Here is a 57,671-nt window from a genome sequence, read left to right as displayed (position 1 = left end):
ATATCTCCTTTTGTATTAGGCTTCTATACGTTATTGATTGCAGTTATATTTTCAGGTGGAGTTATGCTAGTAATCGAACCAGGGGTAGGAGTGAAGATCCTTTAGCCGTCTATTTTCATTCCAATGTTAATTTTAGGTGGTTTTAGTTCAGGACTCGGCTATGTGATTTTCTATAAGCTAATATCATCAGGTTGTTATAAATGGACGGAGATTGTTCATGAAAATGCCAAGTAATTCTAGGCGGTAATTCCTCAAAACATTTGGCACATTTTGGCTCCATTCGTAAAGTTTGTTACTTATTAAACTACTAAAATGCGACGTATTAATGAGCGCTAATCCGACGCTGTGGAAAGCTTTCTGATAGGGACGGAGTGGTGCACATGCAAAATCAGTGAACACCTATGTACTACGTCGGATACTAGCTATTTTCAGTAATAACAACAATCTTTAGAGGGCAGTAATTTTTTAATTTCTGTCCGTAGGTACTATTGTTCTATACTGACCAGTCTATGCTTTTTAGTTTATTGTCCTTTATTTTAAAGTTTGCCAATACATAAATACGAGACTACATATAATTAACAAAAATCCTATGATAAATGTAAGATTGAAAGGTTCTTTTAATACAATAACACCTAGTAGTACAGACATAAAAGGAATTAGGAATGTGACAAACGAGACAAACACAGAGTCAAAGTGCGACGAATTATCACAAAAGTAGCCATTTTCTGCCCGGTATGGTATATGATAAACTTATAGAATTTTTATGCATTTGATTGTGGGAGGAGTTTTAGGAGTGAGGAAAGAAAGGGTTTTTCAATTATTGGCTACTGAAGAAATCAAAGGATTGAAGCTTTTTTTATCAATATTTTATTTGTTTTTAATCGCTTTTGATGTGATTTACTATTACGTAGCACCGTTGGTTTATGGTGAACAGCAAGATTTAATTTTTAGAGGATTAGGATATTGGTATTATATACTTTTTCTATGCTTAGTACCTATTTCAATTGTTATTATAAAGAAGGGAAAGGTATTTGCAGTAAAATATATCTTTCTATTCGGTTATATTGCTATTGATTTGTTTAACAATTTTATTATTTATTCTGGTACACAGAATAGTTTTGCATCAGGAAATGGTGTTGAATTAGTTTTTATTTTATTTTCGATCCTGTTTATAAATAAAAGATTTTTCTTCTATACATTAATTGGGATCATAAGTAAGTATGTTGTTCTCGGATTAGTATTTCAATATATGGAAGTCTTGTTACCAATCGTTTTGTACAGCTTATTAGCTTTACTAGCATACATTTTATTGAATCGCTTTTATTCCAATTTACAGGCTCGGCTAAAATTAAGTGAGGAACTTCAAAAATCTGAACAACTTGCTATCGTTGGGCAGATTGCTACATCCATCACCCATGAGGTTAGAAATCCTCTTACATCTCTCAAAGGTTTCACACAACTTCAGAAGGACAAATACCCAGAAGAAACAACATATTTTAAAATTATGACAGAAGAAATAGACCGCATAAGTGCAATTCTAAATGACCTACTTGTTATCGGTAGACCAAAGGAAAAAGTGTTTGAGCGTAGTGATATAAAAGAACTAATAGATTATGTAGAATCGATCATGAAACATAATCATACAGAAAATAAAGTTGTCATTACCAAGGAAATAGACAATGACCTCCCAATGATCGAATGTAACGCACACCAAATCAAACAAGTATTCATTAATATTATAAAAAATGGCATTGAAGCGATGTCTCAAGGTGGTACTTTAGTCATTAAAGCTGAGCATCATATGGATAACCAGATTAAAATTACGGTGACTGATGAGGGAGAGGGTATATCGAAAGAGAACCTTAACCTATTAGGTAATGCCTTTCATACTACAAAGCAAGATGGAACTGGCTTAGGCTTAATGGCCAGCTTTAAAATTATGGAAGAGCATCAAGGGCATATGGAATTTACTAGTGAAGAAGGGATAGGGACGACCGTTACTATCTTGTTGCCTGTGGTTGAGGGAAATTATAGAAAGGTAAGGTAAAACTAATAGCTTACGTTTAATTGTAAAACTCTTTCCCGTTACGATATCGGTAACTTTAGCTGTTTTACCGATTATAAACACATATTGTGCTTCAGTCCACCAGTCGAGATATTTACCGTGGTTTTCACTTGTAACGGTATTGACTGCAATATTGTGAACAGGAATCTTTAATGTTTGACCAATCGACAAATTTGAATTTCTAGTCAAATTATTAGTACGGAATAATTCTTGCTGTGGAATACCATAGCGAATGCTCAAGTCCCATATATTATCGCCTGACTTAATTGTATGATTAGCAAAAGTAGTTGTATTTTTTTCTGTTTCAGTTGGTGTATTCTCTCCAAAGGGAATCGTCAATGCTTGTCCTACTTGTATAACGTCTGATTTTAACTGATTACCTGTACGTATTCTGTCAACAGTAACATCAAATCTTTTTGCAATCACAGATAAACTGTCACCTGAACGAGCAGAATAAACAAATGTCTTTTGCTCTTCCTCCACAGATTCGCGTGACAGCGCGGTCGGTATTGTTAAAACTTGTCCAATACTTAGAAAATCCGAGAATATGCCATTGGCTGATTGTATCGCTGCTACAGTTGTTTCGAATTGTTTGGCTATGGCAGATAAATTATCTCCAGGTAACCACGGTATAAGTATTAGAATTTGCGCTGGAAGTTGTCTTTTTGTCAATTGGAAGTGTTAAACTTTGACCTATGTATATGAAATCGGACGCTAAGTGATTTGTACGTTTTAATGCTTCTACAGTCGTATCATACGCTTGGCTATGACGGATAAACTATCTCCAGATGCAGCGATATAACTACTTGGTTGTGCTTCTGGCTTAGGAGCTGTTGGTAATGATTGATTAGATTGAATAAAAGCGGTAATAATCAACGTTTGCCCGAGTTTTGTTGAATCAGTTTTTAACCCATTTGCTTGTTTAATACCATCTACCGACACATTATAATCCCTTGCGAGTACGGTTAAATAATCACCGGTTTTTACTGTGTGTAAGGCTTGTGGAATAATCAATTGCTAGTTTAATTGTAAAGAATCTGTCATCAAATTATTAGCTCGTCTTATGAGATCGATCGAAGTAATAAATTTTTGCGAAATGGCCCAAAGCGAATCACCAGAAACTACATTATAATAAAAGGAATTCTCTGTAACTGGAGAAGTTGTGACGTTAGATTCAGCAGCGTGCGCGTTTGTCGTATTAGCCATTATAGGAATCGTCGTGATCGCGACGCCGCTAATCATAATTTTAATATTTGGATAACGCTCCTTCAAAATTTGTTTAACTGTTGTAGTCAGGTTATTTTTAGTTTTTGGGAGAGTGCCTAGTTCATCCGCAAATTCTGACGCATGATCAGCGAGATAAACGACCAACGTGTATTCTTCAGTATGTGAATTTAATTTTATAAGTTGATAATGTTTAACATATTCCATAGTAAAATCTCCCTGCTTTTTTAAAGTATATTGCATGTAATTTGCTTCCATATTTACAAATTAATTATCTCGTAATAAAAAAATGATACAATCTCTCCAGTTGATTGGTGATACTCTTCTTTAGGGCGTGTTGTTACACTTTTTATGTGAGAAATGTAACCTCATCAAACGTCCCATATTCAAATATTACCTCAACAAAGCATCCACATTTCTGCTCATTTATGGTAAATTTATAATAAACTAAGGCTCTTATCTATTTTTGTTATTTCATATTTGAAATATAATTCGACGTAGTTGGTGAGTGTTTAATCTGCTTCGGAGATACACTTCACTTTCCGCGGGGCTAGTGAGCCTCCTCGCGCTGCGGGTCTCACTTATGCCACTTCTTAAGGACCACAGGTTAAACGTCCTAGTCGGACAACGCCTGCATGACCCTTGCTGGGCATCAGGAGTCGAAGTGCATATCATATGCTAACGGGATTGCTCCTTACGTCGACTACCAGGAGGGGAAATCAAGAACACTACGTCGGATTCTAGTTATTTTGCTCAAAAACAACATTCTTTTAGAAAAAAAACTAAATTAAAAGTCAAAATGAGGTATGAGATGTGACTCCGCAATTGACTGCATATATAGCGCTTATCTGTACATCCGGTGTGTTAAATTTATTTTTATGCCTTTACGCAATTATAAAGCGACATAACTTTTCTAATATTGTTAAATTTTTCATTCTAAATACTACGGTTATTATGATTTACTGTTTTGCTTCTGCGTTTGGCATACTGTCTACGTCGATGGAGCAAATAAAGTTTTGGACGAACCTTCAATATGTTGGAATAGCGTTTTCGCCACCATTAGGTTTGTTATTTATTACAAAGTATTTGGGAATGAAAATAACGAAAAGGGGAATATTCGCACTTCTTACGGTTCCTTTCATTACGTTGGTTATGGTTGCTACGAATGATCTGCATCATTTGCATTATCGGGTGTATCAAGTTGATCCAATCTTGGGAGCGCCTTTTGTTCACCAGGAAATGGGCATATGGTATATTGTTCATGGCACTTATATATTTGCTTGCTTGTTCGCTTCCCAAATACTCGTGCTGTCTAGGTGGAAGGAAACCGCGAAAGTATATCGTCGACAATTAATTGCTTTAATGTGTAGTCAACTTGTCCCAATGTTAACGGCGTTTGTTTATTTGCTCGGAATTACACCACCAGGGATAGACCCAGTACCGATGATGTTATGGCTTTCTTCACTTTTATATTTGTGGTCTATTAGCTCTTCACGGATGTTTACCATTATGCCAATTGCTAAAAATGCGATATTTAATAGCATAAATGATGGTGTGATTGTGCTCAATGAATCTCACCAATTAATAGAGTTTAACCAAGCGTGTAAAAATATGTTTCCACAGTTACATAAATCGATGTTTGGGATGAATTTTGAACAGGCTTGGTCTAAGATATCGTGTGATGCAGGGAATGCTTTTTCGTTTCCATTAGAGACTACTGAGCACATTAAGGAATTGAGAATGACCAAAGATAATGTGGAATTAATCTATCAGGTGCGAATTTCGATGCTACAGCATGAAAATAATAATGGTTTTTTGCTGATTTTCACCGATATTACTGAACTAAAAAAGCTGCAAGCAAAATTAGAGAAACAAGCTTTTTATGATGATCTTACACAAGTTTATAATCGCCGTGCATTTTTTGAGGAAAGTGAACAAGATTTTGCAGTTGCTAAGAAAGTTTCCTCTGCGTACACCGTTATATTAATTGATATAGATTATTTTAAAAGTGTGAATGATGATTATGGTCATTATGTAGGTGATCAAATGCTCGTGCACGTAGTTAAGGTTTTTAAATCAGAGTTAACACAAGGATCACTATTTGCTCGCTACGGAGGAGAAGAATTTGTGGTCGCGCTTAAAGGACATACGTTAGCAGAAGGTGAAGCATTAGCAAATCAACTTCGCAAAAGCATTGAATCACAGCCCCTCATATCTACGGTGGGGGTTATCTCTGTTACAATGAGCTTTGGCGTGGCGGAAGCCAATAAAGAAACAGCGGAGACATTGCATCAGTTACTCAATAAAGCGGATACAGCTTTATATACTGCAAAACAGGCAGGACGTAATCAAGTGCATGTATATACTGGGGCATAGATACGAACCATACAGTAGATGTATGGTTCGGTTATGTTGGATTTATAGTTATCATCTGTAAACTCAATTACAATCCATTAAGTCCGTTATTCGTTAATTTGGTAGTGATTTCAGCCAATTCACCAGGAGATTTGTCCATGCCATTTTTTAACCAGTGTTCGATCACATGAATACTTCCATATATGGCAAATAAACTAGCATAACTGGATAAGTCTTCTTCCAAATTTTTGGAATCGATTAAACTTTTAACGGTGTAATCGTGTGCGACAGTAACGACACGCTTTAAAAATGCAGAATCTAAGTGTTCACTCAGTAATATTTGACAAACATCCTTATTCACTGCTACATATTCGATTATTTTTTCGGTGATTTGAAGTGCCTCTGTGTCGGCGTTCAAATTTATTTGGTTGAGATATTCATTCAAATCATAGATGAGTTCTTCTTCAATCTGTGCAAGCAGTGCATAATGATCAGCAAAATGCGAATAAAATGTGGAACGATTAATATCTGCAACCTCACAAATTTCCTTCACAGTGATTGCGGCAATTGGTTTTTCTTTTAATAACTCCATCAAGCTTTCTTTTAATACCATTCTTGTGTACTTTTTCCTTCGATCTAACTTCTCGTTTGACATAGTTTCACACCCTTTATCCAACAGTGAAAACGCTATCTGTTTTATACTGTACGTTTGCTAAAAAACTGTTTGTTGATAAAACAACACAGTGTCATTATAATTGTATGGAGATATTGATGCAAGAAGGAGTGGTTATGATAGATCTTACAGCACAGGTGATTAAACATAAAAAAAGTATTGTAGTCTTGTTTTTTATTGCAGCTGCAATTTCTGCTATCGTAATGAATCTTGTATCTGTGAATTACAATATGGTAGATTACTTGCCGGATGATGCACCTTCAACAGAAGCTATGGATATTATGGACGCAGAGTTCGATGGGTCCGTTCCCAATGCACGCGTAATGATTCATGATGTGACCGTCCAGGAGGCATTGGTGTATAAAGAAAGACTAGCAGCAATTGATGGTGTTTCTGGCGTAATGTGGTTGGATGATGCAATAGATTTAAAAACACCATTAGAATTAGCAGATCAGGATACAGTTGAGTCGTACTATAAGGATAATAAAGCACTTTTCTCTTTAAGTATTCGTGAAGGAGATGAAGTCTCGATTTCCGATGCGATTTATGAGTTAATTGGTGAGGAAAATGCAGTTTCCGGAGGTGCTATTGATACAGCTAGCTCTCAGAAAATGGCTGGATCGGAATCAATGTATGCAGCCGCATTGCTCGTGCCGATTATTATCTTGATTCTTGTTTTATCGACCAATTCTTGGATTGAGCCAGTGTTTTTCCTCACTGCAATCGGTGTTTCAGTTTTAATTAACTTAGGAACGAACATCTTTCTTGGAGAAGTATCGTTTGTTACACAATCGGTTAGTCCCATTCTGCAGTTAGCTGTATCTCTAGATTATGCTATATTTCTACTACATAGTTTTTCTCATTATAGAAGACAAACGAGTAATGTTGAAGAAGCTATGCAGTTGGCGATAAAACGATCATTTCCAGCGATCGCAGCGAGTGCTGCAACAACATTCTTTGGCTTTTTAGCACTTACACTGATGGATTTTGAAATCGGGTCCGATCTTGGTATAAACCTTGTAAAGGGGATCGTATTAAGTTTTATTAGTGTGATGGTCTTTTTGCCTGCGCTGACTTTATGGTTCTATAAATGGATGGATAAAACAGAGCATAAACCGCTAATTCCAAGTACGTGGAAGATTAGTGGATCCGTAATGAAAGTGAGATTTATTAGCTTAATCCTTGTATTCCTAGTCGTTGTACCTAGCTTTTTGGCACAAAGTAACACGAACTTTATTTATGGTACTGGAGAGCAACCGGAAACAACTCGGGTCGGTAGCGATATAATAGAAATTGACGAGGCATTTGGGCGTTCGACTCCAATGGTTGTCCTTGTTCCAAAAGGCAATATGGCTAAGGAAACGGAGTTAACGGATGCCCTTGGAAACGTGGAACATATCACAAGTGTTGTGTCTTACCCAAATATGGTTAGCTCAGTCATACCAACTGAATATATAGAGGAATCTGTAGTAGAGCAATTTTATTCTGACAACTATAGTCGAATCACCTTATACACGGATACCGATAAGGAAGGCGAAGTTGCTTTTTCTGTTATTGATGAGGTGAAGGAAATAACTTCAAGTTACTATGGTGACAAATCCTATACACTTGGAGAAAGTGTTACCTTGTATGATATGAGAAACATTGTCAGACAAGATAATACGGTTGTTAATCTAGTAACCGTTATTGCGATTGCTATTGTGTTACTGGTAACATTTAAATCGATTTCCATTCCAGTTGTACTATTATTGACTATTCAAACGGCTGTTTGGGTCAATTTATCTGTTCCGTACTTCACGGATACTTCACTTGTTTTTGTTGGTTACTTAATTATTAGTACTGTGCAGCTAGCCGCAACAGTTGATTATGCAATCTTACTGACTGAGGATTATAAGGAGAGAAGGAAAGAGTTACCTGCTCTAGCGGCGATAAAAGAGACGATTGATCAGAAAATTTTCTCCATTTCCATTTCTGCATCGATCTTATCGAGTGTCGGGTTTATTTTATGGATTACCTCGTCCAATCCGATAGTAGGCTCGATTGGGTTACTACTTGGTCGAGGAGCATTGCTTGCCTTTATCTTGGTTGTTTTCTTCCTGCCAGCCATGCTGTTGATTTTTGACAAAATTATTGACAAAACAACGTGGAAAGCAAATTTTTTCCGCGGTGAAAATCGCAACACAGAACAGACAAAATAGAGATGTTTAATTCAATTAGAAAGTATAATGAATGTAACAATCTAAGTACTTCAACTAACAAAAGGGGAATGAATAAAACCCCACTGATATAAGCTTCACTTTATAAGGAGAATGATGATGAGAAAAAAACTACTTGTTCTACTGGCGTTTATGCTTCTCTTGCCTTCATATCCGATACAGGCTGCGTCCGGTGGAAGCACCAGTGCTGACGATCCGGTACAAACAAGTGGCGAAGTTACTTCAAAGGATGAAGTGATTTATGCCACGTTAAGTGCTACTGGTGCAAAGAAAAATATTTATGTGGTCAACATATTTGACGTTACCAAAGCAGGAACAATCGTCGACTATGGTGCATATTCCGATGTTGAAAACTTGACTAATTTGACCGAAATTGAGCAAGAAGGTAACAAGGTGCAAATCGACGCACCAGAAGGCGATTTTTATTATCAAGGGAACATGCAAGACAAATCTATACCATGGGATATTTCTGTCGCTTATCAGTTAGATGGAAAAGCAGTGGCTCCAGAAGATCTGTTAGGTGAAGATGGACAATTTGAAATGAACATACACACTTCCGCAAACGGAAATGTAAATAATGCTTTTTATAACAACTATTTATTACAGATATCTTTAACGCTTGATGCAGATGTTTTCGAGAACGTCACTGCGGGTGATGCATCTATTGCAAATGCCGGAGCAAATAAACAAGTAACGTTTACGGTGATGCCAGAAAAAGAAGGTAATTTCACTTTAAACGCTAATGTTAAAGGTTTTGAAATGCAAGGAATGGAAATTTCAGGAGTTCCTTCTTCCATGGCGATCGATTCTCTAGACACGGAAGAAATGACAAATGAAATAGAAACATTGAGTGATGCTATTTCTAGTATTAATTCAGGTGTTTCTGATCTAAAGAATGGTGCATCACAATTAAATGATGGTGTTAATGAGCTACAAAATGGTTCGAAATCTTTTCAAAATGGAATTGCGGAGTTAGATTCTAATTCATCAAGTTTAATTGATGCGTCTACAACAATTGAGACCTCTCTTACTACGATTAGTAATTCTCTAAATGAGGGTGACATGGATGTTAATCTTGATGAGTTAAAGCAGATCACGGATGTCTTACCTGAAATTGCAGACGGACTTAACGAAACCGCAGATTGGTTATCAGAACTAGAAGAAAACTACGGTGATGCATTAAAAGAATTAGATGATACGATGGAGTCGATACCAGAAGCTGATATTTCTGAGGAAATAGATGAACTTTATAAAAGTATTGACGATGAAGAGAAGAGAAAAACAATTGATCAATTAGTAGAGTCATATAATCTAGCGATAATTGCAAAAGAAAATTATGCTAGAGTGATAGAAGCGTTCCATACACTGGAACAGCATTTAGACGATATGAATGGCTCAATTACTTCATTACAAGACACATTAACATCGATTTCCAGTAGTCTAAAAGCATTTGAGGATATGAATGTTGCAGGTCAAATAACACAGCTTCAAGAAGGTATGTCAACGTTAGCTTCTAATTACGGTGAGTTTCATAAAGGTTTAGAAGGTTATATGGGTGGAGTCTCCGAACTTTCAAGCAACTACGGTGAGCTTCACTCAGGATTAGTGCAGGTATCTGATGGCACAAGTGACCTTGAGTCAGGTGTTGGTGAACTTCATGAAGGAACAAATGAATTAAACGAGAACACCAAGAATATGCCAGAGGAAATTAAGCAGGAGATCGATACCATGATGGATGAGTATGATAAGTCTGATTTTGAACCTGTATCGTTTGTATCTGAGCAAAATAAGCAAGTGAACAACGTACAATTTGTCATCAAAACAGAAAGCATTACAAAAGATGAAGAAGATACTGCAACTGAAGAAAGTGGGGAGAAGAAAGGCTTCTGGGCACGGTTAATGGCTTTATTTAGTTGGCTATAGACAGAACAGATGGGGATACTAGTCAATCAAGAGCCACAAGGTGATTACTTTGGTGGTTAAGGTATTGGCAAATCTACATCACAAGATCAAGGTAAGACATGTCAATTTGCAACACTAGTCGATCCGGATTTTGTAATTCTAGGAAAGTAAGATGATAAGAATCTTGTGCTTGTTTTACGTATTCAAATAAATCCTATTCATGCAAAAAACAGAGACCACCTAGGTCTCTGTTTTCGTTCATCCTTGTGGATAATATGGAGACGGCGCTGGATATGGATAAGGGTATGGATACGGATAAGCAGGGTAGGCAGGCACTGGTACTGGGTATGGACCAGGGGATGCAGCAGCTCCGACTACTAATCCTGTTGCCGCACCAGCAGCAAATCCAGGGTGATAAGGGTGATAAGGGTGATAGGGATGATGCCCATGATAGCCACCGCCATGTCCCCATGTTGCATGCCCTGCTCCATGTCCCCAACTTGCATGTCCGCCACCACCGTGGACGGGTCTGTTGTTGCTATAATCATTATAAGTCATTAACCTCACCTTTCTTCTATGCGACGTTTCTTTAGCATATGATAAGGAAGGGGGATATGACTTCGATGGTGCAATATATTACAAATTAATCTGTATTTTCTTCCGCTTTATTTGCAAAAGCCTCCGGAATCATTCGAAACCCTTCAATCACAGTGTCCTCCTCGACTTCAATCATCAGGTAACGTTTCCCTGAAAGGTGAACCTGTCTTACAAATTTTAAATCTTGCGGGCTGATCGATATTTTGGCAAGCTTTGTGTCGATTTTGATAGATTTCGAGTTGTATTTCGGGATGATGCTACTTGCTTTCAGTTCATACTGTTCATCATCGACAACGCGTTGAAAGGAAGATTTGACTTTCTCTGTATCTATTTCTTCTATTCCGCTCATTTTTAATACTCGTTCTACGTCTTTGTAGTCTAATCTCGGTGTATCTTCTTCATCTGTATCTTCCATTACACGATGAATTTCTTCATACACACTGGCCAGTGTCGATGTGTTCAACTGATCTTTGGTGACATCTTTGACAATTTCCTCAAATACGGCCTTGTCGTCCTTTGCAGTCATTGTCTCCTCGGCATCTAAAACTTCTTCAATAAATTCGTGATCGGGTTCAAATGCTTTAGCTGTTGCGTATAAAACATGATTAACATCAGCAGCACTATTGGTGAAACAAGGAAATAAAAATCCACCAACTGGTTGATTTAAATTAATGATAGGATTTACGACGATATTATACTTGAACTCCTTCTCGACATAGTCAAAAAGCAACTCCTTTTTGGGGTCCTGTGTTTTATTAATGCTGCAAAGAATAAACGAGTGAGAATAAACTGTATCTCGTCCATTTTCCTCAGTTTCTTCATTCGTTCGCTTCATTGCCTTAAAATATTCACCACGGATGAATGTAACGACGAGATCCATCTCATATTGTTTGTCTTTTAGCATTTTTTCTACGATTAATAGCATTTTTTCACGCCAATCATCATCACTACCTAGTAAGCCTTGATGAAGAATGAGCTGACTGCTATTTTCTATATCCCGCTTAAATTTTAATTCAAATAACTTCTCATCGAGTTGACCGCTAAGTACTTTTTTGAAATTCCCCATGAATAACTCTTGCTGATCCTGATCTAGCATTTCAAAAGGCTGGCTTTCATAGTGATAAATCTCGCTTGATTCTTTCATAATATAAACATTAAATATCTCACGCATTTTCATAAATTCATTATCTACTTTAAATTGTTTGCGAATGTTTGCGATGTCTTTTTTATTCATAAAGGGTTACACTCCTAAGCTGATTTGTTTGGTAAATGGCTGATTAAGATAATTAGAATACAGTGCTTAGTAAATCATATCAGAAAGAGAGTATTAATACATGTAAAAGATTAGATGAGAGTCAATTTCATAATGATCTTATACAGCTATCTACATCCATAAGATTTCGGAAACGGTTTAATTACAATATATATAGATGAGGATAGCTGAAAACCAGTTTTATGACATTTGCTAAAAATGTAATTAAAAATTAAAAAGCGTGAGAAAATGAAACCTAGCTTTCGTTACTGGATGTTGAGTCAAAATAAGATAACAGACATGATCAATATTGTAGTCATCATTCGATGTGGACGCTCGTACACTTCTTATGAGGTGATAAATATGGACCAAGTGTTATCTTTTGCATCCGTTTTAGCTCCAATTGTTTCTGCACTTGTTCAACTTGTTAAAAAGACAGTAGATGTGGAAAAAAACTATATTCCACTAATCAGTTTGATGATTGGTATTTTGTTGGGATCTTTAGCATTTCCAATAACAAGTTTAGGATTAGGATCAAGGTTATGGGCGGGTGGTGTTGCAGGACTAGCTGCGACGGGATTATTCGAAATGGTGAAACGAAGAAATGGTACATCGAAAGGAACTGAACAACGCAAGTAGCTATACCATTTTACATGATAGTAGAGTCTACAAGCATGTGGGCTCTACTATTATGCATATTTCAATACATAAAGGTTACGATAATAACAATATAAGGATAGGGAGGGATTCACATGGCAGGTGAGAATAAGGGAAAACCAAATTATAAACCAACTAATCCAGATACGAAGAAACCAGATGAACAAAAAAGAAATAAAACTAAATCACCATCTAGAGGCAATCCACAGTAAGGCATAGTAACACCAGAGAAGATCGTCATAATTGGCGGTCTTGTTTTTGTTAGTGCAAGATTAAAGAAATAATTAGTATTTTACTTTAAAATAAATTAGGAGACGTTTACTGTAATTTTAAATAGGCAATATGGGAGAGATATACTTCTAATTAGGTTAGACAGGTTAACTGTTATTCTCATTCCAAACATACTCAATGGACAGGGGGCTGGAGAACAATGATACTACGATTCGGTTATGTCTCAACGGCACTTAATCTCTGGGAGGCCTCACCTTCCAAGACGTTAACATTTACGAACTGGAAGAAGCAAAGTTAAGAGGCTAGACAGGAAAAATTGAATTATGCAACAGAAAAAAATTTAAGAAATACAATTCGAATGCTTCATTATAATATTGCACATGGCATTGATGTTTACCGAATGTCATCTTCGCTTGTACCACTAGCCACACATCCGGAGGTGAAATGGGATTATCTAACACCATTTGGCGATCTATTCAAAGAAATTGGCACATTGGTAAAAGCGCATCATTTGCGAGTTAGTTTTCATCCAAATCAATTCACATTATTTACAAGTCCACAGGAACACGTTACAGACAATGCGATTATCGATATGGATTATCATTATACAATGCTCGAAGCAATGGGACTACATAAAAAAGCTACCATTAATATTCATGTTGGTGGTGCTTACGGTAATAAACCAGAGGGAATTGAAAGATTTAACAATAATTTTGTGAAGCTTGACGAGACGATACGAAAGCAAACAACGCTTGAGAATGATGACAAAACCTACACAGCAGAAGAAACGTTGCAAATTTGTGAGCAGCACGATGTACCATTTGTGTTTGATTTTCATCATCACTGGGCAAATCCAGGGGAAGGAGCATGGGAAGGATTGTTACCAAGGGTTTTTGCAACTTGGGAACGAACGGGAATACAGCCTAAATTCCATCTTTCCTCTCCTAAATCAGAGAAGTTGATAAGAGCCCATGCCGACTATGTTGATTTGAATTTTGCTATGGATTTTATAAAAGTATTAAAAGAATTTGGCAAATCAGCAGATATTATGATTGAAGCAAAAGCGAAAGATAGAGCAGCTTTAAAGATTGTTGAAGAATTAGCAAAAGTAAGGACGTATAAGCGAATTAACGGTGGTGCAATAGAAGTATAGAATTATGGACAACGCCCTGTCTTTGACAGAGGCGTTTGTTATCGGCTAAAAAAATCCCGTCATTTCTTTCCTGCCGGGCGTAATACCAGTAGCATGAAACTGACTGAATCTAATAAAAACAAAGGTATTGACAAAAATAGGTTACAGTCGTAAACTATAGCTATTGAGTTACACTTGTAACCTGTGAGGAGGTAACACGTTATGGGGAAACTAGTATCTAAAATAACTGATTCAGAAGTAGAAGTTATGCGGGTATTATGGAATGCTAATCGGGCACTGCCGATGGCTGATATAAGAAAGACGCTGGAAGGAACGAGTGAGTGGGAGACGTCTACAATCAAGACGTTACTTCGTAGACTTTGTACAAAAGGTGTTGTGGAAGCTAGAAAAAAAGAAGTCTATTATTATGTACCTATAGTCAGCGAAAAAGAATATAACGATTATTCTACACAAAGCCTAATTGATCGTGTCTACGCTGGCAGTGCGAAAAGTCTTGTCGCGTCGTTATTAGGTAGCAAGAAACTTGGAAACGAAGATATCGAAGAGCTGCGCGATATGTTTAAAGTAGGTGAAGATGACAATGAGTGATTTTTTTATCCTAGTTCTATCTCTTTCAATATCAGGAAGTATTCTTGCTTTGTTTCTTTTTCTAATTAAGCCACTAATCAAGCACAAGCTTTCAAAAACACTTCAATATTACATATGGCTGATTGTCTTATTTAGATTGTTATTTCCTTTTGCTTTTGAGAATAGTATGATGGATAACTTGTTTTCAGATGAAAATCCTAAAGACAACAATAATACAGTCGCTGTTCAGCCGATTACCGATGTCGAAACAACTAGTAATTCAGCTTTCGTTCCAACCGTTGAGCAAAATGTTGCCAATGGTATATATAATTTCGATACAGATCATGATCGCTATTTCCTTGATTTATTTAATCAGTATGCTGCATATGTCTGGATTATAGGTGTAATAATTGCGCTTTCTATTAATTTGATTGGTTATATAAGGTTTTTACGTTATTTAAAACCAGGTTATTTAGATGCAACAAAGCAGGAGCATTATATTTTAACTAGTTTAATTAAAAAAAGAAGGCGGGTACGTCTAGTGCGTAACCGGTATGTTAGCACACCGATGCTGATTGGAATAGTCTGGCCAACGATTATTATTCCAGATACAGATTTCACAGAGCAGCAAACTAAAAACATTTTACTACATGAGCTCTCTCATATGAAACGTTTAGATATTGGTGTGAAATGGCTAACGATGGTCGTAACATCACTTCACTGGTTTAATCCATTCATGTATTTCATCAAAAAAGAAATCAATCGTGCTTGTGAATTGGCATGTGATGAGGCGGTGATTAAACACTTAACTCCAGCTGAAAAGCAAGCATATGGAGACACATTGATTTCTGTTGTAGCCGAGCATAAATATCCAGTTGGCGTCTTACAAGCAACAATGTCAGAAGAGAAAAAAACCCTAAAAGAAAGATTACTTTCGATTATGAAACACAAGCAAAAATCGAAACTAATTTTCGGTGTATCAATAATTCTTGTTGGGATTTTTATAACGGGTGGATTGTTTGTCGGAGCAGGAAGTGGGTTGGGTGAAAATTCGATTCCCGATCTTCATATACTAACAGAAGAAGGCGACAATCAGATTGTTGAAAGTGGCACATGGAACGCTTCTTTAGCTAAAGGGGAGCTTCCAGTTATGTTAGATAGTGTTATCTCACAAAGGGCTGGTCAACAATTTATCCTAAGTACACAAAGACGCAAGCTCGAGAAACAATATGATCTTACAATAGAAGATATCCATGTGTATAAGACGAAAGATGACGCCCACCTTTCATCCATTAAAACTAATGACTTAGTTGAAGTTGCAGTGACGCAACCTTCTAAGATCAATGAAGATTTGTATATGCAGGCACCGACAGAGCCTGGTGAATATATATATGGTTTAACACTAGAGGTGGAGAATTTCGGTATCGTTACCTATGGGTTTATTGTAAGGGTAGATATGCTAACCTATGATTTAGACGAGATAGCCAAGCATCAAACACCGTATATAGGAAATGCGAGCAAGGTATCTGCTCTTGCTGGTGCAATTCCTGTTGCGGACAACAATTTTATGCAACATTTTATTTCAATGGATACAGATGCAAAGCCATACCGTCTAACTGTTTACTATGAACCAGTCTCAGATACAGGTTACAAAGGAGAATGGCCAATTGCTGAATTAGACTCTGAATTGGAAGCAAAATCATCAACGAACGCATTCGTGTTATTTACGATGATCGATAACCTTGATGAAGTGACCTTCGCATACCGAATCACCCCATCAAGTGGAGAGTTAGACAAGTCTGCTTATGACACGTTATTTACTTTTGCAAGGGTGGATATGGAGAAAACATACGGAAGCCTCGATATATTTCGGGATGATTTAGATGCATTACAGCAGTTTTTAACAGGAAATTAAATAGTATGAAAAAGCATCCCGCTTGGGATGCTTTTTCTATGAATGTGATTACTATAAGTGAACAACAAAGCGAGGTATGTTGCTAGCCATTCAAATGGCAATAACAAAAGTAACTCGCTAGGAAGAAATGATTACTCTAACAAATTTGATCTTAATAGATTAATAGCTTCATCGGATAGTCCTAGTACTTCTTTTGAATACATCTCAACACTACCATAATTGGCTTCAATACCGTCTAAAAAGGAATCAATATATTCAGCACGAGCCTCAAACAAAGCATCAAGTACAGATTTGTCAATATTAGGAAGATCATTATACCCGATTTTCTCGAAATTAGTATTCATTTGCGTTAATGTTTCATTGGTGTATAAGTAGTCTTCTACAATTATTTCCCGGGAAACACCTAGAATACTTAGTGTCAATGCAGCTACAGCACCTGTTCTATCTTTTCCAGCCATACAATGAAATAATAATGGCGTATGTGTCTCCGTTAATAGCACCTTAAATACTTGTTGAAAGGCATTTTTAAAGGAAACCATATTTTGATTTAGATGAAGTAATAGTTCTCCTGGTTTCGTATTTCTAAGTACATCAGCGAATGACGTTTGTTCGCCAACCTGTCCTAACATTTGCTCATCTGAAAGAATTGGTGTGTGATGCCATGTAGCTCCATCAAGGATAGGGTCCGGGAATTTATCGATTTCATCCACTCCGCGCAAATCACAAATCTTTTTAATACCTAGTTGATTAACAACCTTTAGATCGTCTTCAGTTAATAGACTCAAATTACCAGAACGAAAAAGAATCCCCCTTTTTACACGACGACCATCTTTTGTCTCATAGCCACCTAAATCCCTAAAATTAAAACTACCATTTAGTTTTATCTCCCGTAACGTACTCTGCATAGCTCTTACCTCGATTCTCTATAGTTATCTATAAAACTTTTGAAGTTTATTATACTATAGATGTCGATCATGAGTCAGGACACTATATTTCGACTAGACATTGATGTTTGATCCAAAATGAATATGCTAGTTTTCGCTGTCAAATGTAGTAAGGTTGTCCTTTAAAAAGGGCCCCTTGTTTTATCGTAGAATATTAAAATCTTTTATCTCTAAATTGCTTGCAAATTTTTCAAATAATAGTGACTATAGATAGCCAAGACGTTATACCGTCACAAGTTAAAGTTAGAAAGGATTTTCGTCTAACAGAACGAGAAATCGTTCCAATTACGATCCTAATGTTTGGACCAGCGCTGCTTCACGTCCCTTCATGGGTTTTTTTCTAGAGCGTTCAAGCAGACCTCGTTTGTGTAATTTTGTTTATCCTATCTTTCTTCATATTTAGTGCAACATTGAAAATTTTCCGAATCTTAATGTATTGGAATTGATTAAGGACTCGTACCCATTTCTAATGTGAATTAAGACAATCGGTCAGCGTTTGGTCTGGCCCCGTTTTACTTGTTCACTTACTCTTATAACAAGTAGTATCCATTTGTATCTGCATTTAATTTCCAAAGCACCATTGTATTAATAGTGTCTACAAAAGTATTTTGAAAATGATGGATGTATCAATTTAATAAATTACGCTAGTGAATACTCTAATCGAAATACCATTTCTAAAATAAAAAATATGGTATGATTTAGTCATAGTTAAAAATTAATTTAATAATACTGATTCTTAACTATAGAACCCGTATATAGTCGGATTAAACCGTTTCTGAACTATATATGGAAGCAGATAACTGTATAAGCTTTTTCAGGTAATAATATGTTTCTTAACAAAGGGGAGATAAAAGTGTCAAACTCTATTAAATTCGATCTACATACACATCATGAACGATGTGGTCATGCAATTGGTACAATTGAGGATTATGTCAAGCAAGCGATTGATTATGGAATGGGATATATTGGAATATCTGATCATTCTCCATATTTTTATAGTGAAGAAGAACAGTTATACCCTGGAATTGCAATGGGGAAGAGTGAATTCGCGAATTACATAAATGAAGTACTAAGATTAAAGCAAAAGTATCAAGATAAGATTCATGTGTTATTGGGTGTTGAAAGTGATTTTTTCCCGGATCATATCAATCTTTACGGTGAAATATATGCGAATCATGCTTTTGATTATATTATCGGATCTGTTCACTATGTAGATGATGTCAATATTTTTAAAAAGGGTCGTTGGGATAACTTAACATCGAGGCAGCGAGTCCAATTGAAAGAAAATTATTATGCCTTGATTGAGGAATCTGCGAAAAGCGGCTTGTTTCAAATACTCGGTCACATCGACGCGATGAAAGGGTTTTATCCGGCATTTTCTCAAATTGAAACAAATGTTATTGATCATACGTTACAAATTATTGGCCAATCAGATGTAGCGATTGAAATAAACACATCCGGAAAAACAAAGGATTGTGGTGGCTGGTATCCAGCAGATGACATATTAGAGCGAGCGCTTTTTCATAACGTGAAAGTAACATTCGGATCTGATGCCCATACACCTGAGCGGATTGGTGAGGATTTTGATGCAGTCAGACATCGCTTGAAAGAAATTGGCTATAAGGAATGGGCATATTTCGTGCAAAAAGAAAGGTATATGACAGGTCTTTAGTTTGAGGAATGTGCCAAACTAACTACGTTAGCCAATTTCATAATACTCATTTTCAGCTATCTGCATCCACATTTAGTTGGATTAAACTGTCTCCGAAAAATGTACGGATGCAGATAGCTGTATAAGGTAATTATGAAATTGACTCACTTAATTAAGTTGTTTTGCATGTTTGAAAATTTATCCAAAAAAGTTGTTGTAATATTTAATAAATTGGATTACACTTAGTTACAGATAAATGGATCGAAGAAAAACACAATTTAATAGTTTATTCTTATCAAGAGAGATGGAGGGATTTGGCCCTGTGAAGTCTCAGCAACCAGTCGTTAAGACATGGTGCTAAGTCCAAAAGGTTTTAGCTTACAGATAAGAAGAATGTTTGATATTTTAAAGACCTTCTTCTTGTGAGAGGGTCTTTTTAAATTTGAAATAACGCCAAAAAATTAAAATGAAAAAGGGAGAGATTTTATGTCAATTACATTAACAAAAGCACCATTTAGAGCTGACCATGTTGGGAGTTTGCTTCGCCCGGATAGCATTCACGAAGCGAGAAAACAATTTGCTGAAGGCATAATTTCAGCAACACAATTACATGATATTGAAACAAAAGAAATAAAACGAATTGTCGATAAACAAATTGAAGTGGGATTAGAAGCAGTTACTGACGGTGAATTCAGACGAAGATTTTGGCATACGGATTTTTTAGAGCATTTAAATGGTGTGGAAGGTTATGTACCAGAACAAGGATTTCAATTTAAAGGAGAAGAAACAGAGCGTTATGATGTACGTGTAGTTGGAAAAGTCTCATTTAATCAAGATCACCCACATATTAAAGAATTTGTGGAGTTTAATGAAATAGTCGCTGGCAGAGCAGTAGCAAAGCAAACAATCCCGAGTCCGAACCAATTGTTTAATAAAGGCATTCTTGATGAATCCATCTATCCAAATATTGAAGAATATGCGAGTGATGTGATTTCAACCTACCGTGACGCTATTGAAGCATTTTATCAAGCAGGGGTTCGTTACTTGCAGTTGGATGATGTATATATTGCAGGGTTGTCTTCACCAGATATCCCATTTAATGAGGGAAAATACTCACGTGAATTTTTAATTGATTTAGCGCGAAAAGTAATTAACGGTGTGTTGGAAGGAAAGCCAGAGGACTTAGTTGTAACCACGCATTTATGCCGCGGAAACTATCGATCAAAATGGGCGTTTGCTGGCAGCTATGATTTGATTGCACCTACACTATTTGCTAAAGAAAAGGTTGATGGCTTCTTCTTGGAGTATGATGATGAACGATCTGGTAATTTTGCCCCATTAGAATACATTCCGAATGGCGGTCCGAAAGTTGTGCTTGGTGTTTTTACTTCTAAATTTGCCGAACTAGAAGATAAAGAAACGATTAAAGCACGTGTTGAGGAAGCGGCTAAATATGTTCCACTAGAGCAGTTGTGTATTAGTCCACAATGCGGGTTCGCTTCTACACATCATGGCAACCAATTAACCGAAGAGGAACAATGGCAAAAATTAAAATTGATTGTCGATGTAGCCAAAGGAATATGGTGACATTATTATAAATATTTTCTTATGAAAACGATTTTGAGAAGATACTTACTTATTTTTAGAAACCTTGATTGGCAGATGCCTTTCAAGGTTTTTGTTAGATTATTGATAAAACATCTTTATATATATAGTGATCAACCGTACGCATTTTTTCGTACAATTTACCATCATTCATAGTATAATAGAGCGAAAAGTGAGTACAAGAAATGTCTTCTCATGACTAACGGAAACCAGATTAGAAGCAGTAGGAGGAGAGGAATAATTGTTGGATAAAAAGAGTATTGATCAAGCGAAAACAGTACTAAGAAAAGCAATAAAAAATCAAGATATTGCTGGTGCAAATATGTTGGTTATTAAAGAATGTAAAGAAATCTTTTATCATGAAGATGGTATGGCTGATCGAGAAGCAGGAATTCCAATAAGGCGAGATTCTATTTTTAGATTGTATTCCATGACTAAGCCTGTAACAGCAACGGCAGTGATGATTCTGTTAGAACGAGGTGAAATTGATCTATATGAACCGGTAAGTAACTATCTTGAAGGATTTAAAAATCAGATGGTTGATGTTGGCGGACGTTTGGTTCCGGCAGAGCGTGAAGTTACGCTAAAAGATTTACTTTCAATGTCCTCAGGGTTAGTTTATGGTGGAGAAGATAGAGCTGGACTGGATACAGAGGCTGTTTTTAAGGAGATCGATTCTAAGTTATTAGGAGATTCTCCGATTGGTACAGTAGAAGCAGTGAACAAATTGGGAAAAGGTGCACTTGCATTCCAACCAGGTACTTCCTGGCGATATGGAACGTCAGCTGACGTACTTGGGGCTGTTGTTGAAGTAGTTAGTGGACAACGGTTTGGAGATTTTTTGAAAAAGGAAATATTTGAACCAATTCAAATGAAGGAAACAGCATTTTGGCTTTCTGGTGAGAAAAGAGAGCGACTTGTGAAAACGTATGCAGATGATGGTAATGGTGGGTTGAAGCTTTATACCGGAAACCATTTAGGAATCATACATCATATGGACAGAAATCCTACATTTGAATCTGGTGGCGCTGGACTAGTTTCTACAATAGATGATTATGCAAGATTTACGAAGATGCTAATGAATCAAGGAAGTTTGGGCGGCGTGCAGATTTTACGTCCTAAAACCGTTAACTATTTGACGTCAGCAACACTAAACCAAACGCAACAGAAGAACTTTGACCTTTGGGGTACACTTGCTGGGCATAGCTATGGTAATTTAATGCGTGTTATGGCGGATACGACTAAAGCTGGAGATCTCGGAAGTCCTGGAGAGTATGGTTGGGACGGTTGGCTTGGTGCCTATTTTTGTAATTGTCCGAATGAAGATGTTACACTTCTATTTATGATGCAGAAAAAAGATGCAGGAACAACCACGCTAACGAGAAAATTGCGTAATATTATATTAAGCTCGTGCTACTAGCATGAATATCAAACGGAGGTTACTATGAAAGCCCTACATATATTGTTAGTCCTATCATTTATTTTGTTAATCGGCGCCGCAGGTTGTGGCATTGGAACGGAATCTGAATCAGATACCGACCAAAATCAACAAGCTGCTGAACCGAAAGAAAAGGCTGAGTACCCGACAGTAGAAGAAAATCCAATTGTTACGATTACAATGGAAAATGGTAGTCAAATCAAGATAGAATTGTATCCTGATGTTGCGCCAAACACGGTAGCGAATTTTATTTCACTAGTTGAAAAAGAGTACTACAATGGGGTGATATTTCATCGTGTGATTCCAGGATTCATGATCCAAGGTGGCGATCCACAAGGAACAGGTGGTGGCGGACCAGGGTACACGATTCCAGGAGAATTTTCTTCCAATGGATTTACGAATGAATTGATTCATGAACGTGGTGTTATTTCGATGGCGCGCTCTCAGGATCCAAATTCAGCGGGATCACAATTTTTTATCATGGTAGCAGATTCCCCTCACCTTGATGGAGATTATGCTGCCTTTGGAAAAGTAATCGAAGGAATTGATGTCGTAGACGAAATTGTAGCAAGTGAGCGAAATAACGCAGACAAACCAAAAGACGACCAAGTAATGCAGACGGTAGAAGTAGATACGAAAGGCGTCGACTATCCTGAGCCGGAGAAAGTGGAATAAACAGGACAGGCTACTGTTACACAGTAGTTTATAGGTGTTTATTGACTTTTACTTCTACAGAGTAGAAAATGGAGCGAATATACGAGCTTCATCCTAGAAAAGCAGAAGCCTCATCAAAGGGGGACTTCTGCTTTTTACCTATATCGCGAATAAATAGATAGGAGGCTATATATGTTCTGGAAACGTAAAAAAGCTAAAGATATAAATATCGATGCAGAAAAATTAAATGAAACAAAACAAGAAGCAAATAGAAAAGCCAAGGAGTATTTGCAGGATAAAGAGAAGCTCGAAAATTTAATAAAGGATGCCGAAGTAAAGGCTGAAAGTAAAGACGCCAAGAAGGGCTTTGTAAAGGAAGTTTGGGAGAATTTATTAGCGATGGTCGATCTTGTCAGAGCTTATGTAAAAGGTGATTACCGCAATATTCCCTATAAATCACTAGTAATGATCGTAGGGACTATTATCTATTTCGTAATGCCCGTAGATGCGATACCAGATTTTCTTGCTGGGTTAGGCTTCACGGACGATGCGGCAGTTCTTGCTTTTACGATGAGACAAGTGAAAAGTGATATTGACAAATTCACAGAATGGAAAAAGGAACAGAATTAAAAAGTATTGGATAAAAGTTGATTTGTCTAATTCAGAATTAGACGGTTGAAAATGAATCTAGATAGTAGAAGACAAAACATGATTATCAGCATAAAAATAGGGAATATAAAATAATGGATAATTACTTACTTCATTATTTATAAAGATCGTCTAATTATTCAGAAGGGGTTGAAACAATGAAAATTCTTGTTGTTGGAGCAAATGGACAAATAGGAAAACATCTTGTTGGCTTGATTCAAGATAGTGAAAATCATACGGCTCGAGCGATGATTCGCAAACAAGAGCAAGCGTCTTATTTTGAACAATTAGGTGCCGAGACAGCAGTTGTGGACTTAGAAGAAGGAATTGAAGATATTGCTAAAGCTGCGGATGGCGTGAATGCAATTGTATTTACTGCTGGCTCTGGCCCGCACACTGGAAAAGATAAGACTATTCTAATCGACCTAGATGGTGCAGTGAAAACAATTGAGGCCGCTAAACTCGCTAAAGTAAAACGATTTATTATGGTAAGTTCTTTTGATACGAGCCGTGAAGCAATACAAGCTGCACCTTCTGCCTTCGCACCTTATGTAGCTGCGAAGCACTATGCAGATGAATGGTTAAAAGCGACTGATTTAGATTATACAATTATTCATCCGGGAGCCCTTACGAACGAAGATGGCACAGGACAAGTGGAAGTCGCTACCGAAGTAGAACGTGGAGAGGTCCCGCGTGAAGATGTCGCAGCTGTTATTTTTGGTAGTCTAGATAATAACACAACAATTGGTAAGGAATTTCAAGTAGTATCTGGAACCTCTCCGCTCAATGAGGCAGTTAAATCAATATAAATTACTTGCGTTAGCACCGAAAGAAGTGGTGCTGACGTTATTTTTATGAAGCATTGACAGATTTAAGCGTATATTTGATAACCAATTAAGGACAGACAAACGCACCTTTCTTATGCTATAATGTATATAATACTTTTTGAGAGGGTGATGGGTGGACGATGTTAAACTAATCTTATTTTCAGGAATATTTGAAATTGCATATTTCAAATCTAACGAAATAGGATTAGTCTGCCCTTTTTTCCATACGTGTATTGTCGAGCTATCAACGTAAATAGCTTATTTGATATTGTAGTGGTACGGCTAATCCTTCCAAATTATTGGGAGGATTTTTTATTCTCCCTTAAAGAGAGGGAAGATTGGATGAAAGAATTATTTAAATTAAACAACATTAGTTATGAAATCAATAATACAAATATTTTTGAAAAAATAAATGCTAGTGTGCAGCAAGGGGATATTATTGGAGTAATTGGTAAAAATGGTGCAGGTAAGTCTACCTTGTTGCAACTGATTAGCAATGACCTCATACCTACGAGCGGACATTTTCAATGGTTGCAGGATAATTTAAAAGTAGTAAGGCTTGAACAAGAAATGGAAGCTTATTCTCCCGGTGAAGTAACTTCTTCAGAAGCCACACTTCTGAAAAAATGGAAGGTGCCAAGTCATGACTTTTCTCGCTTGAGTGGCGGAGAAAAGTTGAAAGCTAGATTGGCACATGGCTTTGCAAAATTTGCACATTTGCTATTATTAGACGAACCAACCAATCATCTTGATACGGAAAGTACACAGCTTCTTATGGATCAAATGAAACTATATAACGGAACAATTATATTAGTTTCTCACGATCGCTATTTCCTAGATGCGGTTGCGACTAAGATATGGTCGATTGAAGATAAAAACCTAATCGAACACAGTGGGAATTATACGAGTTATATGAAAAACCGTGAATTGAAAAGACTAACCCAACAACGCGAGTATGAAAAGCAACAGAAGAAGGTTGAAGAAATCGAAGGGCAAATGAAAGAGCTTACCTCTTGGTCACAAAAAGCGCATGCCCAGTCAACAAAACAAGATGGCTATAAGGAGCATTATCGTGTCAAAGCAAAACGCATGGATGCTCAAGTTAAATCAAAACAGAAGCGTCTTGAAAAAGAGCTTGAAAAAGCAAAAACAGAACCTTTAGATGCCGAGTACACGGTTCAATTTTCAATGAATGCAAGTAATAAGGTTGGAAAACGTTTCTTGGAAGTGAAGAACGTTTCAAAAGCTTTTGAAGGTAAATTGTTGTTTAATAATGTCAACTTTACAATCCAACATGGAGAGAAAGTAAGTCTTATTGGTCCTAATGGTAGTGGGAAAACGACATTATTGAAAATTCTTGTTAGACTAGATCAAGCCCAAGGAGATGTGTGGATGTCACCATCTGCTAACGTTGGCTATTTAACACAAGAAGTATTTGATCTCCCACTTGAAAAGACGCCAGAGCAGCTTTTTTATAAAGAAACCTTCGAAGCAAGAGGGAAGGTTCAAAATTTAATGAAACATTTAGGTTTTACTGCGTCACAGTGGACAGAGCCGATTGGCAACATGAGCATGGGTGAGCGTGTGAAGTGCAAACTAATGGCCTATATCCTTGAAGAGAAGGATGTACTGATTCTGGATGAACCGACAAACCATTTGGATTTGCCTTCACGTGAGCAACTTGAGCATACACTGGCAAATTATAAGGGTACGCTTCTTGTAGTATCGCATGACCGCTATTTTCTGGAAAAAACAACAACGAGCAAGCTCGTCATATCGAATAATAGCATCAAAAAGCAATGGCAGGGGCAAACACAAAAAACAGATGACCAAAGTGAATTACGCTTGAAACTTGAAACAGAAAGGCAAGAGGTGTTAGGTAAACTCAGTTTTATGACACATGGCGAACAGGCTTACACGGAGCTTGATGAGAAGTTTAAGGAGCTGTCGAAAAAAATTAATGAACTTTTGTGATGCATTAAAAAGGAAGACCGGACCTTATATTGAAAAGAGCTGCGTAATTTAACGCAGCTCTTTCCCTTTTATTCAGTAAATTCCTTATCAATCGTTACTAACGCCGCTCCAATAACTTGGTGCATATCATAGTATTTGTAAGTAGCTAGCCTGCCACCGAATATAACTTTTGTCTCATTATCAGCTAAATCTTTATATTTCTTATAAACGCCGTTATTCTTTTCATCATTAATTGGATAATAAGGCTCGTCCCCAGGCTTCCATTCCATTGGGTATTCTTCAGTAATAACGGTTGAATCCTGTGTACCGAATTCAAAATGCTTATGCTCAATGACCCGTGTGTAAGGTGTTTCCTTATCGGTGTAATTGACAACAGCATTTCCTTGGAAGTTATCTGTATCCTTTATTACCTTTGTTTCAAACTGTAAGCTACGGTATTCCAACACGCCGTATTGATAATCGTAATATTGATCAATCATGCCAGTGAATACTACTTTTTTTGCTAAGCTTTCTAACGCTTCTCTTTCTTTGAAAAAATCAACGTTGAGCCGGACATCTGTTCCTTCTAGCATTTTTTCAATAATCACATTGTACCCACCAACTGGGATACCTTGGTATCTGTCATTAAAATAATTATTGTCATATGTAAAGCGAACAGGTAGACGTTTAATAATGAAGGAAGGTAATTCTTTTGCCGATCTTCCCCATTGCTTTTCCGTATAGCCTTTAATTAATTTCTCATAAATATCTGTTCCAACAAGAGAAATCGCCTGTTCTTCTAAGTTGGAAGGTTGGTTAATCCCAGACGCCTGTTTTTGTTCTTCTATTTTCTGTTTTGCTTCAGCTGGAGTTGTTACCCCCCACAACTTATTAAATGTATTCATATTGAAGGGGAGGTTGTATAGTTCCCCTTTATAATTTGCAATAGGAGAATTCGTATATCTGTTGAATTCAGCAAAGTTGTTCACATAATCCCATATTTTCTTGTTATTGGTGTGAAAAATGTGCGCGCCGTATTTATGAACATTAATTCCTTCAATTTCTTCCGTATATATGTTACCACCAATGTGATCTCTTTTATCGATGACGAGACATTTTTTACCTCTCTTTTTAGCTTCATATGCAAATACAGAACCGAATAACCCGGCGCCAACGATTAAATAATCATACATGAATAAAACCCCCTATTTAGAATGAATATGACATTGTTACTTAAAAGCTGTTATTAAAAGATTCTTGTTATTGTATAAAATCCCTAAACTCCGACGTAACGCTCGTGATTTCGGCTCCAAGCAGTCGCTTTCCGATGGCACGGCTCAAAAGCAAAAGTTTTCTTTGGGATGAGTAATCGTAGTCCCTAAGAACGCTTCTGAGTGGATATTCAGCCCGTGTTGTTCCCGCTGAAGTCGACTGCCTGGATCTCCAATCACCTGACGGAAAGAGCAATCCCGTTTGTAGCGAAGTGGACTTCCGGAGCGGGTACAAACACCCTTCCAGGTTCGTCTTATTTTATTTCAATTATGAAATTGAAAAAGCAACAAACTCTACGATAAGACCCTTGTTCAAAAATATAAATAAAATCAATTTAATAAGGTAAGAAAGCATATAAATTTGTACAATTGTCTAGCTTCGAGTGCCAGAAACTACGCGACTTCAAGAATCACCCTACGATAAGTCATCATCGATTCGCTCCAGTCGCTACGTTTCTAAGCGGGCGCTCTGCGCTTTTCTCATTACCTTATCCATCCTTCTATACCAACATATAGTTTGGAACTAATTTATTCCAGCAATATGTTTAGTGTAACAAGATTATAAGTATTCGGTACCAAAATTGGTTATTGCAATTCTAATAAGTTAAGTCACTCAAGTTCTTAATGTACCATATCCCTCAATGTCGAGAAAAGAAAAATTACGTCGAATGTTTATTAAATATGCTATACTTACATTAATATTTTATGAATTAATAAGGAATGAAGGAACTTGCATACAGAAGCATTAGAATATTTCATAAAGGTTTATGAGAAAAAAAGTATAACTGCAGCTGCAAAGGATTTATTTATTACACCTCAGGGGATAAGCAAGACAATAAAGCAATTAGAGCTGGAATTAGAGACAGAGTTGTTCTACAGAGGTTCACGTGGTATGGAAGCAACCGAATCTGGTGAGTTGCTACATGCAAGAGCAAGGCATATCTTATATCTTATGGAAGATATTAAAAAAGAAATAAGTATTCTAAGCGGACAAAATGGTATGTTAAATGTTGTCGTAACGTATTCTACAACCTTAGTATACCCTGTCGATAAGCTATATAGTTTTTCTGCGCTCCATCCAGATATTCAAATCAAAATAACAGAACTTCCAGATGAATATTCAGTTGACAAAGAGTTTGAAGAAGAGATTGACGCAGCCTTAATTATGGGGGATGGAGAAGTAGCGGACTATGAATTCGACCTGATTAAACACGGTGAGGCAGTAATAGTGGTTTCAAATAGTCATCCGCTTGCAGTAAATGATGAAATTTCATTGGTAGAACTGGAAAATGAATCCATGGTCCTGAAGTCGGTTGAAAAGGGCAGAGAGCATAGTTTGATGGTTAAATGCTTAGAACTTGGATTTACCCCTAACATTATTCATGAATTTGGTAGTATATTAACGGCGCATAGACTATGTGAAGTAAGTGGATATGTAGCTGTATCTGTAGATTTTGTTGAAGAGGCAATTAATAATGATCATTTAAAGATAATAAGATTGAAGGAAAAAATACCGCAAAATATATATTTAATAACGAGAAGAAGAGGTGTTCAGACAAAAGTCGTTTCGTTGTTTCAAAGTTTTGTAAAGGATTTTATTAAAGAAAATAATTGACAAATTAATGAGCATCACACTAAAAAGCCGTTGATAACGGCTTTTTTATTGTGTATTCAACCAAAAGTTTACCCCCCTAACTCTTGGTTGATAGTAATTTTTTTAGTGATGGGTTAATCTTAATTTTGCAATCATGAAAGCATATACAAAAAACATGATGCAGCAATGAAAGCGGTATATAACCAAGAAACAGGAGGGCAGGTTAATTAGTTGGTAAGCAGTCATAACCTATTTTATTTAATTTATTAGGAGGAAAAAATATGAGTAAGAAGAAGATGAGTAAGAAAAAGTTCCGTATCATGTGGGGCTCCATACTAGGAACTTTATTAGTAATTGCAATCGCAGCAAACGTTGCATTAAATTACTATTCAGATGTTATTACAGCGTATTTTTCAGAAATAGACATTACGAGTGACGAAGCAAAAGAAGCTCGTGCTGAATCAACAATAGTAGCTGAGAATATTGCAGATGAAGGTATTGTTCTTTTGCAAAACGAAGAAAACGCTTTACCTTTCGCTGATGGAACAAAAGTAAACGTATTCGGTTGGAGTTTTACTAATCCAATTTACGGTGGTACCGGATCTGGTGAATCTGATGCGTCAGCTGCAACGTCACCTAAACAAGGACTGGAAGCTTCTGGTATAGAGGTGAACGAGGAACTATACAACGCTTATGTTGAAACAGGACTTACAAGACCAATAGTTGGAATGAACGGTCAAGATTGGACAATTCCTGAACCGGCACCAGAAGAATTCTACACGGACGAAAGAATGCAACAAGCAAAAGAATACTCTGACACAGCAGTGATCTTTATTGCTCGTTCTGGTGGAGAAGGTGCAGACCTTCCAAGAAGCCTAGAAGGTCCAGATACCTTTAATGGTGAAGGCGGAACATTTGGTGCTAGTGGAAACCGTTACGGTTTTGAAGATGACATGGATTTAAATAAACACTATTTAGAATTAAGTAACAGAGAACAAGGTATGATCGACGCTGTTACAGAAAACTTTGAAAATGTAGTAGTTGTTGTGAACAGTGCAAACACATTTGAACTTGATTGGGTTAAAGATTATGATCAAATTAAGAGTGTAGTAAATATCGCAGGGCCAGGTCTTAAAGGTTTTGCTTCACTTGGTAAAGTTTTATCTGGAGAGGTGAATCCTTCCGGTAGAACAGTAGATTTATTCGCTACAGATTTACTTGATCAACCATCAATGACAAACTTTGGTGATTTCAGCTACGTACTTGAAAACGAAGATGGTAGTTACTCTGAAGCATTTGATCAAGGTAACGTGCGTTTAACTTATGTAGACTACACAGAAGGTATCTACATTGGCTACAAATATTATGAAACCGCAGCTTCAGAAGGTGCAATTAACTATGAAGAGAAAGTTGTTTATCCATTCGGTTATGGTTTAAGTTATACAACTTTTGAACAAGAAGTTGTTGAAGACAGTCTTGTTTGGAACGATACAGAAATTTCTGTAGATGTAAATGTAACGAACACTGGATCTGTTTCTGGTAAAGAAGTAGTACAACTTTACTACAGTGCACCATACACAGGAAGCATTGAAAAATCTTCTATTGATCTAGCGGCGTTTGAAAAAACAGATGTAATTGAACCAGGTCAATCAGAAACAGTTACACTTACTTTCAACGTAGAAGATATGGCTTCTTATGATTATGCAGGTGTGTTTAGTGATAATGGTTCATATGTGCTTGAAGCAGGTGAATATACAATTTCACTAATGAAAAACTCTCATGAAAAGATTGCAGATATAGCAACAAAAGAACTTTCTGAAATAATTTATAACGAAGAGGGACGATCTTCGGATTTACAAGTAGCAGTAAACCAATTTGATGAACAAGTAACAGGTGAAGGAAGTATCGATACGTATCTTTCAAGAGCAAATGGTTTTGAAAATATCGATGTTATTGACAACAACGAAACATTTACTGTAACTACTGCTGAAGGTGATACAAAAGAAGTAGAAGGTAGACTAGTTGAACAATCATTTGTCGATTTTCTTAACAGTAAACGTTACGATGTGCCAGCAGACACACATGAAGATGCACCAACTACAGGTGCTGACAACGGTCTAACACTTGATGAATTTAAGGGTGTTGACGTTAACGATGAAAGCTGGAACGAATTACTTGACCAGCTAACAGTGAATGACATGGTGAATTTGGTAACTCATGGTGGTTATAAAACTGCTGAGGTCGTTTCAGTAGGTAAACCAGCTACAATTGATTTAGATGGACCAGCTGCAATTAGTGCATTTATCTCTTCATCGAATGTTTCTGGTATTTCATTCCCGTCAGAGGTAATGATTGGATCTACTTGGAACCTCGAACTTGCAGAGCAAATGGGTGCTGCAATTGGCAAGGAAGCAGCTGCGTATAACACAACTGGTTGGTATGCTCCTGCAATGAACATTCACCGCTCAGCATTTGCTGGACGTAACTTCGAGTATTATTCTGAAGATGGCGTTCATTCTGGTTTAATGGCAGCGGCTGTAACAAAAGCGTTCGAAGACCAAGGTGGATATGTTTATATTAAACACTATGCATTAAATGACCAAGAAACAAACCGTACATTAGGTGTTCTAACTTGGAGTAACGAACAAGCAATTCGTGAAGTTTACTTGAAACCATTTGAAATCGCAGTTAAAGCTGGTGGCGCAAGTGGTGTAATGTCTGCCTTCAACAGTGTAGGTAATACATGGGCTGGTGCAAGTTCTGCACTTCTTGTAGAAACACTACGTAATGAGTGGGGCTTTACAGGAATGGTTAATACAGATTTCTATATGATTAACGCTTATCCTTACATGAGTGTGGAACTAGCTGTACGTGCAGGAAACGACTTACTTCTTACTGGTGCAGCTCCAGTTGGTGTTCCAGAAGTGAATACAGACAGCAATGACACATTATGGGCGTTAAGAGACGCGTCGAAGAACATTCTTAACACAGTTGGAAATAGTAGAGCAATGGAAAATGGTTTAAGCACAGATACACCAGCATGGGTAGTGATCACAATTATCGTAGATGCTCTTGTGGTGGTAGGTATTGCAGCTGGATTCTTCTTCACTTTCCGTAAAAGAAAACAAGAAGAGGAAGAACAAGTTACTGTATAAATTAAATAGTAGTTTTTGAAGATGATTAGACTATCAACTAAAAGTTTATAGAGTTAGCAACAAGTATCATCTAATATAAGTATATAAGCGGTACTTCATTATGAGGTACCGCTTAAAATACAAAAAGAGGTATCGGGGACATGAAATATAAAGATCTTATAAAGAAAATGACACTTGAAGAAAAAGCATCTTTGATGTCAGGTAAAGATTTCTGGCAGACGATGGACATTGAACGTTTAGGTGTAAATAGTATATTTCTAGCTGACGGGCCACACGGTATTCGAAAGCAAGCAGAAGCTGCAGACCACCTAGGATTAAATGAAAGTTTACCAGCTACTTGTTTTCCAACAGCTGCAACAGTTGCAAATAGTTGGAATACAGAGCTAGGAGAGAAGATCGGACAGTATCTCGGTGAAGAAGCTGTTGCCCAAAAGGTTAACGTTTTACTAGGACCTGGTATTAATATGAAAAGAGACCCACTATGTGGAAGGAACTTTGAATATTTCAGTGAAGATCCGCATCATGCTGGTAAAATGGCCGCTGCTTATATTCGTGGAATTCAGTCACATGGAATTTCGGCTTGTGTGAAACACTTTGCCGTAAACAATCAAGAAGAGCGTCGTATGTCAATTGACACTATTGTCGATGAAAGAACGTTACGTGAAATTTATCTAACAGCATTTGAAATTGCAGTAAAAGAAGGAAACACAAAAACGGTTATGTCTTCTTATAATATGTTGAATGGCGCCTACACAAATGAAAATATTCATTTAATGCGAGAAATTTTACGCGATGAGTGGAACTACGATGGTGTAGTTGTTACCGACTGGGGCGGAAGTAATGACCGTGTTGCAGGACTGATCGCAGGTAATGAACTAGAAATGCCAACAACTGCAGGAGAAACAAACAAAGAGATTGTTGAAGCAATAAGAAATAACAAAATTCAAGAAAAATTTTTAGATGAGGCAGTGGATCGATTACTTGACCTTGTGTTTAATACAGAAGAAGTATTTAAAAATCCACAAAAAGATTTTGATGTAAAAGAGCATCATCGTGTAGCACAGCAGGTTGCAGAAGAATCAATTGTACTGCTTAAAAATGAAGGAAATATTTTGCCGCTCAAAAAAGACAAAAAAGTTGCGGTTATCGGGGACTTTGCAAAACAAGCACGTTATCAAGGTGCTGGATCATCGATTGTTAATCCAACAATTTTAGATAATACATTAGATTGTTTAGAAGAATCAGAGCTTACTAATGTAGGTTTTGAACCTGGTTTTGAACGTTATGGAAAGAAAAGCAAGAAAAAAATAGAACAAGCATGTGCACTAGCTAAAAAAGCAGATGTAGTTCTTTTATATATTGGTTTAGATGAAGCAACAGAGGCGGAAGGGCTAGATAGACAAAATATGAAAATTCCGCAAAATCAAATTGATTTAATAGACACATTGTATGAAGTGAATCCGAATATTGTAGCGATTTTATCTTGTGGTTCTGCAGTTGAAATGCCTTGGATTGGCAAAGTAAAGGGATTATTACATGGTTATTTAAGTGGGCAAGCAGGAGCTAAAGCTATGCTTAGAGTTATGACTGGAGAAGTGAATCCATCTGGGAAGTTAGCAGAAACTTACCCAATTCGATATGAAGATACCCCTGCATATCACCAATTTCCGGGCAAGGAAGTAAGTGTAGAGTACCGAGAAGCGATGTATATTGGGTATCGTTATTACGACACAGCCAATGTTAATGTACTATTTCCATTTGGATATGGGCTAAGCTATACTACCTTCGAATATTCTGATATCGAAGTAAACAAAGATGGAGTGACCTTTACTATCAAGAATAATGGAAGTGTTGCTGGTATGGAGACTGCGCAGCTTTATGTTGGAAGTAAATCGGAGGACATTTTCCGACCTAATAAAGAGTTAAAAGGATTTGTAAAAGTATTCTTGCAACCAGGTGAGTCAAAATCAGTTACAATCTCATTTGATGAAAGAACTTTCCGTTATTTCAATGTAAAAACAAATAAGTGGGAAGTTGAAACAGCAGATTATAACATTATGATCGGTACATCAAGTGCGGATATTCGTTTGGAAGCTTCCATATTTGTAGAAGGAACAGGTGCAGTACTGCCATATGATCAAGATAAACTTGTATCCTATTATGCTGGTAAACCGAACAAAGTAGGTAAAGAAGAGTTTGAAAACCTACTTGGAAGAAAAGTTCCTGTTTCCACGTGGGACCGTACAAAACGACTAGGATACAACGATACGATTGCACAATGTCAGTATGCAAAGGGTGCATTTGCAAGATTTGCATTTAAATTAATAAAATTCTCCCATTGGTTCTTGAGAAAAATAGGTAAAAGAGAAACTGCTAACCTTATCATGATGTCTGTCTATCATATGCCGTTCAGAGGTATGTCAAGAATGACTGGTGGCGTTATCAATATGTCAATGTTGGACGGAATCTTGATGATCGTGAATGGGCAATTCTTTAAAGGTATTAAACACTTCTTAAAAGAAAGAAAAAAGATGTTAAAAGTCGCAAAAGACATTAATTAACACTAGTAATAGCGACGAAGGAGATGTAAAATGATTAATGACAATGTAAAAAATAAAAAAGACATTTCTGGACCAATGAGCTTTTGGAAAAGATACAAGGAAAAGCATCCTAACATTGCACAGTTTCTAGTATTCTTTTTATTGAGCAATGGAATGACAGTACTACAACTTGTTTTAATGCCTGTATTTAAAAGTATTTTCGCACAAACATCATTAGTATCAACTAGTTTTCAAATATTACAGTTCGGAACCAACTTAGACGGTACGCCTTACTATGTATTTGATTATGCAGCTGGTGCACTTTCAGTTGGTGGTGGCGGTGGACTTGCTTATTTTCTTGCTGTACAAATAACAATTGCGATCGCACAAATTATTAACTTCTTTGCACAAAGAAGTATTACATTTAAATCAAATAGCAATATTTGGACTGCCGCATTTTGGTACCTAATTGCTTATATTATAATTACAATTGGAGCAGCTGCTGCTCAAGGATTTTATAAAGCTCCGATCTATAACCTGTTCATGAACACATGGGAAATGGGTGCCGTAGGGGAAACGACAGCAGATGTTATTACGATGATTATTAACAGTGCGATTGCATTCTGGGTATTCTTCCCAATATTTAAAATAATTTTCAAACAAAAGCCTGAAGAGCAGGCAAAGTAAAGGTTGTGTGAGTATGAAGTTATTATCAGTAGTTATACCTTGTTATAATTCACAAGATTATATGAGATATTGCATTGAATCCCTATTGCCCGGGGGAGAAGACGTAGAGTTACTGATAGTGAATGATGGCTCTGTCGACCAAACAGCTAGTATTGCTACTGAGTATGCAAAAAAATATCCGACTATCGTAAAAGCGATACATCAGGAAAATGGTGGGCACGGAGAAGCTGTAAATGCAGGTATCCGACATGCATCCGGATTGTATTTTAAGGTAGTGGATAGTGACGACTGGGTAGATATTCGAGCCTATATGAAAATATTAGAGACGCTAAGGGGTTTTGTGACTGAAGGAAAATCAGTTGATCTAATTATCAGTAATTTTGTTTATGAAAAAGAAGGCGCGAAATATAAAAAAATAATGAAATATGATAATGCTCTTCCAGAAGGTACGATATTCACCTGGGATGACATGAAGCCTTTTCGTAAAGGACAATATATATTAATGCATTCTGTCATATACAAAACACAGCTATTAAGAGATTGCGATTTAGTACTGCCAAAACATACCTTTTATGTAGACAATCTATATGTATATACACCACTTGTACATGTGAATACGATATATTATGTAAATGTAGATTTATACAGGTACTTTATTGGCAGGGAAGATCAGTCCGTTCAAGAAAGTATTATGATTAGACGTATTGATCAACAAATTAAAGTGAATAAACTTATGATTGAGCAGGTTGAGCTAGAAAATATTAATAATCTAATGCTTCGCGACTATATGCTAAGACACTTGGAAATTGTAACAGTAGTATCAGCAATTTTATTAATACGTTCTGGAACAGAAGAGAATCTTAAGAAGAAAAAAGAGTTATGGAAATACATTAAAAATAGAGATGAACAGTTGTATCATAATCTTAAATATGGGATTATGGGGCAATTAATAAATCTACCAGGAAAAGCTGGACGAAGTATTTCAGTGGGGGCATACAAAATATCACAAAGATTAGTAGGATTTAATTAATACAGTCGATTTTTGAATGCCTACTGCCGTCATTATAGTTTCTTTGTTAACATGTATTGCATGTTGAAAAAATTTGTAATAAGAAAACCAATGAGAACATCTTATAAGATGTTCTCATTGGTCTATAGAGAAGTGGTAAAAGTTAAGTATTACAAAGTGGAGGGGACTATAAAGATGAAGATTGCATTAATTGCACATGATAAAAAGAAACAGGATCTAATCAATTTTTGTGTAGCATATCAGCCGGTATTATCCAAACACCAATTATTTGCAACTGGGACAACAGGTCAACGAATTATGGATGCAACAGGTTTGTCAATTTACCGGTTTCAATCAGGTCCGCTTGGTGGAGACCAACAAATTGGTGCATTAATTGCTAATAATGAAATGGATTCTGTTATTTTCTTTAGAGATCCACTAACAGCGCAACCACATGAACCAGATATTATAGCTTTACTTCGTCTATGTGATGTTTACCAGATTCCTTTAGCTACAAATATGGGGACTGCTGAAATTTTGATTCAGGGGCTTAAAAATGGTGATCTGCATTGGCGTGACATCATTCATAGTAAACTTGAGGATACTGTTGAATAATCACTGAAACAATATAAAATTGATGATTTATTTATACGAAAAAGCAGGAACCTAGTGGTTTTCCTGTTTTTTTAGATTTTACTATTTTTTATCCTTCAGCCTATATTCAACAAAATCAAAGACGATGAATTCATTATACTTTTGATTTACATGGAAAGAAGTATTAGAAAATATATAGATTCTATAGTAGAATATCTTATAGTTATGTTGCTAGAAATCACAATACTAAATACAGGTGTTTTGTTGTACCTTAGTTATTGGTACGTCTAAAATACAAAAGAGGATAAGACATGAAATATTATGAACTAATCGCAAATATGACTCTAGAAGAGAAGGCATCTTTAATGTCGGGGAAAGATTTCTGGCAGTCTCAAGATAATGAACGCCTTGGGATTAAAAGTATGTTTCTTGCTGATGGACCACATGGTATTAGAAAACAGGCAGCGGCATCAGACAAGCCTGGTCTTAATGCTGGTGTTCCAGCAACCTGCTATCCAACAGCTGCGACAGTTGCAAATAGCTGGAATGCTGAGCTTGGGCAAAAAGTAGGAGAATACCTTGGAGAAGAGGCAATTGCCCAGAAGGTCAATGTATTACTTGGCCCTGGTGTAAATATGAAAAGAAATCCACTATGTGGCAGAAATTTTGAGTATTTCAGTGAAGATCCTTATCTTGCCGGTAAAATGGCAGCTAGTTATATTAGAGGCATTCAGTCATACGGCGTCTCAGCTTGTGTGAAGCACTTGGCTGTAAACAATCAAGAAGAACGACGAATGTCTATTGATACAATTGTGGATGAGAGAGCACTTCGAGAAATTTATCTGACCGCTTTCGAAATTGCTGTGAAAGAAGGAAAGACAAAATCAATCATGTCTTCCTATAATAAATTAAATGGAACCTACACGAATGAAAATATGCATTTAATGCAGGACATTCTACGTGGGGAATGGGGATACAATGGGACTGTTATTACCGATTGGGGTGGTAGCAATGACCGTGTAGCAGGACTTTTAGCAGGAAATGAATTAGAAATGCCATCCACTGCAGGAGAAACGGATAAAGAAATTGTTCAGGCAATTAAAAGTGGCAAGCTAAAAGAAGAAGTATTGGACGAAAGCGTAGATAGATTGCTTGACCTTATTTTCACAACAACAGAAGCATTAAGAAAGCCGCAATTAGAATTTGATGTTGAGAAGCATCATAGAGTATCTCAAAAGGTTGCAGAAGAGTCGATTGTGCTGCTTAAAAATGAAGGAAATTTATTACCCCTTAAATTTGGTAAAAAAATTGCTGTAATTGGAGACTTTGCAAAGGATGCACGATACCAGGGTGCGGGATCATCGATTGTAAATCCGACAATCTTGGATCATACGATGGATTGCTTCGAGGAGTCAGGAATTGTCAGTATTGGATTTGAACCGGGGTTTGAACGATATGGTAAGAAAGATCAGAACAAAATAGATAAAGCATGTGCTCTTGCCGAGCAAGCAGATGCTGTACTTTTATATATTGGTTTAGATGAAGTTACTGAAGCAGAAGGCCTTGACAGACAAAGCATGAGGATTCCGGAAAACCAAATTGAACTATTAAATGCTGTGCAGAAAGTGAACCCTAATATCATAGCAATTCTTTCTTGTGGATCTGCCGTAGAGATGCCTTGGATTGATAAGGTAAAGGGACTATTGCATGGGTATCTAGGTGGACAAGCAGGAGCCAGGGCAATTCTGCGTGTGTTATCCGGAGACGTTAATCCATCTGGAAAGTTGGCAGAGACATATCCGTTACGCTATGAAGATACACCTACTTATCACCATTTTCCAGGCAAGGAAGTTAGTGTAGAGTATAGAGAGAGTATTTTTATCGGTTATCGTTATTATGATACAGTGAATAAAGATGTACTTTTTCCATTTGGTTTTGGCCTTAGCTACACTACTTTTGCATATTCAGATATATCCGTTAATGAACGCGGTGTCACATTTAAACTAACGAATACAGGAAATTTTGCTGGAATGGAAATTGTCCAACTATATGTTGGGTGTCAGTCACAGGAGATTTTTAGATCCAAAAAGGAATTGAAGGGCTTTGTGAAAGTTTTTATTAATGCTGGTGAAACCAAGACAATTACGATACCATTTGATGATAAGACATTCCGTTACTTTAATGTGAAGACGAATAAATGGGAAATTGAAACTTCGGGTTATACAATTATGATTGGTGCATCAAGTACTGACATTAGATTGGAAACAACGATGCATGTGAAAGGTACAGAAGCTGTTTTACCTTATGATAAAGCTATGCTGCCAACCTATTATTCTGGGAAACCAAGCAACATCAGTGAGGATGAATTTGAAAATCTTCTAGGACGAAAAGTACCAGTTTCCACATGGGATCGAACAAAACCTCTAGGTTATAACGATACATTAGCTCAATGTCAGTATGCCAAAGGTGTATTTGGTAGACTTGTTTACCACTCGATTGTTTTTGCTCATTGGTATCTAAGAAAAATTGGGAAACGCAGTACAGCCAACTTGATCATAATGTCCGTCTATCATATGCCATTTAGAGGAATTTCAAGAATGACAGGAGGCGTAGTCAGTATGCCGATGGTTGATGGAATCTTAAAGATGGTAAATGGTCGCTTTTTTAAAGGATTAACTCACTTTTTAAAGGAAAGAAGGAAGTTGATCCGAAATAACAAGTTAAGGCCGCAATAGAGAGCGGGATTTTTTATTGTTTTTATGGTAAACGTTCTCATAAAGATTAATAGAGAGAGTATTGACATTTTTTTTAATTTGGCTCAGAATAAGAGTGTAGCAATTTTGTGAAAATTGAATCCAACTATGTGAAAGCAGAAGAACGCCTTAAACAGGTGCTAATTCTGCTTTTTTATTTTCCAAAATTAACTACAAAATTATGAAGGAGTGATGGTAGTATGATGAACAGAGTAGTGTTAGTCGGTCGTCTGACAAAGGATCCTGAGCTCAGATATACGCCGAACGGAGTGGCTGTTGCAACTTTTAGACTTGCAGTTAACCGCCCATTTACCAATCAGCAAGGCGAAAATGAGGCGGATTTTATTAATTGCATCGTGTGGCGTAGAACTGCTGAAAACGTTGCAAACTACTTGAAGAAGGGAAGTTTAGCAGGCTTAGAAGGAAGAATCCAAACTCGTAATTTCGATGGACAGGATGGTAAACGTGTGTTCATGACAGAGGTAGTAGCAGATAATGTGCAGTTCTTAGAACCTAGGAGTTCACAGCCTGATAACAGTCATCCACAAACTAAACAAAAACAACCCGTTGGTGCTCAGCCAAACACAGAGGAAAAAGACATGGAGCCAATCGATATCTCTGATGATGATTTGCCTTTTTAAGTAATTGGCGAAAATTATGTTCACGTGTTATGACCTGCGATTTTCCACCACAAGTAAGTCCCCTTAGGAAAACAGTTTAACTATATCTACGGATTATCTTCTATTAAATCAATTTCCGAACGGTCAACTACGACGATAACCATCCTGTTTGATATAATGATAAGTATAGATTTGAACAGGGGAGGACTGTGCATGGACAAGCGGTGTGGTTGGGTTAATGAAGATCCACTGTATATAAATTATCATGATCATGAATGGGGCGTGCCTGTATTCGACGATCAAACATTATTTGAGTTTCTTATTTTAGAAGGGGCGCAAGCAGGACTAAGCTGGTATACGGTTCTTAAGAAACGTGAAAATTATCGGGAAGCGTTAGACAATTTTGAAATTGACAAAATTGCTAATTATCCACTTGAAAAAATTGAGGAGCTCATACAAAATGAAGGGTTGATTCGCCATCGTGGTAAACTAACGTCTGTTATAACAAATGCACAGGCGTTTCAACAACTGCAAAAGGAATATGGCAGCTTTAGTACTTATTTGTGGGGATATGTAGATGGAGAACCAATTGTGAATCGCTGGGAAAGTCTTAGCGAGGTTCCTACCAAAACGGGGTTAAGTGACCAAATTAGCAAGGATTTAAAAAAGAGAGGATTTAAATTTATTGGTACAACAATTATGTACGCTTATTTGCAAGCTACTGGTGTTGTGAATGATCATTTGAGAGATTGTATATGTTCAATTGAACAGAATGCAGAGGTTTCCTCTTAGCCGAAGGCAATTATTTAAAGAATATAGCGAAGTAAACAAAAAGGAGCATATTTGCTCCTTTTACATAAGGTTTTTGAAATAACTATATGAACAAGATTATTTCCTTCTGATATTGCTCATGACGAATCCGCTTTTGGGTAAAGTAGGCATTTCATCTAAACTATAATTCAAGTCTTGAGTAGGTACTTGAAAATCAATCTTGTTCACAAGAAAATCTAAGGTGGTCTTCATAACTTCGACAGTAACACCTTCTCCAGGACAACGATGTCCTTTAGCAGGGTCACCGCCACCATGAGGGATAAAATCAAATAAACTTCCTTTCCAGTCAGTAAACCTGCTAGGGTTAAAATGACTTGGGTTATTCCAAATTCGTGAATCATGATTCGTCCCGTATATGTCGAGAAGGACGAGCATTCCTTTTGTGAACTGACAATCATTCCAAGTAAAAGTATCTTTAACTCTAGCTCCTACGAATGGACCAAAGGGATAGTAGCGTCGCACTTCATGGATAAACATTTCCATGTAATCACTGTTACCGGATGCAAGTTTTTCCTTTTGTTTAGTGTATTCATGTAAAGCTAAAGCAGCAAACGTTATTAAGGTCGCATTAGCAACGATCGGGCGTAGTACATTAATCAGTTCTACCGCTGCCATTTGATGATTTAACCGTGATCCATCAGGCTTTTCATAGAATGCCATTTCATATAAAGCAGTTCCTTGTGCTGCAGATAACTTACCTGATCGGACATCCACTATTACACCTTTTATCCAGTTTTCTGCACGGTTACGAGCGCTTCTGCCTTTCCAATGCTTTGGGCCAATCGCTCCAAATGCATAGATCATCGAAATAAAATCATCTGCACGTTCCGTTACTTCCGTTTCGGAAAGGGGTACACCAGCCCATAGGCAGACGACGCTACACAAAATATTTTTCATTTCTTCAAATAACACAACCTTGTCAGCAGTTTCCCACTGTTCTGCTGCTACCTCTAATTGTGTGCGTGTAAGTGTTGCAAGCTGTTGTTGATGGGCAGGTGTTAATAGAGACATGAAAAGAAGCTTTCGGTGAAGGTGTGCAACACCATCCATCGATTGAATGGCATTTTGACCAAATAAGGTTTTTTGTACGCGTTTTGGTGCTGCTCCTTTACGCTCAAACCTATTCGTATCATAAAATACTTTTGCTGCTTCGATTCCCTTCATACAAATAACCTGTTGACCTAACAACCGGGCCTGAAAAATATCTGATTTGTACCGATCTGCTCTGTTATTAATGAACAAGTAGCCCTCTTTTAACAGAGCAGTACTATTATCAAGGCTTTTATCATGGGGAATATTCGGATTTGCGGGCATGGATATATCTCCTTTTAAGGTGCGATTTTACTTATTACGAAGCTTTTAGCTATTTCGTCTCCACGCATTCCAAGCTAGTGTTCCTAATCCAATTGCTACTAGTGTATAAAGCAACGTTCGTTTACTTAAGTCCTGGATATTGCTTAATTGAATCTCTTGCTCTAGCTGGTCGATATTGATATTATATCGACCGTTTAAAGAAATCACTTTGTCATAATAGTCATTATCTCTATCCATCTGTTGAAGTTCTTTCACTAAGGATCGATCCTCCTATAGTTTTAGCTTTTTCTGCGGATTTTATTGTTCTTAGTATGAGGCAGTATGTAATATAAATTCAGAATACGTATACCAGTAATTACTAATTAATTGATTTCTCGTTAGATGGAGTGTAGTTGCTATCGTAGTGTGTTTTTTTTGAAATGATAATTTGATTTTGATTAATTTTAAGAGTAGCTTGGAGGAATTCTGCAAAAGATATATGTAGGACATATCTTAGGGAGGAAAACTTTATGCCAATTCAAAATGAACATGAAATTCGTGAACTATTTGAAGCTTCACAGCAATTAGAGGAGGCAGCTCGTCAAGCCAAAAATAATGCAGATGTTGGGGAGATTCAGCAGATTCAAAAGCAGTTACGCGAGGTTCAAGGTAAAATCCAGGATGCGCGTGGCAAAGCAATTAATGGCAGTGGCACATCAACCGAACCATTATTTGAAGCACAAGTGCGTGTTGAAGAGGTACAACACCAAATGGAACGTGCACTAATTAATTTAAATGTACAACAAGATAGTGTTCAGCCATAAAAACAGAAGTGAAGTCGTTATTGGCGACTTCAACTATACTAAAGTTGTCAAAAATTAAATATTATATCTAAACCTTTTCATATAGCTGGGCATTTTTTGGGGGGACTTCGTGAAATCTACAAATCACGGAGTTTCTTTACATTGTTAAAGTGGTTAAGTACTCTGATTTTCTATTCAATACTAATGATATCATAATACATTATTATGGATTCAACCAGCAATCATAAGCAAACGGAATTAATTCAAAAACACTGCTTCCATGTCCTATAAATAGTATAAAATTAGCTTAATGATGTGGACCGGGAGAAACTCCTGTATTCAATACATATCTGAAGATAAGTTTGCTCAATTGGAATTTATGGTATATTGAAGAACTAGGAATTCAGAACTATTTACATGAATTAACTGCTATTCTTGAGAAAGTTGAGGCGCACTAATATGCTGATATTGAGAAAAAATACGGAGAAAAGATGTGGGATTTATTTAAGGCGCTAGAAAATGGGGAAATAACGGAAGATGCTTTTTATAATGTGATTGAAAGAGCAGACAGTGCATATCATAAGCTTGATAGAAAACTTGATCGTTTACTAGAAGCTTATTACGTGAAAATTTATCAAGAGTTGATTGATAATAGAAGATAAGCTCGTTATAATAATGACTAATACATAAAAAACGAACATTAGGGATTTTAATGCAATGAATATTCAGGTTTTTATTGCTTTTCGAAATTATTTTTGTTATATTATCGGTATTACTGGTATTGATGTTACTAACTTTGTGCTTCGTTATCGGAGTGCCTGTTTAAAAATTTAAAGACAAAACTATGTGTGACTGGCGAACGCGGATTACCGCGAGGGAGCACATAGTGTCGTAGCCGTTCGCCTGGGCAGAGGTAAGGGATATCCCTTACCTCTTTTCTATTTTCTAGGGGGGATAAGTCGGGTACTAATCTTTTGCATTATTAGTAAAAGCGAGGTTCATGACATGGCGCGGTTGTATATTTAATTTTTATTTAATAGGAGGAAACGATATGAGCACAATTACTTTGGAAAAGAAACAAATAATTAAAACGTTGAACAATATCGCAGAAAATGGATTGAATGTGTTGAAAGGTAACTACACACTTGATGATCATAGTGACAATCCTGACGCGATTGTAGTTCGCAGTTTTAACATGCAGAATATAGAATTTGGCAACAAGTTAAAAGCAATTGCACGGGCGGGTGCTGGTGTAAATAATATTCCTGTAGAAAAGTGTACAGAGCAAGGCATCGTTGTTTTTAATACACCTGGCGCTAATGCAAATGCGGTAAAAGAGCTTGTTCTAACCTCTGTGATGGCCACATCTCGTAATCTATTTGATGGGGTAGCTTGGGCTAAACAGCTTGAAGGAGAAGGTAATCAAGTTTCCAAACTTGTTGAGACGGGAAAGAAACAATTTGTTGGAAAAGAAGCGAAAGGGAAAACACTTGGAGTCATTGGTTTAGGAGCGATCGGTGCATTAGTAGCAAATGATGCGCTCAGCCTTGGTATGGATGTGATTGGTTTTGATCCGTACATTTCAGTTGATACAGCCTGGAATTTATCAAGAACAGTCCAACGTGCGAGCACGATTGAAGAACTGTTTGCTAGTGCTGATTTTATTACTGTTCATGTACCATTAACTGATGATACGAAAGGAATGTTTAATTATGGAACATTCAGCCTTATGAAGACAGGAGTTCATATTTTGAATTTCTCACGTGGTGGGCTTGTGAATGAAAAAGATATGGCGCAAGCATTAGAAACAGGGAAAGTGGGCAAGTATATTACCGATTTTCCGAATGAAAATGTCTTGAAAATGCAAAACGTTGTCCCTATTCCACATCTTGGTGCTTCAACCCAAGAATCAGAGGAAAACTGTGCGGTTATGGCAGCTCGTCAGGTAAAAGAATTTTTGGAAACAGGAAACATACGTAACTCTGTTAATTTTCCGAGCGTCCACTTGCCTTATACAGGCAAGCGACGTGTAGCAGCTTTTCACAAAAATGTTCCGAATATGGTTGGGCAAATTTCATCTGCGATCTCAAGCCTCAATCTCAACATTGCAGATATGGTGAACCGAAGTCGTGGCGAATATGCGTATACGATGGTTGATATTGAAACAGATGTTGATGGAGATACAATTCCACATTTAGAAGCGAAAATTAATCAAATTGCAGACATTGTTACGACCAGAATTATATAAATAGAATGGAATCCTTCTCTCTGTTATTAGAGAGAAGGATTTTTAAGTAGTATAATATACGAGCATGAACGTCACCCTTTTGATAAAATAATAAATGGAAGAAATAGTAGAGAGGAATGAAAATATGTACGAGCACATAGTCTATTTTAAATTTAATGACAATATAACAGTAGAAAAACAGAATCAATTGTTAGCGAAGTTGAATACTTTTAAAGGCACTATTCCAGGCATTGTAGAATTGACAGCTGGGATTAACGAGACAGCAGAAAAAGAAAGAGCACGAGGTTACATGATGGGGCTTCGCGTAACGTTTGAAAATAAAGAAGCGTTAGACAACTACGGTCCTCATCCTGTTCATCAGGAATTTGTGCAATCATTGGAAGTCGTCATCGATCACGTTGCTGTTGTAGATTATCCATTGTAATTGACTAAGCTAGAGGAGAGTTTTATGACGGATAAAAGAAAACTAGTATTATACATTGCTACGAGTTTGGATGGTTATATAGCAACTAATGAGGAGTCTTTAGATTGGCTATTCCAAGTTGAGGGTGAAGGGGATAATGGATATTCTGAGTTCTATAAGTCCGTTGATACAATTCTAATCGGTAAGAAAACATATGATTGGGTAATGACCCATGAAGCTGGAGAATTTCCATACAAAAACAAACAGTGTTATGTTTTTACTAGGACCGTAATGCAAAATACTAAGGATGTAAGTTTTATAAATGGAGATATAGTCGATTTCATTCATCAACTCAAGGAAAAAGAGGGAAAAAATATTTGGATTGTTGGCGGAGGAGATCTGTTACAATCTTTTATAAAAGAGAAATTAATTGATGAACTCATCATAACAGTTGCCCCAACTATAATCGGTAAGGGAATACCATTATTTAAAGAAGGTGAGTATCAGTTAGATTTAACATTAAAGGCAACACGAACTTACAATCAATTTGTTGAGCTTCATTATAGTGTAAATACATAAAGCCAAGGGTACTTATCTTCTAAGCAAGGTGAGTGCCTTTTCTTATCAATAATTTTTTCTGGTAGAGAGTTATTATTGACGTTGATCAGCACCCTTTGTAATACTATAGTGATATAGTATTTTTGGTAAATAGTTATGATAAAAGACAAAGGTTGCTTCAAAGTTGAATCATTTATAACGAGGGGATTTATTATGAGAAAGTGGAAAACGTTAAAATCAGAATATATATACAAGTCTCGATTTGGTAATTTAAGAAAAGACACGTGTGAACTTCCCAATGGAATGATAATTGATGATTACTATGTGAATGAATACTCTGATTGGGTGAACGCTGTTGTGCTAACAAAAGATAAGAAAATGGTGCTTGTCGAACAATACCGTCACGCTGGCAAGGATTTCTTTTTGGAAATACCAGCAGGGAAAATAGAAGAAAATGAGTCTCATGAGCAAGGGATACTTAGAGAAGTTAGAGAAGAAACGGGATTTACTTCACTTACCAAACCTATTGAACTAGGGAAATATATGGTGAATCCTGCTACGCAAACCAACTACATAAGATCTTATTTAATCGTAGATGCCTTCAAAGAAACTAATCAAAATCTAGATGATACAGAAGATATAACAGTTCATCTATTCGATTTTAAAGAGATCGGAGCCTTACTGCGAACGAATCAAATAAAAACACAATTATTTACTGTGAATGCTTATTTTATGGCAAAGGACTTTTTGTTGGAAAATAAAACCGAAAAATGAATATGAAAACTAGTAATATGAACGAGAGGTAGCTTTAAATGAAAGAGTGTCCGTTTTGTAATACGACTTTACAACCAAATCAGAAAATCATTCTGAAAAATGAGTTTTGTATGTTTCTACAGTTAGAAGAAGTGCAAATTAAAGGGGTACAACTTGAAGGTGCAGGATTAATTGTACCAATAGAACACAGGGAAACTGCGTTTGATTTATCGAAAGAAGAGTGGAATGCAACGTACACACTCCTTCAGGAAGTAAAAACGTACTTAGATAAAAAGCATCAACCTAAAGGTTATAATCTTGGATGGAATTGTGGTGAAGTTGGAGGACAGCATATCTTTCATGCTCACTTTCATGTGCTGCCAAGATATGACGATGAACCGCTTGCTGGTAAAGGAATTAGATATATGTTTAAAAGTGTAGATAATAAAAGAAATAGCATTTAAGCGAGCTGTTACTTATCAAGTTAAAAAGGAGATATATATAGATGGATATAATGAGTCAAGGTATAGGTCTAATATCTGTTATCCTATTTATCTTTTGTTTTTACTTTACACTTACCTTTATCGAACATATCATCAAAGGCGATAAACGGATCTCAAAACAGTCAAAAATAGCTGCAATAATATGCCTTGCACTTGGTTTATTATTTTCGTTAATTTTATGAAATTGACTAAATTGATTTGAACACTACAAAGCTAAGTGGGAGGAAAAAAGTGGAGACAAATGCTCTATTTTATAAAATGAAAAATGGAACTGTTACGAGTGAAGATTATTTAGCATGGTCGTATGTCCTATTAAGTAAAGGTAAATCTTCACCATCATTAAATATGGTTACTGCTTTTTCTCTAGACAGTAACATTTTTGAAGTAGAAAGTTACGTTGCGAAGGCTTTAGGCGAACTGAGAATAACTGAGCCTGAAACTAATGAATGTGCTAGAGGCTATATAAGATTTTTAGCAAACAAGATTCTAACAGAGAATGATGATAAATTGATTTTTAATCTAGCACAAAGCATTTTCCGAATTGTTGCTACAGAGCTGGATTATCCAGACGATCTTTTTGTTTGGTATGAGATTAGCGAACTAATTGATAGAATTGAATATGATAATCAGCCATTCTGGATTAATAATATTGATGTGAAAGCAAAAATAATACAGGAAGCCAAGGCCTTGTTAAAGGTATAAGGAAGTTAACAATTGTCTGCTAGGCAATGAGTTTTCGAAAAGTGTGTTTCGATTGAGAATCTATTTTTGTCCACAGTAAATATATTAAAAATTAACAATGATAAAGCGTAATCATATGTTAACATATATGTAGTAGAATATTTGCGGAAAGTGGTGAAAATTGTCATGGAAAAGCAAAGCAGTAACGCTAGTATCTTCTCAAAAATTAAACTAATAATTGTTATAAGTGCTATCATGTTAGTTGTGGTAGGTACATTTTACACTGACTTGAATATTAATATTATATTTTTATTAGCCTCTATAATATTTCTCGTATCTGTGTTGGAATCTTACTATTTAAACAGTAAAGATAATAATTTATTTATTGATTGGACACTTGCATTGAGCTTTTTTTATGCATATTTTATAATCTAGCATTTAATAAAGTAGATAAAACAATGGCATACTTGGGGATTTTAACCAGAAATGAATGCGCATACAAATAGTGCTGTTAAAATTATGAAATTATTATTCTCATCTTTTTGTATAAAACGTTAAGAAGATTGTCTATAACAGAAGTAGTTCAATTGTCCATACTTGTAGCACAACATTATTGTATTCCTGATTAATAATAAAAATATGAGGACGAATGCAATGAAAATTACGACAGCAGGACGGACCACCAGTGATTTAGCATTTAAAGCAAAAAGTATATCTAATACATATGGAATACCATATATAGAGAGAAATGGCGTTTCAATTAAAACCTTAAAGGAGCAGTATCCTGATGATATTGTTGTTGTAGGCAAAGACCGAATTACTATTACACCATTTATTGGGGGATCTACAATATTCTTTCACCCTAATTTAGCGATGATCCGGGCAAAGCGAATATATAAAGGGGAACAAGAACCGCTGATCACGATAGCTCAACTAAAAGAAGGTATGTCATTTCTTGACTGCACATTAGGATTAGCATCTGATAGTATTATTGCCAGTATTGCAGTCGGATCAACTGGTTCAATTATAGGAATCGAAGGAAATCATTTGTTGGCTTTATTAGCTAAACTAGGATTATCGTCTTTCTCCACTGGGAACACAGAGTTTGATAAGGCTATGAGAAGAATTAATGTTATACAAGGAGATCATTATTCTTATTTATTACAAGCAGAAACAGACTCAGCTGATGTTGTTTACTTTGATCCGATGTTCGACACTGGTATAGATACATCAAATGGAATAAATGTTATAAGAGCACAAGCACTACATACTGAAATCGGTGTGGAAGTTATTGCCGAAGCAAAACGTGTAGCAAGACAACGCGTTGTTTTAAAAGATTTCTGGAAGAGTGAAAGGTTTAATAGACTTGGCTTTGTCCAGCATAAGCGAAAAACATCATTGTTCCATTATGGAACTATTGAATTGAAATAAGATAGAAGGGGACAGCATTAGAAATCTTTCCCCCTCCTGCAAGCATGTTTAAAGCCATTAACACTAATCAAGGATAAGCTGCTTTCATTTTAGAATGATGCTTCAATAATGCTGTTGTTCAGTCAAGTCAGTTCACTTTTTCTGGGTATTCTCTTTTACAGATAAAACTACATCGCCATAAAATTCTTCATCTACATAGACTTCATATTTCCATAACCCGCCGTAAGGAATCGCAAATGTTGTTGTAAAGCGTTGTAAACTTGGATAACCAGGGGATGGCTCGGTTATTTTCTTGGGACCCATGGCAATAACTCGTTCATTAGTCTTAGTATTTACTGCATAAATAGCTAGCTCTTTGTCTTTAAACTTGAGGAAATGTTCATCAAAGCTGAATAAGTATCCGAAAGGTTTTCCAGCAGTTAATGATGGGTCCGGATATACAATAAATAGTACTTTCCCATCTTTTGTGAATTGATCACGAGTTTCCCATACGTCTGCAGCACTTGTTCCATCATTATGTGTCCCGTTATTGGAAGGACCAAATGTAAAATTAGTAGATAATAAGAAAAACAGTGCTAAGGCTGTGGCAGTCATCATCAAAATAATAGTTGAACTTGGTCGTTTCTGTTTATTAGGTTCATGATCATGTATTGCACTTCTAATTTTGTTTTTGTGAAAAGCTGTGAAGTGGTTCCCTTTATGCGTAGTAGAATTCATTGCTTTGCTTAAGTTTTTAAGCTTACTTTCCATATTATAACTCCCTTTCAAGCATGCTTTTTAACTTCTTTCTACCTCTGTTTAATCGCGTTTTAATCGTATTATTATTGATATTAGTAATCTCGCTAATGGTATCAATTGACAATTGTTCATAGTAGTAAAGTGTAACTACTTCTCGATATCGAAGCGGAAGTGAAAGCACGCATAAAGAAAGAAATTCTTCATCACTTCGCTTTATAAGATGCATTTCCGGTGATAAATCATTAGAATGCAACCGATGAAACAGATTCGAATTCATCACTACTTTCCTAAACGCAGCGCTTTTTAAAACATCTTTTGCTTTATTAATTGTTATCCGATAAATCCATGATTTAAAAGAAGTTATTTCACTTATGTTTTCGTATTTATAACAAGTAATAAACACATCTTGCACAACATCTTCAGCTAGTCGCCAGTCTTTTAGATAGTTGTAAGCTAATTTTGTAAGTCGCTCACCAAACTCATCCATAATGGCTTCAAACCATTCATCTTTATCTTTTTGAAATAAAATATCGTTATCATTAACATCATTCAAATGATTCTCACCCCTTCTAGTGCTAAGACGAATGAATAGTAATTAGGTTTCATTATTGAAATATAAATATACCATGTTTTAATGGTATATTTAGGAAAGTGGTTGTGTTATTGGCTTATTTGATTGCTTTGGTAAAGATAAAAAAGGAAGATCGTCGGTGGAGTTTATTTTTGAGTTAGACGGGCTAGGATGGGCCCATAGTAAGGTTGAGGTAAATAACCAGGAAATGGAGTTTGTAGCAAGTTATTCCGGAGATTGTTTAGGTGATTTTTTGGAGGCTTTGGTGATGCTAAACCCATTATGTTTCCTTAGAGATAAAAAAGACATGGTAATGAATAGAACTTTTTGCGAATGGGATGGAGAACCTGATGGTATTGTTTGGAGCTTTGAATTAACAACAAATAATTCTCTTTACATAGTGGCAGTGGCTTATGATGACATATATGAAAAGGAAAACGCTCAACTAATAATTAAAACAGAGTGCCCATACGATGTATTCGTAAGAACCGTATTAGTAGAAATAGATCGATTAATTAAAAGGCAAGGAGTTATAGGTTATAGGGAACAGTGGGGTAGTTTTGATTTTCCATTGAGTTCGTTTCTAAAGCTTAAACATTACATACTAAGTAAGCAAACGTACCCTGTAGAAGGAAGCCCCCGAAAAGAACTAAGAAGCAACTTAATAACTGATTTAGATTTATTTTTGAAAGAAATCAACTAGCCAATGCTAAGAATAATAAAACATTAAGAGTAATATTGGCTTAATCTTCCCAAATTTCTAATTGCAGTTAAGTGGGGAAATTGGAAATAAAGGTGTTAATGTTACAATAAACTTTAATTAACCTCTATACCTAGAAAACATGTGACAGATTATAAATTGACTAATCTTGATATTTTAGCATATAATTTTTATAAAATACTGAAAACTAGAAAGGGGATTCATTTCTAACACATGGACCCAGAAGAGAGGAAGCTTTCCAAGCTATATCGTAGGCTTTTGACGGCAAATGAGGTAAAGGCAATATTAGTCTTTGAAAAGTTAGACGATCATACAAAGGAAAGAGTTCGTAAAAAATGTATAGATAATGGATCTACACGAGCAATTTCTTTATTAAGCAAGTTTGACAAGTTAGCTCAATAAACAAGGGACCTTGCACCTAAGGTCTTTTTTTGTTAGTCGCCAGAAATTTCTTTAAATTGGAGTGATACAAATGCAAAACACCATTTACATAACAGGTGCAGATAGAGGATTAGGACTAGCGCTATCAACGGTTTTTCTTGAGGCCGATTATACAGTGTTTGCAGGAAGATTCATGAATAACTGGACAGAGTTAGACGAGTTAAAACAACAATATGGCGAAAGATTACACATCCTTACCTTAGATGTGACTGAGCAGCAATCGGTGGATACCGCAGCTGCATACATAAGGGAAAAAAACAGGGGTCAATTAGATATTCTCGTCAATAATGCGGGGCTCTTTAAAGATCGCTCTGAAGATATTTTTGGTGAACTAAATTATGAAGATATGATGAATTTAATCAACACTAACACATTTGGGCCACTTCGTGTATCTCAATCTGTTGTACCATTATTATTAAAAGGAAGAGCGAAGATGCTTGTTAATATCTCCTCCGAAGCTGCTAGTTTAACAGACTGTTGGAGAAAAAAAGAATATGGTTATGCGATGTCCAAGGCGGCATTGAACATGCAGCTTACAATACTTCAAAATCATTTAAGTGAATTTGGGATCAAGGTCTTAGCAATCCATCCTGGTTACGTAAAATCCTATATGTTAGGTGTGTTTAATGATGAAGCAACGATCAGTGCAATGGAATCGGCAACGAACATGATGAAGCAAATACTGAAATTACCAACTATTGAAGAGCATATGTTTATAGATTACTTGGGAAATAAAATTGATTGGTAATTGAGACTGAATGGTGATGAAACAAAAGCAGCTCTTGTACGCAGAACGCACAAGAGCTGTGAATTAATTATTTAAAATTAAGTTACATATAATCGGAAACAGAATCTTCAAAATAGAGCCAGTGGAAATATTCAATTTGCTCATCTGACATCCCAACAATTTCTTTCTCATTGAATTTGTGTTTGTCTAGCAAGTGCTCCACTCTGTAACTTCTTTCTGTTTGGCTCATCTTAAATCCTCCTAAAACCTTCCGTTAAGGAAGTGTTTTTTATTGTAGATTCCTTTTGATTTCTTAATTCTATTATACATCTCAACATGAGATTAATTAAATATCATTTTGAGATGATTTGTACGGAAAGTTATATAGATATGTTATTTATTGCATATTATTAGAGAAAAGTGCAGTCCTTCCATTAGTTAGAAACATCAAATTAATAGCTGAACGAGCTTAAAATGGTTCAAAAAAGAATGGTGAATTGGATATTTATGTTAATGTATAAGGAGAACTATATTCCATTATAGTTATCTTTGGATAAACGAGTAGTTTTCTAAAATTAGAAGAGGATTGAAAAATAATATTGAAAAAAATAAGAAAATCTGCTAATGTAGGTCGATAAATGGAGTATTTGGCTTTTGGTATGTCATCTCGGAATAAGACTAATTTTTCTTTTCAATATGCTTATTTCGACCATCATTATTATTGTACTAGTAAACTCCATTGATGATTCTCATCTTTCTTTGTAAAGTAGTTATTCTCTGCCACTTGTAAAACATTCAAATTATAAAAAAAGACGGTAACTAAATGAAGATAATCATTCAAGCAATTATTGGCTCGCTAATTGTACATGTGATTTTTTTTTGTAAGTACATTGGGAATAGGATACGTTCATACGAAGCAAATTACGGCAAAATTAGAGGCAAATTTGAATAGTGGGGAACTGCTGCAAAGTGAAATAGCATTTGGAAGTGTTATTTCGCCATCTTTTTCTATAAAAGCTACGAAGACGTTCTCTATAACGGGGGACCTTACTTCCTGGAGGGGGATTATCTGTATTATGTTAGGGATAGGAGTATCAATGCGCTCTTCCAAAAGTGAAACATAGAAATTATCACCTTATCAACTCTCATATCTATATAGTTCACATCAATACCCACTTGCAACTAAAGCACTTGCCGCACCATAGTCGTACCCGAATCTTAGTACTAAAGATGATTAAAAAGGAAAACAATGGTAATATTCAAAAATAGCAATTATAATGGTCTAAGATAAAGATTATCTTAGGCTATTTTTAATGGGGAAGGGATTATATGAAGCTTTTAAAATTAATTATCATTAGCATAATTGGTATATCAACAATTAGCGTAACCGTTATTATTAGCAAAAACATAATTGAAAAAATAAATGCAAACTATGTTCCAGAAAATCCAGTTGTCGAAGAATCAGTTGAGGAGAAAAATGGTCCAAATCCATCGCCTCCACAAGATATAGATCGATTGATTTCACATGGTATGAATGGAACGGGAGAGACAGAATTGCCTGTTACAGTGGAAGATAATTATAAGGTGTATAGTGACAAGCTCTTTGTGACTATGAATCAAGGGGAGACATGGCTCGAAGTTCCAGATGATGATGAAATAGGATATGCTCGTATTAGTGACTATATAGATAATATTTCACCAACTCATATAACTCAATTCGATAATAAGATATCAATTGTCTACGGAGGTCGTGGATCTGAGAATATCAGTATCATTTCAACCGAGACAAATGGGGAATATTGGAGTGTATCGAGTATCTCAAAGACTGCTTCTCATGATTTGAAAAATGGCTATGATCAGATCTACATTGATTTTCGTGACGATGACGAGAGGGGTTACATAGCAGCAATAAGGCACAAAGGGACTACACAAGAAGAAATTCTAGCATTTCGCAGTGTAAATACAGGGGTAACATGGGATCCGATTGGGAATAACGACCAGATTTACAGTGAAATTCTAGCACACTTTGGTTTGTAGGAGAGGATATAATGATGAAAAGCAAAAAAGTAATATTCATGTTAGCTACTTTGTTGGTATTGCTCGTTATTTTCCAGGTACTTGTATTAGGTGTAGCAACTCCTAAGGGATACCAGCTTATTTATAGTTGGATATTCTTCGCAATTAATTATCTCATTATTATTTTATTGTGTATGATATACACAAAAAATAGTTTTCTTAAGTGGAGTAAATGGTTGATTGGTCTCATTTTGTTTGTTGCAAATACTACATTTTTCTTTTATATGGGAGATGTGAATCTGGTAGTATCTAAATCGCAGGATCAAAATGAAGTGATTTTAAAAGAATTTAATAAAATGAACACAGAAACAGTTCACTTAAAGCGGAGAGGAATCATTTTTGGCAGGGAAACAGGTTCATTAATGGGAAGCTCTTCCTATAAGGCGATTGAAGAGGAAACTTATAAAATTGACTGGGTTAGTGAAGATGTTGCAATTGTTACTTATAAAGTTAGTGAGCAAGGCAATTTGCAACAAGAATTTATTTCACGGAGAAGCTCTACCTACTCAAGTTATCAATATGTTGCGGTAGGTTTAATGGGAAGATGGTATCAAAAGGATAACTCGGATAACTATGTCCAATTTGATCAAGGTGAAATTGTTTATGCAAAAGAAGGACAATTATACTATTACACTTATGAAGATACCGTGCAACATGGAATCTTTTCTATCGTAGTAAATGGGGATGACAATAAACCTTCGTTCTCAATTGTTATAAATGCTGATGCATCATATGATGAGGATGGCCTAATTAAAAAAGGAGGAACAATTACTGTTTCTCCAATCACCTTAGATAATATCGATGGAAATATATATGAGAGAAAATAGGTATATAAGGAAAAAGTACTTTTCATCCCCTCAAGAATAATCCTTGGGGGGAAAGACAACTCTATGTGGTGCTAAATTACTCAAATGTAAAAATATTCTTGATAAACAAAGAGTACTAGTCTACTATGAAGGTGAAATATACTTTGAGAAAGGAGGGAAATCATGAAAAGTACAGGAGTAGTTAGAAAAACAGACCAGTTAGGGCGAATTGTCATTCCAAAGGAACTTCGTGATCGTTTAAAAATTGCCAATAAGGACCCACTTGAAATTTTTGTTGAAGAAGAAAAAATAATTTTGCAGAAATACTATCCTAGTAGCAAAGCATGTATGATAACGGGTGAAATTACCTCTGAAAATAAAGAGTTCTTTGATGGTAAAATCATCTTAAGTCCTGAAGCGATCGATATGCTGTTAAAAGAACTAGACTAATGCTACCTTAACCGAGCGCAGGAAGATGAATTGGTAACAAAAAACCTATTTATCCATGGTAGCCAACATGGTTAGAGCTACATAGGAACTGCTGTCTTGCGCTTTGATATTTTTATTTTTCACAAAGGTAACAAATCTAATTGAAAAGATAAACCACGTTTCGTATCCCCGAGCATAAACTTTCCACAACTAGCAAGTTTTCCATTAATACAATATGAAAAGAAAATATTCGTAATAAACACCCAGATAACTTGTCATTCAGCTTGATTTGGATACTATTGTAATCTAATTGGGCTGAAAATATAAAGCTGTGTAGTAGCAAGTAAGGCAAGCATTCCAAGGAACTTTTAAACATAGAATCATACTCCTTGAAGCCAAATCAAGTGAAGATGCGAGGTGTAAAAAGCAGATTGTTCCAATTGTCGAAGATCGATATATTTCACGGAACATCGATTTGTCGGATTGTTTGTGCTAGTTTCGTGAAATCTGAATTAGTTATATTACCATATAATCTGAGTAAGCTTGTAAGAAACTATCTGATTTAATAAAGGTATATGCCTTCATTTGTTGAATAGCAAGAAGTAAGCAGAATAAATAGGAGTGAAATTGTGATAAAAGAAATAAATGGGATAAGTGTGCATTTAGAAGATGATTATGAGGCTAAGAATGCCGATGAAATTGTTATTGGTATTGAGTACTTTGACGAAGACCATCTGAACGAACTTATCAATTTAGACCTTTTAAAAGTAGATGTTAAGAATTATGGGATGAATTGGATCTATGTGGTAAAGAGCATTCCTTTGAATGAGTACAAAGAGAGAAAAAATGAAGTTGGTGAAGTAATTAAATATGTCCATAGTCAAATTATTTCTTTTTTAAACTTAGAT

General features: G+C 36.2%; 52 protein-coding genes, 1 pseudogene and 2 riboswitches. Of the genes and pseudogenes, 40 read left to right on the top strand and 13 right to left on the bottom strand.

Going from position 1 to position 57,671, the window contains the following annotated elements; genetic code table 11:
- Positions 1–531: 531 nt before the first annotated feature.
- Positions 532–684: a hypothetical protein gene (locus ACI6MV_RS10885; RefSeq protein ID WP_407270320.1), complete on the bottom strand. Its 153-nt coding sequence runs from the start codon at positions 682–684 to the stop codon at positions 532–534.
- A 109-nt stretch (positions 685–793) separates the two neighbouring features.
- Here ACI6MV_RS10885 and ACI6MV_RS10880 point away from each other — a divergent pair, with 109 nt between their 5' ends.
- Complete coding sequence (locus ACI6MV_RS10880; RefSeq protein WP_407270319.1) at positions 794–2,047, top strand: ATP-binding protein; 1,254 nt, start codon at positions 794–796, stop codon at positions 2,045–2,047.
- 759 nt (positions 2,048–2,806) lie between these two features.
- Here ACI6MV_RS10880 and ACI6MV_RS10875 read toward each other — a convergent pair.
- On the bottom strand, positions 2,807–3,079 hold the full coding sequence (locus ACI6MV_RS10875) for a LysM peptidoglycan-binding domain-containing protein (protein WP_407270318.1): 273 nt from the start codon (positions 3,077–3,079) through the stop codon (positions 2,807–2,809).
- Positions 3,080–3,082: 3 nt separating this feature from the next.
- The gene (locus ACI6MV_RS10870; protein ID WP_407270317.1) at positions 3,083–3,496 is read right to left on the bottom strand and encodes a LysM peptidoglycan-binding domain-containing protein; all 414 of its coding nucleotides are present in this window, start codon (positions 3,494–3,496) and stop codon (positions 3,083–3,085) included.
- A 606-nt stretch (positions 3,497–4,102) separates the two neighbouring features.
- On the opposite strand from ACI6MV_RS10870, the gene ACI6MV_RS10865 reads away from it, so the two are divergent.
- On the top strand, positions 4,103–5,665 hold the full coding sequence (locus ACI6MV_RS10865) for a histidine kinase N-terminal 7TM domain-containing diguanylate cyclase (protein ID WP_407270316.1): 1,563 nt from the start codon (positions 4,103–4,105) through the stop codon (positions 5,663–5,665).
- A 67-nt stretch (positions 5,666–5,732) separates the two neighbouring features.
- On the opposite strand, the gene ACI6MV_RS10860 is transcribed toward ACI6MV_RS10865, so the two are convergent.
- The gene (locus tag ACI6MV_RS10860) at positions 5,733–6,299 is read right to left on the bottom strand and encodes a TetR/AcrR family transcriptional regulator (protein ID WP_407270315.1); all 567 of its coding nucleotides are present in this window, start codon (positions 6,297–6,299) and stop codon (positions 5,733–5,735) included.
- Between the two features lie 134 nt (positions 6,300–6,433).
- On the opposite strand from ACI6MV_RS10860, the gene ACI6MV_RS10855 reads away from it, so the two are divergent.
- Positions 6,434–8,515, top strand: coding sequence for an efflux RND transporter permease subunit (locus ACI6MV_RS10855; protein WP_407270314.1), 2,082 nt, complete (start codon positions 6,434–6,436; stop codon positions 8,513–8,515).
- A gap of 117 nt (positions 8,516–8,632) precedes the next feature.
- The gene (locus ACI6MV_RS10850; protein ID WP_407270313.1) at positions 8,633–10,456 is read left to right on the top strand and encodes a YhgE/Pip domain-containing protein; all 1,824 of its coding nucleotides are present in this window, start codon (positions 8,633–8,635) and stop codon (positions 10,454–10,456) included.
- A 237-nt stretch (positions 10,457–10,693) separates the two neighbouring features.
- Here the strand turns inward: ACI6MV_RS10850 and ACI6MV_RS10845 are convergent, their stop codons facing one another.
- Positions 10,694–10,993 carry a hypothetical protein gene (locus tag ACI6MV_RS10845; RefSeq protein ID WP_407270312.1) on the bottom strand — a complete coding sequence of 100 codons (300 nt, stop codon included), beginning with the start codon at positions 10,991–10,993 and terminating at the stop codon, positions 10,694–10,696.
- An 85-nt stretch (positions 10,994–11,078) separates the two neighbouring features.
- The gene (locus ACI6MV_RS10840; RefSeq protein ID WP_407270311.1) at positions 11,079–12,266 is read right to left on the bottom strand and encodes a DUF4317 domain-containing protein; all 1,188 of its coding nucleotides are present in this window, start codon (positions 12,264–12,266) and stop codon (positions 11,079–11,081) included.
- Positions 12,267–12,647: 381 nt separating this feature from the next.
- On the opposite strand from ACI6MV_RS10840, the gene ACI6MV_RS10835 reads away from it, so the two are divergent.
- The 4 genes and pseudogenes from ACI6MV_RS10835 to ACI6MV_RS10820 all read left to right on the top strand — a co-directional run bounded on the left by ACI6MV_RS10835 (position 12,648) and on the right by ACI6MV_RS10820 (position 16,807).
- The gene (locus tag ACI6MV_RS10835) at positions 12,648–12,923 is read left to right on the top strand and encodes a holin (protein ID WP_407270354.1); all 276 of its coding nucleotides are present in this window, start codon (positions 12,648–12,650) and stop codon (positions 12,921–12,923) included.
- Positions 12,924–13,371: 448 nt separating this feature from the next.
- Positions 13,372–14,325 (top strand): annotated as a pseudogene (uvsE, locus tag ACI6MV_RS10830) (UV DNA damage repair endonuclease UvsE).
- Positions 14,326–14,526: 201 nt separating this feature from the next.
- Entirely contained in the window at positions 14,527–14,913 is a 387-nt protein-coding gene (locus ACI6MV_RS10825; protein WP_407270310.1) for a BlaI/MecI/CopY family transcriptional regulator, read from the top strand.
- Positions 14,906–16,807 (top strand): M56 family metallopeptidase, encoded by a 1,902-nt coding sequence (locus tag ACI6MV_RS10820; RefSeq protein ID WP_407270309.1) that lies wholly within the window; start codon positions 14,906–14,908, stop codon positions 16,805–16,807. The genes ACI6MV_RS10825 and ACI6MV_RS10820 overlap by 8 nt, the downstream gene beginning before the upstream one ends.
- Before the next feature lie 131 nt (positions 16,808–16,938).
- On the opposite strand, the gene ACI6MV_RS10815 is transcribed toward ACI6MV_RS10820, so the two are convergent.
- On the bottom strand, positions 16,939–17,712 hold the full coding sequence (locus tag ACI6MV_RS10815) for a tyrosine-protein phosphatase (protein ID WP_407270308.1): 774 nt from the start codon (positions 17,710–17,712) through the stop codon (positions 16,939–16,941).
- 904 nt (positions 17,713–18,616) lie between these two features.
- Between ACI6MV_RS10815 and ACI6MV_RS10810 the strand changes: the two genes are divergently transcribed.
- The 7 genes from ACI6MV_RS10810 to abc-f all read left to right on the top strand — a co-directional run bounded on the left by ACI6MV_RS10810 (position 18,617) and on the right by abc-f (position 26,548).
- Positions 18,617–19,423: a histidinol-phosphatase gene (locus ACI6MV_RS10810; RefSeq protein ID WP_407270353.1), complete on the top strand. Its 807-nt coding sequence runs from the start codon at positions 18,617–18,619 to the stop codon at positions 19,421–19,423.
- Positions 19,424–19,691: 268 nt separating this feature from the next.
- A riboswitch (SAM riboswitch) is annotated at positions 19,692–19,793 on the top strand.
- 95 nt (positions 19,794–19,888) lie between these two features.
- Positions 19,889–20,989, top strand: a complete 1,101-nt coding sequence (locus tag ACI6MV_RS10805; RefSeq protein WP_407270307.1) for a 5-methyltetrahydropteroyltriglutamate--homocysteine S-methyltransferase — start codon at positions 19,889–19,891, stop codon at positions 20,987–20,989.
- Between the two features lie 259 nt (positions 20,990–21,248).
- A complete protein-coding gene (locus ACI6MV_RS10800; RefSeq protein ID WP_407270306.1) occupies positions 21,249–22,427 on the top strand; it encodes a serine hydrolase domain-containing protein in 1,179 nt (392 codons plus the stop codon).
- A gap of 24 nt (positions 22,428–22,451) precedes the next feature.
- Positions 22,452–23,120, top strand: coding sequence for a peptidylprolyl isomerase (locus tag ACI6MV_RS10795; protein WP_407270305.1), 669 nt, complete (start codon positions 22,452–22,454; stop codon positions 23,118–23,120).
- A gap of 171 nt (positions 23,121–23,291) precedes the next feature.
- On the top strand, positions 23,292–23,729 hold the full coding sequence (locus tag ACI6MV_RS10790) for a YkvA family protein (RefSeq protein WP_407270304.1): 438 nt from the start codon (positions 23,292–23,294) through the stop codon (positions 23,727–23,729).
- 176 nt (positions 23,730–23,905) lie between these two features.
- Positions 23,906–24,556 carry an SDR family oxidoreductase gene (locus ACI6MV_RS10785; RefSeq protein ID WP_407270303.1) on the top strand — a complete coding sequence of 217 codons (651 nt, stop codon included), beginning with the start codon at positions 23,906–23,908 and terminating at the stop codon, positions 24,554–24,556.
- A gap of 360 nt (positions 24,557–24,916) precedes the next feature.
- Positions 24,917–26,548 (top strand): ribosomal protection-like ABC-F family protein, encoded by a 1,632-nt coding sequence (gene abc-f / locus ACI6MV_RS10780; RefSeq protein ID WP_407270302.1) that lies wholly within the window; start codon positions 24,917–24,919, stop codon positions 26,546–26,548.
- 68 nt (positions 26,549–26,616) lie between these two features.
- On the opposite strand, the gene glf is transcribed toward abc-f, so the two are convergent.
- Positions 26,617–27,720 carry a UDP-galactopyranose mutase gene (glf, locus tag ACI6MV_RS10775; RefSeq protein ID WP_407270301.1) on the bottom strand — a complete coding sequence of 368 codons (1,104 nt, stop codon included), beginning with the start codon at positions 27,718–27,720 and terminating at the stop codon, positions 26,617–26,619.
- 808 nt (positions 27,721–28,528) lie between these two features.
- Here glf and ACI6MV_RS10770 point away from each other — a divergent pair.
- The 9 genes from ACI6MV_RS10770 (at position 28,529) to ACI6MV_RS10730 (ending at position 41,542) form a co-directional block, all read left to right on the top strand.
- Positions 28,529–29,413 (top strand): LysR family transcriptional regulator, encoded by an 885-nt coding sequence (locus ACI6MV_RS10770; protein WP_407270300.1) that lies wholly within the window; start codon positions 28,529–28,531, stop codon positions 29,411–29,413.
- A 260-nt stretch (positions 29,414–29,673) separates the two neighbouring features.
- Complete coding sequence (locus ACI6MV_RS10765) at positions 29,674–32,547, top strand: glycoside hydrolase family 3 N-terminal domain-containing protein (protein WP_407270299.1); 2,874 nt, start codon at positions 29,674–29,676, stop codon at positions 32,545–32,547.
- Between the two features lie 140 nt (positions 32,548–32,687).
- Positions 32,688–35,108: a beta-glucosidase gene (locus tag ACI6MV_RS10760; protein ID WP_407270298.1), complete on the top strand. Its 2,421-nt coding sequence runs from the start codon at positions 32,688–32,690 to the stop codon at positions 35,106–35,108.
- 30 nt (positions 35,109–35,138) lie between these two features.
- Positions 35,139–35,774 carry a hypothetical protein gene (locus ACI6MV_RS10755; RefSeq protein ID WP_407270297.1) on the top strand — a complete coding sequence of 212 codons (636 nt, stop codon included), beginning with the start codon at positions 35,139–35,141 and terminating at the stop codon, positions 35,772–35,774.
- A gap of 13 nt (positions 35,775–35,787) precedes the next feature.
- Entirely contained in the window at positions 35,788–36,804 is a 1,017-nt protein-coding gene (locus ACI6MV_RS10750) for a glycosyltransferase family 2 protein (protein WP_407270296.1), read from the top strand.
- 174 nt (positions 36,805–36,978) lie between these two features.
- The gene (gene mgsA, locus ACI6MV_RS10745) at positions 36,979–37,398 is read left to right on the top strand and encodes a methylglyoxal synthase (RefSeq protein WP_407270295.1); all 420 of its coding nucleotides are present in this window, start codon (positions 36,979–36,981) and stop codon (positions 37,396–37,398) included.
- A gap of 290 nt (positions 37,399–37,688) precedes the next feature.
- The gene (locus ACI6MV_RS10740; RefSeq protein WP_407270294.1) at positions 37,689–40,112 is read left to right on the top strand and encodes a beta-glucosidase family protein; all 2,424 of its coding nucleotides are present in this window, start codon (positions 37,689–37,691) and stop codon (positions 40,110–40,112) included.
- A 218-nt stretch (positions 40,113–40,330) separates the two neighbouring features.
- Positions 40,331–40,771 carry a single-stranded DNA-binding protein gene (gene ssb / locus ACI6MV_RS10735; protein WP_407270293.1) on the top strand — a complete coding sequence of 147 codons (441 nt, stop codon included), beginning with the start codon at positions 40,331–40,333 and terminating at the stop codon, positions 40,769–40,771.
- Between the two features lie 192 nt (positions 40,772–40,963).
- A complete protein-coding gene (locus ACI6MV_RS10730) occupies positions 40,964–41,542 on the top strand; it encodes a DNA-3-methyladenine glycosylase I (RefSeq protein WP_407270292.1) in 579 nt (192 codons plus the stop codon).
- Between the two features lie 96 nt (positions 41,543–41,638).
- Here ACI6MV_RS10730 and cypC read toward each other — a convergent pair whose 3' ends face one another.
- Entirely contained in the window at positions 41,639–42,895 is a 1,257-nt protein-coding gene (gene cypC / locus ACI6MV_RS10725; protein ID WP_407270291.1) for a CYP152 family fatty-acid peroxygenase CypC, read from the bottom strand.
- A gap of 45 nt (positions 42,896–42,940) precedes the next feature.
- Positions 42,941–43,150: a hypothetical protein gene (locus ACI6MV_RS10720; protein WP_407270290.1), complete on the bottom strand. Its 210-nt coding sequence runs from the start codon at positions 43,148–43,150 to the stop codon at positions 42,941–42,943.
- 254 nt (positions 43,151–43,404) lie between these two features.
- Here ACI6MV_RS10720 and ACI6MV_RS10715 point away from each other — a divergent pair, with 254 nt between their 5' ends.
- The 9 genes from ACI6MV_RS10715 (at position 43,405) to ACI6MV_RS10675 (ending at position 50,254) form a co-directional block, all read left to right on the top strand.
- Positions 43,405–43,698 carry a hypothetical protein gene (locus ACI6MV_RS10715; RefSeq protein WP_407270289.1) on the top strand — a complete coding sequence of 98 codons (294 nt, stop codon included), beginning with the start codon at positions 43,405–43,407 and terminating at the stop codon, positions 43,696–43,698.
- Positions 43,699–44,168: 470 nt separating this feature from the next.
- Positions 44,169–44,339 carry a hypothetical protein gene (locus tag ACI6MV_RS10710; protein ID WP_407270288.1) on the top strand — a complete coding sequence of 57 codons (171 nt, stop codon included), beginning with the start codon at positions 44,169–44,171 and terminating at the stop codon, positions 44,337–44,339.
- 176 nt (positions 44,340–44,515) lie between these two features.
- Positions 44,516–44,593, top strand: a riboswitch (ZMP/ZTP riboswitch).
- Between the two features lie 135 nt (positions 44,594–44,728).
- Positions 44,729–45,925: a phosphoglycerate dehydrogenase gene (locus tag ACI6MV_RS10705; protein WP_407270287.1), complete on the top strand. Its 1,197-nt coding sequence runs from the start codon at positions 44,729–44,731 to the stop codon at positions 45,923–45,925.
- A 124-nt stretch (positions 45,926–46,049) separates the two neighbouring features.
- Positions 46,050–46,349 (top strand): Dabb family protein, encoded by a 300-nt coding sequence (locus ACI6MV_RS10700; protein WP_407270286.1) that lies wholly within the window; start codon positions 46,050–46,052, stop codon positions 46,347–46,349.
- Between the two features lie 24 nt (positions 46,350–46,373).
- Positions 46,374–46,907, top strand: coding sequence for a dihydrofolate reductase family protein (locus tag ACI6MV_RS10695; protein ID WP_407270285.1), 534 nt, complete (start codon positions 46,374–46,376; stop codon positions 46,905–46,907).
- A 192-nt stretch (positions 46,908–47,099) separates the two neighbouring features.
- A complete protein-coding gene (locus ACI6MV_RS10690) occupies positions 47,100–47,660 on the top strand; it encodes an NUDIX hydrolase (RefSeq protein ID WP_407270284.1) in 561 nt (186 codons plus the stop codon).
- 38 nt (positions 47,661–47,698) lie between these two features.
- Positions 47,699–48,103: an HIT family protein gene (locus tag ACI6MV_RS10685; protein ID WP_407270283.1), complete on the top strand. Its 405-nt coding sequence runs from the start codon at positions 47,699–47,701 to the stop codon at positions 48,101–48,103.
- 270 nt (positions 48,104–48,373) lie between these two features.
- The gene (locus ACI6MV_RS10680) at positions 48,374–48,844 is read left to right on the top strand and encodes a hypothetical protein (RefSeq protein WP_407270282.1); all 471 of its coding nucleotides are present in this window, start codon (positions 48,374–48,376) and stop codon (positions 48,842–48,844) included.
- A gap of 633 nt (positions 48,845–49,477) precedes the next feature.
- Entirely contained in the window at positions 49,478–50,254 is a 777-nt protein-coding gene (locus tag ACI6MV_RS10675) for a class I SAM-dependent methyltransferase (protein WP_407270281.1), read from the top strand.
- Positions 50,255–50,386: 132 nt separating this feature from the next.
- Here ACI6MV_RS10675 and ACI6MV_RS10670 read toward each other — a convergent pair whose 3' ends face one another.
- Both ACI6MV_RS10670 and ACI6MV_RS10665 read right to left on the bottom strand, forming a co-directional pair.
- A complete protein-coding gene (locus ACI6MV_RS10670; protein ID WP_407270280.1) occupies positions 50,387–51,004 on the bottom strand; it encodes a hypothetical protein in 618 nt (205 codons plus the stop codon).
- Position 51,005: 1 nt separating this feature from the next.
- Positions 51,006–51,545, bottom strand: a complete 540-nt coding sequence (locus tag ACI6MV_RS10665; RefSeq protein WP_407270279.1) for a sigma-70 family RNA polymerase sigma factor — start codon at positions 51,543–51,545, stop codon at positions 51,006–51,008.
- 157 nt (positions 51,546–51,702) lie between these two features.
- On the opposite strand from ACI6MV_RS10665, the gene ACI6MV_RS10660 reads away from it, so the two are divergent.
- From ACI6MV_RS10660 to ACI6MV_RS10650, 3 genes are all read left to right on the top strand, one after another.
- Positions 51,703–52,266, top strand: coding sequence for a hypothetical protein (locus ACI6MV_RS10660; RefSeq protein WP_407270278.1), 564 nt, complete (start codon positions 51,703–51,705; stop codon positions 52,264–52,266).
- A gap of 276 nt (positions 52,267–52,542) precedes the next feature.
- Positions 52,543–52,686, top strand: coding sequence for a hypothetical protein (locus ACI6MV_RS10655; protein ID WP_407270277.1), 144 nt, complete (start codon positions 52,543–52,545; stop codon positions 52,684–52,686).
- Between the two features lie 70 nt (positions 52,687–52,756).
- Positions 52,757–53,473: an SDR family NAD(P)-dependent oxidoreductase gene (locus tag ACI6MV_RS10650; protein ID WP_407270276.1), complete on the top strand. Its 717-nt coding sequence runs from the start codon at positions 52,757–52,759 to the stop codon at positions 53,471–53,473.
- A gap of 82 nt (positions 53,474–53,555) precedes the next feature.
- Here ACI6MV_RS10650 and ACI6MV_RS10645 read toward each other — a convergent pair whose 3' ends face one another.
- Positions 53,556–53,702, bottom strand: a complete 147-nt coding sequence (locus ACI6MV_RS10645) for a BH0509 family protein (RefSeq protein WP_407270275.1) — start codon at positions 53,700–53,702, stop codon at positions 53,556–53,558.
- Positions 53,703–54,781: 1,079 nt separating this feature from the next.
- Here ACI6MV_RS10645 and ACI6MV_RS10640 point away from each other — a divergent pair.
- From ACI6MV_RS10640 to ACI6MV_RS10625, 4 genes are all read left to right on the top strand, one after another.
- Positions 54,782–55,489, top strand: coding sequence for a hypothetical protein (locus tag ACI6MV_RS10640; RefSeq protein WP_407270274.1), 708 nt, complete (start codon positions 54,782–54,784; stop codon positions 55,487–55,489).
- An 11-nt stretch (positions 55,490–55,500) separates the two neighbouring features.
- On the top strand, positions 55,501–56,355 hold the full coding sequence (locus tag ACI6MV_RS10635; protein WP_407270273.1) for a hypothetical protein: 855 nt from the start codon (positions 55,501–55,503) through the stop codon (positions 56,353–56,355).
- 162 nt (positions 56,356–56,517) lie between these two features.
- The gene (locus tag ACI6MV_RS10630) at positions 56,518–56,784 is read left to right on the top strand and encodes an AbrB/MazE/SpoVT family DNA-binding domain-containing protein (RefSeq protein ID WP_407270272.1); all 267 of its coding nucleotides are present in this window, start codon (positions 56,518–56,520) and stop codon (positions 56,782–56,784) included.
- Positions 56,785–57,392: 608 nt separating this feature from the next.
- The coding region (locus ACI6MV_RS10625) for a hypothetical protein (protein ID WP_407270271.1) at positions 57,393–57,671 on the top strand (279 nt) is incomplete at its 3' end.

The sequence above is a fragment of the Radiobacillus sp. PE A8.2 genome (genome assembly GCF_045635475.1).
Lineage (GTDB): Bacteria > Bacillota > Bacilli > Bacillales > Amphibacillaceae > JBJGXI01.
The sequence above is the reverse complement of the archived record's forward strand: the minus strand, read 5'-3'. Positions and strand labels throughout refer to the sequence as shown.

Coding starts and splice junctions, on each gene's coding strand:
- ACI6MV_RS10870 (WP_407270317.1), bottom strand. CDS start 3,496: ATGGAATATGTTAAACATTATCAACTTATAAAATTAAATTCACATACT.
- ACI6MV_RS10860 (WP_407270315.1), bottom strand. CDS start 6,299: ATGTCAAACGAGAAGTTAGATCGAAGGAAAAAGTACACAAGAATGGTA.
- ACI6MV_RS10855 (WP_407270314.1), top strand. CDS start 6,434: ATGATAGATCTTACAGCACAGGTGATTAAACATAAAAAAAGTATTGTA.
- ACI6MV_RS10850 (WP_407270313.1), top strand. CDS start 8,633: ATGAGAAAAAAACTACTTGTTCTACTGGCGTTTATGCTTCTCTTGCCT.
- ACI6MV_RS10845 (WP_407270312.1), bottom strand. CDS start 10,993: ATGACTTATAATGATTATAGCAACAACAGACCCGTCCACGGTGGTGGC.
- ACI6MV_RS10840 (WP_407270311.1), bottom strand. CDS start 12,266: ATGAATAAAAAAGACATCGCAAACATTCGCAAACAATTTAAAGTAGAT.
- ACI6MV_RS10835 (WP_407270354.1), top strand. CDS start 12,648: ATGGACCAAGTGTTATCTTTTGCATCCGTTTTAGCTCCAATTGTTTCT.
- ACI6MV_RS10825 (WP_407270310.1), top strand. CDS start 14,527: ATGGGGAAACTAGTATCTAAAATAACTGATTCAGAAGTAGAAGTTATG.
- ACI6MV_RS10820 (WP_407270309.1), top strand. CDS start 14,906: ATGAGTGATTTTTTTATCCTAGTTCTATCTCTTTCAATATCAGGAAGT.
- ACI6MV_RS10815 (WP_407270308.1), bottom strand. CDS start 17,712: ATGCAGAGTACGTTACGGGAGATAAAACTAAATGGTAGTTTTAATTTT.
- ACI6MV_RS10805 (WP_407270307.1), top strand. CDS start 19,889: ATGTCAATTACATTAACAAAAGCACCATTTAGAGCTGACCATGTTGGG.
- ACI6MV_RS10795 (WP_407270305.1), top strand. CDS start 22,452: ATGAAAGCCCTACATATATTGTTAGTCCTATCATTTATTTTGTTAATC.
- ACI6MV_RS10790 (WP_407270304.1), top strand. CDS start 23,292: ATGTTCTGGAAACGTAAAAAAGCTAAAGATATAAATATCGATGCAGAA.
- ACI6MV_RS10785 (WP_407270303.1), top strand. CDS start 23,906: ATGAAAATTCTTGTTGTTGGAGCAAATGGACAAATAGGAAAACATCTT.
- abc-f (WP_407270302.1), top strand. CDS start 24,917: ATGAAAGAATTATTTAAATTAAACAACATTAGTTATGAAATCAATAAT.
- glf (WP_407270301.1), bottom strand. CDS start 27,720: ATGTATGATTATTTAATCGTTGGCGCCGGGTTATTCGGTTCTGTATTT.
- ACI6MV_RS10765 (WP_407270299.1), top strand. CDS start 29,674: ATGAGTAAGAAGAAGATGAGTAAGAAAAAGTTCCGTATCATGTGGGGC.
- ACI6MV_RS10760 (WP_407270298.1), top strand. CDS start 32,688: ATGAAATATAAAGATCTTATAAAGAAAATGACACTTGAAGAAAAAGCA.
- ACI6MV_RS10755 (WP_407270297.1), top strand. CDS start 35,139: ATGATTAATGACAATGTAAAAAATAAAAAAGACATTTCTGGACCAATG.
- ACI6MV_RS10750 (WP_407270296.1), top strand. CDS start 35,788: ATGAAGTTATTATCAGTAGTTATACCTTGTTATAATTCACAAGATTAT.
- mgsA (WP_407270295.1), top strand. CDS start 36,979: ATGAAGATTGCATTAATTGCACATGATAAAAAGAAACAGGATCTAATC.
- ACI6MV_RS10740 (WP_407270294.1), top strand. CDS start 37,689: ATGAAATATTATGAACTAATCGCAAATATGACTCTAGAAGAGAAGGCA.
- ssb (WP_407270293.1), top strand. CDS start 40,331: ATGATGAACAGAGTAGTGTTAGTCGGTCGTCTGACAAAGGATCCTGAG.
- ACI6MV_RS10730 (WP_407270292.1), top strand. CDS start 40,964: ATGGACAAGCGGTGTGGTTGGGTTAATGAAGATCCACTGTATATAAAT.
- cypC (WP_407270291.1), bottom strand. CDS start 42,895: ATGCCCGCAAATCCGAATATTCCCCATGATAAAAGCCTTGATAATAGT.
- ACI6MV_RS10715 (WP_407270289.1), top strand. CDS start 43,405: ATGCCAATTCAAAATGAACATGAAATTCGTGAACTATTTGAAGCTTCA.
- ACI6MV_RS10710 (WP_407270288.1), top strand. CDS start 44,169: ATGTGGGATTTATTTAAGGCGCTAGAAAATGGGGAAATAACGGAAGAT.
- ACI6MV_RS10705 (WP_407270287.1), top strand. CDS start 44,729: ATGAGCACAATTACTTTGGAAAAGAAACAAATAATTAAAACGTTGAAC.
- ACI6MV_RS10700 (WP_407270286.1), top strand. CDS start 46,050: ATGTACGAGCACATAGTCTATTTTAAATTTAATGACAATATAACAGTA.
- ACI6MV_RS10695 (WP_407270285.1), top strand. CDS start 46,374: ATGACGGATAAAAGAAAACTAGTATTATACATTGCTACGAGTTTGGAT.
- ACI6MV_RS10690 (WP_407270284.1), top strand. CDS start 47,100: ATGAGAAAGTGGAAAACGTTAAAATCAGAATATATATACAAGTCTCGA.
- ACI6MV_RS10685 (WP_407270283.1), top strand. CDS start 47,699: ATGAAAGAGTGTCCGTTTTGTAATACGACTTTACAACCAAATCAGAAA.
- ACI6MV_RS10675 (WP_407270281.1), top strand. CDS start 49,478: ATGAAAATTACGACAGCAGGACGGACCACCAGTGATTTAGCATTTAAA.
- ACI6MV_RS10670 (WP_407270280.1), bottom strand. CDS start 51,004: ATGGAAAGTAAGCTTAAAAACTTAAGCAAAGCAATGAATTCTACTACG.
- ACI6MV_RS10650 (WP_407270276.1), top strand. CDS start 52,757: ATGCAAAACACCATTTACATAACAGGTGCAGATAGAGGATTAGGACTA.
- ACI6MV_RS10645 (WP_407270275.1), bottom strand. CDS start 53,702: ATGAGCCAAACAGAAAGAAGTTACAGAGTGGAGCACTTGCTAGACAAA.
- ACI6MV_RS10640 (WP_407270274.1), top strand. CDS start 54,782: ATGAAGCTTTTAAAATTAATTATCATTAGCATAATTGGTATATCAACA.
- ACI6MV_RS10635 (WP_407270273.1), top strand. CDS start 55,501: ATGATGAAAAGCAAAAAAGTAATATTCATGTTAGCTACTTTGTTGGTA.
- ACI6MV_RS10630 (WP_407270272.1), top strand. CDS start 56,518: ATGAAAAGTACAGGAGTAGTTAGAAAAACAGACCAGTTAGGGCGAATT.